Origin of the sequence: Streptomyces sp. NPDC091287 (assembly GCF_044768525.1) — a bacterium.
Lineage (GTDB): Bacteria > Actinomycetota > Actinomycetes > Streptomycetales > Streptomycetaceae > Streptomyces.
Genome location: NZ_JBIVUV010000021.1, coordinates 111,484 through 165,630 on the forward strand (window position 1 = coordinate 111,484; position 54,147 = coordinate 165,630).

60 protein-coding genes and 1 riboswitch (2 of these 61 cut by a window edge) are annotated in these 54,147 nt (G+C 71.8%); of the genes, 34 read left to right on the forward strand and 26 right to left on the reverse strand.

Features of this window, described 5'->3' with window-relative positions; translation table 11 throughout:
• The 3 genes from ACIQRW_RS31130 to ACIQRW_RS31140 all read left to right on the forward strand — a co-directional run.
• A protein-coding gene (locus ACIQRW_RS31130; RefSeq protein WP_403766555.1) for a phosphatidylinositol-specific phospholipase C/glycerophosphodiester phosphodiesterase family protein crosses the window boundary here: on the forward strand, positions 1–262 show its 3' end. Its footprint begins 617 nt before the window's first position; the window shows 262 of its 879 coding nt (coding positions 618–879); its start codon lies beyond the left edge, outside the window; the stop codon is at positions 260–262.
• Between the two features lie 117 nt (positions 263–379).
• On the forward strand, positions 380–574 hold the full coding sequence (locus ACIQRW_RS31135) for a hypothetical protein (RefSeq protein ID WP_018955839.1): 195 nt from the start codon (positions 380–382) through the stop codon (positions 572–574).
• Between the two features lie 100 nt (positions 575–674).
• A complete protein-coding gene (locus ACIQRW_RS31140; protein WP_403766558.1) occupies positions 675–1,415 on the forward strand; it encodes a hypothetical protein in 741 nt (246 codons plus the stop codon).
• Positions 1,416–1,449: 34 nt separating this feature from the next.
• On the opposite strand, the gene ACIQRW_RS31145 is transcribed toward ACIQRW_RS31140, so the two are convergent.
• Entirely contained in the window at positions 1,450–1,815 is a 366-nt protein-coding gene (locus tag ACIQRW_RS31145; RefSeq protein WP_403766560.1) for a DUF779 domain-containing protein, read from the reverse strand.
• Between the two features lie 87 nt (positions 1,816–1,902).
• Between ACIQRW_RS31145 and ACIQRW_RS31150 the strand changes: the two genes are divergently transcribed.
• Together ACIQRW_RS31150 and ACIQRW_RS31155 are read left to right on the forward strand one after the other, a co-directional pair.
• Complete coding sequence (locus ACIQRW_RS31150) at positions 1,903–2,292, forward strand: hypothetical protein (RefSeq protein WP_265597667.1); 390 nt, start codon at positions 1,903–1,905, stop codon at positions 2,290–2,292.
• A gap of 75 nt (positions 2,293–2,367) precedes the next feature.
• Positions 2,368–2,547, forward strand: coding sequence for a hypothetical protein (locus tag ACIQRW_RS31155; protein WP_397917889.1), 180 nt, complete (start codon positions 2,368–2,370; stop codon positions 2,545–2,547).
• Positions 2,548–2,676: 129 nt separating this feature from the next.
• Here the strand turns inward: ACIQRW_RS31155 and ACIQRW_RS31160 are convergent, their stop codons facing one another.
• Together ACIQRW_RS31160 and ACIQRW_RS31165 are read right to left on the reverse strand one after the other, a co-directional pair.
• Positions 2,677–3,348 (reverse strand): endonuclease, encoded by a 672-nt coding sequence (locus tag ACIQRW_RS31160; RefSeq protein WP_403766564.1) that lies wholly within the window; start codon positions 3,346–3,348, stop codon positions 2,677–2,679.
• On the reverse strand, positions 3,348–3,530 hold the full coding sequence (locus ACIQRW_RS31165) for a DUF6480 family protein (RefSeq protein WP_403766567.1): 183 nt from the start codon (positions 3,528–3,530) through the stop codon (positions 3,348–3,350). The genes ACIQRW_RS31160 and ACIQRW_RS31165 overlap by 1 nt, the downstream gene beginning before the upstream one ends.
• 128 nt (positions 3,531–3,658) lie before the next feature.
• Between ACIQRW_RS31165 and ACIQRW_RS31170 the strand changes: the two genes are divergently transcribed.
• Together ACIQRW_RS31170 and ACIQRW_RS31175 are read left to right on the forward strand one after the other, a co-directional pair.
• Positions 3,659–4,864 (forward strand): aromatic acid exporter family protein, encoded by a 1,206-nt coding sequence (locus ACIQRW_RS31170; protein WP_403766570.1) that lies wholly within the window; start codon positions 3,659–3,661, stop codon positions 4,862–4,864.
• A gap of 119 nt (positions 4,865–4,983) precedes the next feature.
• Positions 4,984–5,175, forward strand: coding sequence for a DUF6381 family protein (locus ACIQRW_RS31175; protein ID WP_069757189.1), 192 nt, complete (start codon positions 4,984–4,986; stop codon positions 5,173–5,175).
• Between the two features lie 101 nt (positions 5,176–5,276).
• Here the strand turns inward: ACIQRW_RS31175 and ACIQRW_RS31180 are convergent, their stop codons facing one another.
• Both ACIQRW_RS31180 and ACIQRW_RS31185 read right to left on the reverse strand, forming a co-directional pair.
• Complete coding sequence (locus ACIQRW_RS31180) at positions 5,277–6,284, reverse strand: PHP domain-containing protein (protein ID WP_403766573.1); 1,008 nt, start codon at positions 6,282–6,284, stop codon at positions 5,277–5,279.
• 114 nt (positions 6,285–6,398) lie between these two features.
• Positions 6,399–7,952 carry a helix-turn-helix domain-containing protein gene (locus ACIQRW_RS31185; RefSeq protein ID WP_403766576.1) on the reverse strand — a complete coding sequence of 518 codons (1,554 nt, stop codon included), beginning with the start codon at positions 7,950–7,952 and terminating at the stop codon, positions 6,399–6,401.
• Between the two features lie 244 nt (positions 7,953–8,196).
• On the opposite strand from ACIQRW_RS31185, the gene ACIQRW_RS31190 reads away from it, so the two are divergent.
• The gene (locus ACIQRW_RS31190) at positions 8,197–8,814 is read left to right on the forward strand and encodes a hypothetical protein (protein ID WP_403766579.1); all 618 of its coding nucleotides are present in this window, start codon (positions 8,197–8,199) and stop codon (positions 8,812–8,814) included.
• Between the two features lie 159 nt (positions 8,815–8,973).
• Positions 8,974–11,508: a SpoIIE family protein phosphatase gene (locus ACIQRW_RS31195; protein WP_403766582.1), complete on the forward strand. Its 2,535-nt coding sequence runs from the start codon at positions 8,974–8,976 to the stop codon at positions 11,506–11,508.
• Positions 11,509–11,579: 71 nt separating this feature from the next.
• Here ACIQRW_RS31195 and ACIQRW_RS31200 read toward each other — a convergent pair whose 3' ends face one another.
• On the reverse strand, positions 11,580–12,971 hold the full coding sequence (locus ACIQRW_RS31200; protein WP_403766585.1) for an FAD-dependent oxidoreductase: 1,392 nt from the start codon (positions 12,969–12,971) through the stop codon (positions 11,580–11,582).
• A 452-nt stretch (positions 12,972–13,423) separates the two neighbouring features.
• Positions 13,424–13,611, forward strand: a riboswitch (cyclic di-AMP (ydaO/yuaA leader).
• 5 nt (positions 13,612–13,616) lie between these two features.
• On the opposite strand from ACIQRW_RS31200, the gene ACIQRW_RS31205 reads away from it, so the two are divergent.
• The gene (locus ACIQRW_RS31205; protein ID WP_403766588.1) at positions 13,617–14,459 is read left to right on the forward strand and encodes a transglycosylase SLT domain-containing protein; all 843 of its coding nucleotides are present in this window, start codon (positions 13,617–13,619) and stop codon (positions 14,457–14,459) included.
• Positions 14,460–14,605: 146 nt separating this feature from the next.
• Entirely contained in the window at positions 14,606–16,249 is a 1,644-nt protein-coding gene (locus ACIQRW_RS31210) for a GMC oxidoreductase (protein WP_403766591.1), read from the forward strand.
• 89 nt (positions 16,250–16,338) lie between these two features.
• Here the strand turns inward: ACIQRW_RS31210 and ACIQRW_RS31215 are convergent, their stop codons facing one another.
• The 4 genes from ACIQRW_RS31215 to ACIQRW_RS31230 all read right to left on the reverse strand — a co-directional run bounded on the left by ACIQRW_RS31215 (position 16,339) and on the right by ACIQRW_RS31230 (position 22,072).
• On the reverse strand, positions 16,339–16,821 hold the full coding sequence (locus ACIQRW_RS31215; RefSeq protein WP_050362829.1) for a carboxymuconolactone decarboxylase family protein: 483 nt from the start codon (positions 16,819–16,821) through the stop codon (positions 16,339–16,341).
• Entirely contained in the window at positions 16,818–17,897 is a 1,080-nt protein-coding gene (locus ACIQRW_RS31220) for a dihydrodipicolinate reductase (protein ID WP_403766595.1), read from the reverse strand. Before ACIQRW_RS31220 ends, ACIQRW_RS31215 begins: the two co-directional genes overlap by 4 nt.
• A gap of 135 nt (positions 17,898–18,032) precedes the next feature.
• Complete coding sequence (locus ACIQRW_RS31225) at positions 18,033–20,984, reverse strand: CARDB domain-containing protein (protein WP_403766597.1); 2,952 nt, start codon at positions 20,982–20,984, stop codon at positions 18,033–18,035.
• A 164-nt stretch (positions 20,985–21,148) separates the two neighbouring features.
• Entirely contained in the window at positions 21,149–22,072 is a 924-nt protein-coding gene (locus ACIQRW_RS31230; RefSeq protein ID WP_403766600.1) for a UbiA family prenyltransferase, read from the reverse strand.
• Positions 22,073–22,190: 118 nt separating this feature from the next.
• On the opposite strand from ACIQRW_RS31230, the gene ACIQRW_RS31235 reads away from it, so the two are divergent.
• The 12 genes from ACIQRW_RS31235 to ACIQRW_RS31290 all read left to right on the forward strand — a co-directional run bounded on the left by ACIQRW_RS31235 (position 22,191) and on the right by ACIQRW_RS31290 (position 30,511).
• A complete protein-coding gene (locus ACIQRW_RS31235) occupies positions 22,191–23,243 on the forward strand; it encodes a type III polyketide synthase (protein WP_403766603.1) in 1,053 nt (350 codons plus the stop codon).
• A gap of 15 nt (positions 23,244–23,258) precedes the next feature.
• Complete coding sequence (locus ACIQRW_RS31240; RefSeq protein WP_403766606.1) at positions 23,259–23,792, forward strand: isoprenylcysteine carboxyl methyltransferase family protein; 534 nt, start codon at positions 23,259–23,261, stop codon at positions 23,790–23,792.
• A complete protein-coding gene (locus tag ACIQRW_RS31245) occupies positions 23,789–24,805 on the forward strand; it encodes an NAD(P)/FAD-dependent oxidoreductase (RefSeq protein WP_403766609.1) in 1,017 nt (338 codons plus the stop codon). Before ACIQRW_RS31240 ends, ACIQRW_RS31245 begins: the two co-directional genes overlap by 4 nt.
• A gap of 157 nt (positions 24,806–24,962) precedes the next feature.
• A complete protein-coding gene (locus tag ACIQRW_RS31250) occupies positions 24,963–26,645 on the forward strand; it encodes an MFS transporter (RefSeq protein ID WP_403766612.1) in 1,683 nt (560 codons plus the stop codon).
• A gap of 3 nt (positions 26,646–26,648) precedes the next feature.
• Positions 26,649–27,104, forward strand: a complete 456-nt coding sequence (locus ACIQRW_RS31255) for a VOC family protein (protein ID WP_403766615.1) — start codon at positions 26,649–26,651, stop codon at positions 27,102–27,104.
• A 94-nt stretch (positions 27,105–27,198) separates the two neighbouring features.
• Positions 27,199–27,597 carry a DUF6221 family protein gene (locus tag ACIQRW_RS31260; protein ID WP_402093886.1) on the forward strand — a complete coding sequence of 133 codons (399 nt, stop codon included), beginning with the start codon at positions 27,199–27,201 and terminating at the stop codon, positions 27,595–27,597.
• A gap of 102 nt (positions 27,598–27,699) precedes the next feature.
• Entirely contained in the window at positions 27,700–28,566 is an 867-nt protein-coding gene (locus ACIQRW_RS31265) for a hypothetical protein (protein ID WP_403766618.1), read from the forward strand.
• Position 28,567: 1 nt separating this feature from the next.
• Positions 28,568–29,008, forward strand: coding sequence for a hypothetical protein (locus ACIQRW_RS31270; RefSeq protein ID WP_403766621.1), 441 nt, complete (start codon positions 28,568–28,570; stop codon positions 29,006–29,008).
• Positions 29,005–29,322, forward strand: coding sequence for a hypothetical protein (locus ACIQRW_RS31275; protein WP_403766624.1), 318 nt, complete (start codon positions 29,005–29,007; stop codon positions 29,320–29,322). The genes ACIQRW_RS31270 and ACIQRW_RS31275 overlap by 4 nt, the downstream gene beginning before the upstream one ends.
• A gap of 66 nt (positions 29,323–29,388) precedes the next feature.
• Positions 29,389–29,766: a DoxX family protein gene (locus ACIQRW_RS31280; RefSeq protein WP_403766627.1), complete on the forward strand. Its 378-nt coding sequence runs from the start codon at positions 29,389–29,391 to the stop codon at positions 29,764–29,766.
• 233 nt (positions 29,767–29,999) lie between these two features.
• Complete coding sequence (locus ACIQRW_RS31285; protein WP_003964323.1) at positions 30,000–30,203, forward strand: cold-shock protein; 204 nt, start codon at positions 30,000–30,002, stop codon at positions 30,201–30,203.
• A gap of 179 nt (positions 30,204–30,382) precedes the next feature.
• Positions 30,383–30,511: an LPFR motif small protein gene (locus ACIQRW_RS31290; RefSeq protein ID WP_003964321.1), complete on the forward strand. Its 129-nt coding sequence runs from the start codon at positions 30,383–30,385 to the stop codon at positions 30,509–30,511.
• A 123-nt stretch (positions 30,512–30,634) separates the two neighbouring features.
• Here the strand turns inward: ACIQRW_RS31290 and ACIQRW_RS31295 are convergent, their stop codons facing one another.
• Complete coding sequence (locus tag ACIQRW_RS31295; RefSeq protein WP_403766629.1) at positions 30,635–30,883, reverse strand: hypothetical protein; 249 nt, start codon at positions 30,881–30,883, stop codon at positions 30,635–30,637.
• A 335-nt stretch (positions 30,884–31,218) separates the two neighbouring features.
• Here ACIQRW_RS31295 and ACIQRW_RS31300 point away from each other — a divergent pair, with 335 nt between their 5' ends.
• From ACIQRW_RS31300 to ACIQRW_RS31310, 3 genes are all read left to right on the forward strand, one after another.
• Complete coding sequence (locus ACIQRW_RS31300) at positions 31,219–31,446, forward strand: DUF5133 domain-containing protein (protein ID WP_403766632.1); 228 nt, start codon at positions 31,219–31,221, stop codon at positions 31,444–31,446.
• A gap of 30 nt (positions 31,447–31,476) precedes the next feature.
• Entirely contained in the window at positions 31,477–32,568 is a 1,092-nt protein-coding gene (locus ACIQRW_RS31305; protein WP_403766635.1) for a glutamate--cysteine ligase, read from the forward strand.
• 109 nt (positions 32,569–32,677) lie between these two features.
• Positions 32,678–33,241: a type 1 glutamine amidotransferase domain-containing protein gene (locus ACIQRW_RS31310; protein ID WP_403766637.1), complete on the forward strand. Its 564-nt coding sequence runs from the start codon at positions 32,678–32,680 to the stop codon at positions 33,239–33,241.
• 37 nt (positions 33,242–33,278) lie between these two features.
• On the opposite strand, the gene bla is transcribed toward ACIQRW_RS31310, so the two are convergent.
• On the reverse strand, positions 33,279–34,223 hold the full coding sequence (bla, locus tag ACIQRW_RS31315; protein ID WP_403766640.1) for a class A beta-lactamase: 945 nt from the start codon (positions 34,221–34,223) through the stop codon (positions 33,279–33,281).
• Between the two features lie 212 nt (positions 34,224–34,435).
• On the reverse strand, positions 34,436–35,464 hold the full coding sequence (locus ACIQRW_RS31320) for a S66 peptidase family protein (RefSeq protein ID WP_403766643.1): 1,029 nt from the start codon (positions 35,462–35,464) through the stop codon (positions 34,436–34,438).
• A gap of 151 nt (positions 35,465–35,615) precedes the next feature.
• On the opposite strand from ACIQRW_RS31320, the gene ACIQRW_RS31325 reads away from it, so the two are divergent.
• The 5 genes from ACIQRW_RS31325 to ACIQRW_RS31345 all read left to right on the forward strand — a co-directional run bounded on the left by ACIQRW_RS31325 (position 35,616) and on the right by ACIQRW_RS31345 (position 38,687).
• On the forward strand, positions 35,616–36,509 hold the full coding sequence (locus ACIQRW_RS31325; RefSeq protein WP_403766645.1) for a siderophore-interacting protein: 894 nt from the start codon (positions 35,616–35,618) through the stop codon (positions 36,507–36,509).
• A gap of 172 nt (positions 36,510–36,681) precedes the next feature.
• Positions 36,682–36,900, forward strand: a complete 219-nt coding sequence (locus ACIQRW_RS31330) for an MbtH family protein (protein WP_403766648.1) — start codon at positions 36,682–36,684, stop codon at positions 36,898–36,900.
• 434 nt (positions 36,901–37,334) lie between these two features.
• On the forward strand, positions 37,335–37,892 hold the full coding sequence (locus tag ACIQRW_RS31335) for an FABP family protein (protein ID WP_403766650.1): 558 nt from the start codon (positions 37,335–37,337) through the stop codon (positions 37,890–37,892).
• Between the two features lie 124 nt (positions 37,893–38,016).
• Complete coding sequence (locus ACIQRW_RS31340; RefSeq protein WP_403766653.1) at positions 38,017–38,445, forward strand: DUF4190 domain-containing protein; 429 nt, start codon at positions 38,017–38,019, stop codon at positions 38,443–38,445.
• A 164-nt stretch (positions 38,446–38,609) separates the two neighbouring features.
• A complete protein-coding gene (locus ACIQRW_RS31345; protein WP_370454205.1) occupies positions 38,610–38,687 on the forward strand; it encodes a 50S ribosomal protein bL37 in 78 nt (25 codons plus the stop codon).
• 118 nt (positions 38,688–38,805) lie between these two features.
• Here the strand turns inward: ACIQRW_RS31345 and ACIQRW_RS31350 are convergent, their stop codons facing one another.
• From ACIQRW_RS31350 to ACIQRW_RS31390, 9 genes are all read right to left on the reverse strand, one after another.
• Complete coding sequence (locus tag ACIQRW_RS31350; protein ID WP_403766655.1) at positions 38,806–39,741, reverse strand: PfkB family carbohydrate kinase; 936 nt, start codon at positions 39,739–39,741, stop codon at positions 38,806–38,808.
• Complete coding sequence (locus ACIQRW_RS31355) at positions 39,738–40,727, reverse strand: zinc-dependent alcohol dehydrogenase family protein (protein ID WP_403766658.1); 990 nt, start codon at positions 40,725–40,727, stop codon at positions 39,738–39,740. Before ACIQRW_RS31355 ends, ACIQRW_RS31350 begins: the two co-directional genes overlap by 4 nt.
• Positions 40,724–41,614: a carbohydrate ABC transporter permease gene (locus ACIQRW_RS31360; protein WP_403766660.1), complete on the reverse strand. Its 891-nt coding sequence runs from the start codon at positions 41,612–41,614 to the stop codon at positions 40,724–40,726. The genes ACIQRW_RS31355 and ACIQRW_RS31360 overlap by 4 nt, the downstream gene beginning before the upstream one ends.
• On the reverse strand, positions 41,611–42,573 hold the full coding sequence (locus ACIQRW_RS31365) for a carbohydrate ABC transporter permease (RefSeq protein WP_403766663.1): 963 nt from the start codon (positions 42,571–42,573) through the stop codon (positions 41,611–41,613). Before ACIQRW_RS31365 ends, ACIQRW_RS31360 begins: the two co-directional genes overlap by 4 nt.
• On the reverse strand, positions 42,570–43,937 hold the full coding sequence (locus ACIQRW_RS31370; protein WP_403766666.1) for an ABC transporter substrate-binding protein: 1,368 nt from the start codon (positions 43,935–43,937) through the stop codon (positions 42,570–42,572). The genes ACIQRW_RS31365 and ACIQRW_RS31370 overlap by 4 nt, the downstream gene beginning before the upstream one ends.
• Positions 43,938–44,144: 207 nt before the next feature.
• The gene (locus tag ACIQRW_RS31375; protein WP_403766669.1) at positions 44,145–44,906 is read right to left on the reverse strand and encodes a DeoR/GlpR family DNA-binding transcription regulator; all 762 of its coding nucleotides are present in this window, start codon (positions 44,904–44,906) and stop codon (positions 44,145–44,147) included.
• Between the two features lie 432 nt (positions 44,907–45,338).
• The gene (locus tag ACIQRW_RS31380; RefSeq protein WP_403766672.1) at positions 45,339–46,433 is read right to left on the reverse strand and encodes a Rieske 2Fe-2S domain-containing protein; all 1,095 of its coding nucleotides are present in this window, start codon (positions 46,431–46,433) and stop codon (positions 45,339–45,341) included.
• A gap of 125 nt (positions 46,434–46,558) precedes the next feature.
• Positions 46,559–47,458 (reverse strand): TIGR03620 family F420-dependent LLM class oxidoreductase, encoded by a 900-nt coding sequence (locus tag ACIQRW_RS31385; RefSeq protein ID WP_403766674.1) that lies wholly within the window; start codon positions 47,456–47,458, stop codon positions 46,559–46,561.
• Positions 47,459–47,570: 112 nt separating this feature from the next.
• The gene (locus ACIQRW_RS31390; protein ID WP_403766677.1) at positions 47,571–48,773 is read right to left on the reverse strand and encodes an erythromycin esterase family protein; all 1,203 of its coding nucleotides are present in this window, start codon (positions 48,771–48,773) and stop codon (positions 47,571–47,573) included.
• A 58-nt stretch (positions 48,774–48,831) separates the two neighbouring features.
• On the opposite strand from ACIQRW_RS31390, the gene ACIQRW_RS31395 reads away from it, so the two are divergent.
• Positions 48,832–49,572: a TioE family transcriptional regulator gene (locus tag ACIQRW_RS31395; protein ID WP_403766680.1), complete on the forward strand. Its 741-nt coding sequence runs from the start codon at positions 48,832–48,834 to the stop codon at positions 49,570–49,572.
• Between the two features lie 76 nt (positions 49,573–49,648).
• Here ACIQRW_RS31395 and ACIQRW_RS31400 read toward each other — a convergent pair whose 3' ends face one another.
• Positions 49,649–51,307: an acyl-CoA dehydrogenase family protein gene (locus ACIQRW_RS31400; RefSeq protein ID WP_403766683.1), complete on the reverse strand. Its 1,659-nt coding sequence runs from the start codon at positions 51,305–51,307 to the stop codon at positions 49,649–49,651.
• A gap of 72 nt (positions 51,308–51,379) precedes the next feature.
• A complete protein-coding gene (locus ACIQRW_RS31405) occupies positions 51,380–52,003 on the reverse strand; it encodes a TetR/AcrR family transcriptional regulator (protein ID WP_403766686.1) in 624 nt (207 codons plus the stop codon).
• 68 nt (positions 52,004–52,071) lie between these two features.
• On the opposite strand from ACIQRW_RS31405, the gene ACIQRW_RS31410 reads away from it, so the two are divergent.
• Entirely contained in the window at positions 52,072–52,275 is a 204-nt protein-coding gene (locus ACIQRW_RS31410) for a hypothetical protein (protein WP_403766689.1), read from the forward strand.
• A gap of 65 nt (positions 52,276–52,340) precedes the next feature.
• Here ACIQRW_RS31410 and ACIQRW_RS31415 read toward each other — a convergent pair whose 3' ends face one another.
• Positions 52,341–52,922 (reverse strand): dihydrofolate reductase family protein, encoded by a 582-nt coding sequence (locus ACIQRW_RS31415; protein WP_403766692.1) that lies wholly within the window; start codon positions 52,920–52,922, stop codon positions 52,341–52,343.
• A gap of 176 nt (positions 52,923–53,098) precedes the next feature.
• On the opposite strand from ACIQRW_RS31415, the gene ACIQRW_RS31420 reads away from it, so the two are divergent.
• Positions 53,099–54,049, forward strand: coding sequence for an arsenic resistance protein (locus ACIQRW_RS31420; protein WP_403766747.1), 951 nt, complete (start codon positions 53,099–53,101; stop codon positions 54,047–54,049).
• A gap of 43 nt (positions 54,050–54,092) precedes the next feature.
• On the opposite strand, the gene ACIQRW_RS31425 is transcribed toward ACIQRW_RS31420, so the two are convergent.
• Positions 54,093–54,147, reverse strand: the final stretch of a protein-coding gene (locus ACIQRW_RS31425; RefSeq protein WP_403766694.1) for a TolB family protein. 977 nt of this gene lie beyond the right edge of the window; 55 of the gene's 1,032 nt are visible here — the last part of the coding sequence; the start codon falls outside the window, past its right edge; the stop codon is at positions 54,093–54,095.

Sequence of the window (54,147 nt, forward strand, 5' to 3'; positions counted from 1 at the left end):
CAACTGGACCCAGAGCTTCGGCTGGCTGGGCGCCGGCCCCTTCCCCCGGGCCGAGCGCGACCGGCTCCGCACCCTCGTCGCCACCGCCCACCGGGAAGGCCGCCACATCCGCTTCTGGGCCACGCCCGACCTGCCCGGACCCGAACGCGAGGCCGTCTGGTCCGAACTGCTCGCCGCCGGGGTCGACCACCTCAACACCGACGACCTGGCCGGACTCGAACGATTCCTCCGCGCTCGGGGGAACGGCGCCCCGACCCCGTAACGCCTCCCGGCCCGGAAGTACCCGTTCGGCCGACACGCCAGTGCGCCGAACAGCCCCTCCGCTGCGCCACACTGGCGGCCGAATGCCGCAAATCCGGCGCGGCGGAGGAGGTTGGCCATGGCCGTTTCGATCTCGGTGGTCCTGCTCATGCTGATCCTGGCAGTGATCTTCCTGCGCAACGGCGGACTAAAGGTCTCCCATGCTCTGGTCTGTGTCCTGCTGGGGTTCTTCCTGGCCGGTACGAGCATGGCGCCGACCATCCACGACGGCGTCGGAGCCACCGCGGACCTGGTCAGCGGCCTCCACCCCTGACCCGGCCCCACTGCCGCACCCGGCCTCGACGCGGACCCCCGCACGGGCCCGGGTCGGCGGCCGGTCCACGCCCCGCCCGGACATCCCGCACAATGGGCAGATGTCTTTTCCGCCCTCCGGTCGGCACTCGGGCGCCGCCCACCACGAGTACTGCAACACCGGCCTGTGCTGCCGGTGCCAGATGCGGACCTGGACGACGAAGGCGGGCAACGAGCGGCTCTGCGGGCCGTGCGCGGCCTGCTGCCACGAGTGCGGCCGGGCACCCGCGCCCTATCTGGACGGGCTCGACGGCGGGCTGTGCGCCGAGTGCCGCGGACTGTGCGGCCGCTGCCACGCCCCCAAGCGCCCCGACGGGTCCTGCGCCTGCGACCGCTGGCGGGAGAACGCCCGGAGCAACCCGCCCGGCTACGTCCTCCAGGCCCTGCCGCCCCAGCTCCTCCAGGCGCTCGGCGGCCGGCTGCCCAGCACCGTGCACGACCTCATCCACCAGGAACTCGCCGTCCGCAGCTCCGGCCTCCTGCGCGAGCGCATCGAACGGCGCTGGAACCTGCGCTGGGCCCACGCGCTGGGTGAGAAGGACGAGGACGGCCGCCGCCGGTGGAGCGCCCAGGACATCGCCGAACAGCTCCTGCGGCCCGGACCGTGCACCGACCCGCAGTGCGAGGACGGCTACCTCCTCACCACCGACACCCCGTGCACCCGCTGCAGGCAGCCGCTGCACCGCTTCGTCACCTCGGTCGCCGACCACACGGCGACCCCGGAGCACGCACGTTCCACGGCGGCCGGAATCCGCCGGGCGATGCTGGAGAACCGCTCGCGCCCGAAGCGCCCGCCGCGCTGAGCGACACCGCCCGACAGGATGGCGGTGCGGTTCCTCAGCCGTCCACCAGACGGGAACGGATGAGGAACCGCACCCCCTCCGGAGCCTCCAGCGAGAACCCGCTGCCGCGGCCCTCCACCACGTCCACGATCAGCCGGGTGTGGGACCACACCTCGTACTGGCTCCGCGACATCCAGAAGGGCACGCTCCCGGGCATCCCCTCGACGGCGAGGTCCGCCAGCAGCACATCGGCGTTCCCGGTACGGAACTCACCGGCCGGATAGCACATCGGCGCGCTGCCGTCGCAGCAGCCGCCCGACTGATGGAACATCAACGGGCCGTGGTCCGCCCGCAGCCGTCGCAGCAGACCGGCCGCGGCCGGTGTCAGCTCGACGGCGGGAGATTTCGGGTCACACTCCATGGACCTGCCCCTTCTCGGCTACGGTGACGCCGCGACAACCGGACGCGAGTCAACTCGACCGGACGTTGCGACCGGGTTGCACGCCCTATGCTCGCGGCCATGGAGCAACGGGAAGTCGTGAAGCGCGTGATCGGCATCCTCACAGAGGCGCGCGAAATGCAGCGTCTGCTGGAGGCGGACCTCGAACGGGAAGATCTGGACACGGGAGCGGGCGCCGTCACCGCCCTGCTGAACGAGACGATGCCCCACATCGCCATCCCCGACGACTTCTCCGTGGAGGAGGTGGTCACCGTCGTCGGGCGCGAGGTCGGCGGTGCGGTCGAACAGCTCGTGAGCGCCTTCACCCTCGCGTTCACGATGCTGGCCCAGGTCCACGACTCCGGGCAGACCGACGTGTCGTCGGCGGACGTCCTCCAGGACCTCGCGCTGCGGGTCGAGGGCGGCGGACCGGACGACGACGAGAATCCACTGCTGTAGCGGCCTGCGTTCCGCCGCGCGGGTATGCATAGTGGAGGGAGAAGCGCGTATCTCCCTCGCGGCATGGAGGCAGCTGTGGGAAAGAGCACCGACATAGCCCGCGCCAAGGCGCGGAGGCTCAAAGGCATGATCAAGGAATCGGACGGCATCGCCCTCGAGGACGAGCGGCTGAAGGCCGAGGGCAGGAAGGAACAGGCCGAGGCCCGCCGCGAGGAGGCCCTGGCACGCGCAGCGCGGGCGGCCTCCGACCGCTGAGAGAGGCGCTGGTGCCCGTGCCGTCACGCACGGCACGGGCACCCGCGCGAGTCCGCTGACGTCCCTCGCGTCGCCCGAGGAAGCCCCGTCTCCCGAGGACGCTGACGTGCGGGGGCCGCACGGCAGGGCTTACTTGCGGGCCTGTGCGTTCTCCCGGACCGTCTCGACGACCTCCCGGTCGAGAGCCGCCCTGACCAGCGCCGCGGCGAACGCGGCCCGGTCCCGGCCTTGCACCAGCTCCGCCAGCGGGCCGGGAGAGGTGGGCAGACCGAGCCTCTCGGCTCCTTGCAGGCCCTTCGCACCGGCCCGGAACCCGGTCTCCGGCCAGAGGTCCTGCACCTCGCGTACGAAGATGTCGGCCCCGGCCGGTCCGATCCCCTGGACCCGCTGGAGCCCCGCACGCACCACCTCCGCGTCGCCGTCCGCCTCCGCGCGGAGGCGCCGCAGGTCGCCCTTCCAAACATCGAGGACGAGGTGTGCGCCCTCCCCGAGCTGGGTGGAGGTCCGCTCGTCGTAGCGGCGGTAGCCGCCCTCGCCCAACGCGTCCACACGCTGCTGCCAGGTCGCGTCGGCCATCCGGCGCGGGGTGCGCATGCCGTCCGCGAACAACGCCCGCGCGGCGGCCACGGCGACCGACGCCCGGATCCGGGCGCTCAGCAGATGACTCAGCACCAGGAGCTGGTAGAGCGGCTGCGGAGTGTCACGCAGCCGGATCCCCGCCTCCGCCGCATACGTCCGCCCGTACCCCTCCAGCAGCGCGTCGGTGATCCGGCGCGCCGATGCGGACACCTCGCGGCTCATCACCCGTAACCGAAGATCCGGGCGAGGAAGAATCCGGCGACCACCAGCGCGCCGACCACGATCAGGGCGGCCCAGACGCCGGGGTGCTCCCACAGCCCTCCGTCCGCGCGTTCCTCGTGGGCCTCCCCGATGGAACCCTCGGCCGGCGGTGTCTCTCCTGGGGGATTCAGTAGAACAGCCATGTCTCCAGGGTCTCTCCGTCCGAGCTCCCGCGCACGCCGTCCGGGTTCCGTGCCAGGGTGCGGGGCCGTACGGCGGAGCCCGGACGGGGGAAGCGCTGCGGCGAGGGAATTCGGGGCACCGTCAAGGAATGCCCCGAGTCTCCGCCCCCGTCGTCAAGCTCGTTCAGCGCACCACCGAACCCGCCGGGGTGCAGACGCTGCGCTCGACGGCGGCTGCCGTCATCGCCTACTCCGTGGCGGTCTGGGCGCTGCCCGAACCCGCGCCGCTGACCGCACCCCTCACCGCACTCCTGGTCGTCCAGGTGACCCTCTACGCGACCCTCACCACCGGCGTCCGCAGGGTGAACTCGGTGGTCGTCGGTGTCCTCATCGCCATCGCCTTCAGCTCTCTGGTGGGGCTGAGCTGGTGGAGCCTCGGCCTCACGATCTTCACCTCGCTGCTGATCGGGCGGCTGGTCCGGGTCAACGAGTTCGTGCCCGAGGTGGCGATCAGCGCGATGCTGGTCCTCGGCGTCTCCCAGGTCGCCGACACCGCCTGGGACCGGGTGTGGGAGACCCTGATCGGCGCCGTCGTGGGACTCCTGTTCAATCTGCTCCTCGCCCCGCCCGTCTGGGTCGACTCGGCCGGCTCCTCCATCGAGTCGCTGGCCACCCGGATGGGCACCATGCTGCGCAGCATGGGCGAGGAGCTCGTGGGGAACAACCCCGTGCCCCGGGCCGCCGCCCGGCTCCACGAGGCCCGCAGGCTCGACCATGACATCGTGGAGGTCGACGCCTCCCTGCGCCAGGCGGAGGAAAGTCTCACCCTCAACCCCAGGGTGAGACAAGGGCTGCTCCACCGGGTCGTCCTGCGCACCGGACTCGACACGCTGGAGATCTGCGCCGTCGTCCTGCGCGTCCTGTCCCGCACCCTCACCGACCTGGCGAAGGCCCGCACCGAGGAGTCGCTGTTCCCGGCCGATGTGACGGAACTGCTCCAGGAACTCTTCGGCCACCTGGCCGAAGCGATCGAGAGCTTCGCCGTACTGGTCACGACCCAGCTCGCCGCCGACGCGGAGGCGGCGGAGGACAGGCTGGCCGACGCGCTCGTCCGCAGCCGCGCCACCCGCGACCGGGTGGCCGACCTCCTGCTGGAGGACGTCCAGGAGCACCCGCGCCAGTGGCAGTTGCACGGCGCCCTGCTCTCCGAGATCGACCGGGTGCTGGCCGAACTCGACATCGAGGAGCGCACCGAACGCCTCGGCGAGGAACTGGACCGCCGTTCGGCGGAGGCGCACGCGCGTCACCCGAGGCTGCGCGCACTCCTGCGGCGGCTGGGCCGACAGCCCTCCTGAACCGCCCGCGCCGGAGCGACACCCCGAGTACGGCGCGAGAGCCCGGGCCGCGCGGGATGCGGCGGGGGCCGGTCGCTGGTTCGCTGGGGTCAGAGGTCCCCAGCGTCCAAGGAGTGGTGATGAGCGGTTCGGACGAACCCGCCGACCTGGCTCGGCAGATGCGTGAGAAGGCCCAGCAGCTCGCGGAGGCCGCGGAGCGTGCGAGCGACCCGCACGAGCGCGAGCGCCTGGAGAAGAAGTCCCGGACGATCCGGGACCGGAGCGAGCAGCAGAGCGCCATGGAGGCCGGGGACGTCTACCCCGAGAAGTAGCCCGGCCGACGCCCGCCCGCCCGCTTCCGGAGGGACCTGCCGAACCTCCGGGGCGGGCGGCCGCGTGCCCCCGCGCGGCGACCGTGTGCCCCCGGACGCGGTCAGCGGGCCCACTCCAGGAGCCGGTCGGCGCTCCAGGTCGTCACCACCCGGTCGGCCCGCACCCCGCACTCCTCGGCGCGGGCGCACCCCGACCGCTGCCAGGCGAGCTGCCCCGGGGCGTGCGCGTCGGTGTCGATCGCGAACAGCGCCCCCGCCGCGACGGCCGCGCGCAGCAGCCGCAGGGGCGGATCCCGCCGCTCCGGACGGCAGTTGATCTCCACCGCTGTCCCCGCCTCGGCGCAGGCCGCGAAGACCCGGTCCGCGTCGAACCGCGACTCCGGTCGGCCGCGCCCGGTCAGCAGGCGTCCCGTGCAGTGGCCGAGCACATTCGCCCGCGGGTGGCGTACCGCCGCCTCCAGGCGACGGGTCATCGGTTCCGGGTCCATCCGCAGCTTGGAGTGGACCGAGACCACGACCACGTCGAGCCGCTCCAGCAGCGCGGGCTCCTGGTCGAGCGAGCCGTCCGGGAGGATGTCGCACTCGATGCCCGTCAGCAGCCGGAACGGGGCCCACTCCTCATTGAGCCGCGCCACCACCGCGAGCTGCTCCCGCAGCCGCTCCGGCGACAGGCCGCGGGCCACCGTCAGCCGGGGCGAGTGGTCGGTGAGAACGGCCCACGCGTGCCCCAGCTCCGCGGCGGTCCGGCCCATCTCCTCGATCGGGCTGCCCCCGTCCGACCAGTCCGAGTGCAGATGGCAGTCGCCCGTCAACCGGGCGAAGAGATCCTCGCCCCCCTCGACGGGCGGCTCAGCGGCGGCTTCCGCCTCCAGCCGGTCCAGATACCGCGGCGTCTGCCCGGCCAGGGCCTCGCGGATCACCTCGGCGGTGCGTGGCCCGACCCCGGCGACCCGCTCCAGGGAGTTCGCGGCCACCCGCTCCGCCGCCTCCCCGGCGGCCATCGCATCCACGGCGGCGGCGGCCGTACGAAAGGCCTTCACCCGATAGGTGGCGGCCTGGGAGCGTTCCAGCAGGAAGGCGATCCGCCGTAGGGCGGTGACCGGGTCCATCGGCACCTCCACCAGGAGCGTCCGCGGCCGGCACAGGTCCGCGTCGGGCAGTCCGCCCGCCCCACCAGGATGGGCGCATCCGCCCCCGGGCGCCTCCGCGCGGAGGCCGCCGCTTCAGGACGCGGCCTCCTCGGAGTCCGGCACGGACGCCCAGCGGCCGGCGCCCGTGTCGTAGTCGAGCACGGGCCGCCCCCGCACCCCGCTCGTACGGAACGGCCGCCCGCCGTCGTCGACGCGCACCGTGCCGGACCGGCCGCCGGCGCTCCAGGTCAGCTCCGCGAACCAGTCGCAGTCGCAGCCGACCGTGCGACCCGTGATCAGGAGGACCTCGGGATCGGTGACGGAGACGCTGTACGGGAAGGCGACCGCCTCGATGGGCTCGCCCGAGTCGTTGCCCGCGACCGAGCGGGCGACGGGGCGGGGCGCGTCGAGGTCCACGTCGAACATCCTCGGGGTGAGGGCCCCGCCGCAGCCGGAGCTCATCCGGTAGACGCGGCCCTCCGCCGGCGAACGACGCTCGACCACTCGGATTCGCAGGGCTTCCAGCACCACGGCCCGCTCGTCCCTGCCCTGCAACGTGATCCGGACACCGGCCTCGCCCGCGTGCACCCCGCCGAGCGCTCCGGCCCAGGACTCCGCGTCCGCCTCCACCGGGGGCGGCGGGACGGCGGCGGGCGCCCGGTCGACGAGGTAGGAGTGGTCGCAGCCGTTCTTCCAGACGTGGTCGTCCACGGTCCAGGTGAACGGCACACGTCCGGCCTTCGGTCCTGGCGCTTCCCCGGATGCCCGGGGGAGAGCCTCCCCGCGCTGTTCGACGCCGGGCGGCACGGTTGTCGGCCGGGTGCCGCCGGACGGCGTTCCGCGTGGGGTCCCGCGCGGCGTGCCCTGCGGCTTACCGGGCGTGAGGGAGCCGGAAGGCGAGGGCTCCGGGCTGTCCGCCGGGGGACCGCCCGGCCGCTGGGCCGCCGACGGGCGCCGGTCCGGGCCCGGGAGCGAGGTCCCTCCCAAGGACGCGACCAGGACGAGAGTGAGCACCGCGGCGCCGAGGACACCGAGCCCCTGCCCGTACCGGCGTGCTCGACGCGACCGGGACACCGGCCCCCGGGGAGTCCCGCTCCCGATCGTGGCCACCTCTCCTGCGACGGAAGCCGGCCCCGGGCGAGGACCGGTGTGGCCGGACGGCTCGTGGGCCCCGGTCGGCGGCGGCCCGGACACGGCCCCGCCGGACGGCCCGGCTCCGGCGGTGTGCGGCACCGACGCCCACCGCCCGGGCGACACCGTCTCCCCGGCCGATCCGTCCACCGGCACGACTTCCGTCGGCTCAGTCTCCGCCCCGGTCTCCGCCGCGGTCTCCGTCTCCGCCTCGGTCTCCGCCTCGGCCTTCCCCTCCGCCGCCGCCTGCCGGCCGAGGCGTTCGCGGTCCGCCACGATCCACAGACGGTGCAGTGCCTCCCGCTCCCCGGCCGGTGCGCCGCACAGGCGGGCCAGCCGCTCCACGGGGGCGAACTCCGCGGGCACCGTCCGCCCCGTGCAGTACCGGTGCAGCGTCGAGCCGCTGACCCCGATCCGGCGGGCCAGCGACGCGTACGTCCGGCCCGACCGCTCCCGCAGCGCGCTCAGTCGCTCCGCCAGCACCGCCCGTGCGGCCCCCTCGGCGTCACTCGACACGCTCGACCTCCCCCGCAAGCCGTTCCAGGGCGTTCCAGCCCCCCGAGAACACCCACGTCACCAGGGGTGGGACGGTTCCAGCCCGGCGGGAACCCGTGTCGCGCTTGTCCGCTTCCGGTGCGTCGGCCCAGGCTGGTGCTCGTTCCCGTATCGCCGCCGCAGGGCCCCTCGCCGGGCTCCGCACACCTCGGCGCGACGCCGTACGACCACCTGACCGCACCATCCGAAACGGGGAAACCTCACCATGCGCACCCTTCGCACCGCAGTCCTGACCGCCGCGGCCGCGGGCCTGGCCGTCACCGCCCTGGCCCAAGTGCCCGCCGCCGCGGCGCCGGCCCCCGCTCCCGTCCAGCCGAAGTTCCTGAGCGCGGGCCGGCTGCCCGCCTCCACCACACCCTGGACGGCCGGTCCCGTACGCCAGGGAGTGCCCGCGGAAGGGTCGGTGTGCACCGCCGGCATCGCCCCGGCGTCCGGCACCCGCCACCGGGACTTCCGCACCGAACTGGACACCGGCGCCCGCCAGACCATCACGGTCGCCACCACCACCGCTCGGGCCAAGGCGCTCGCCGCCGAACTGCGCGGCGCCCTGGAGACCTGCCTCGACCGGCTGAAGCAGCAGGACCCCGGCCTGGAGGGGGAGGCGTTCTACCAGGGCCGTGTCGACATCGAGGAGGGCGCGCACGTCTACAGCATCGACACGTCGTACCCGGAGGTCGGCTCCACCGACATCGGGCTCTACTCCGTGGGCCGCGACGGCAGGGCCGTGACCGTCGTCGAGTGGGGACAGCTGGGCGAACTCGACGGCGCACCGCTGGAGGGCTTCAAGAAGACGACGCGCACCGCCGTCGCCAAGCTGTACTGAGCCACGTCCGGCGACCGACCGTCGGGGGGCGGCCGGTCGCCGGAGGTGCGGGGTACCCCGCACCGGGAGCATGCTGGCTGTGTGACCCGGCACGAAACGCCCCGGCATCCCCCGCCCGCCGGAAACGGGGCCGCGGCCGGGGGACACGAGGGTGGCCGAGTGCCCGACGAACTGTCCCTCGTACTCGCGCAGACCCTCGTCAGCGCCGTCGAATCGAGCGACGGCTACGCGGGCGGTGTCTACCTCCGCAGCCGGACGCCCGGACTCCTGCGGCTCGCGGTGCTCGCCGGACTGCCGGGGCCGCTGTTCCGGCCCTGGTGGCGGATGCAGGTGAACCGGCCCTTCCCGGTGTCCGAGGCCTACCGCTCGGGGCGGCCCGTGCTGCTCTCCGACGCGGAGGAGGCGATGCGCCGGTTCCCGCAGCTGATGGCCGGACTGCCGTTCCCGTTCGGTTCGCTGTGGGTGCCGATCACCGGACCCCGGGGGAGCCTGGGCGTCCTGGCGATCCTGCGGGCCTCCACGCCGGGGCAGCCCGTCGCCCCCGCCGACGGCGACCGGCTGCACCGCCTGGGCCACCGACTCGGTGACGCGCTCACCGATCTGGACCAACGGGGCGTCGACTGCGTATGGGAGTCCGAGCCGGTCCCCGTGCAACTGCCCGCCGCCACCACGCCCCCGGTCCGGGTCGGCCGCTTCGACTGGGACCTGCACTCGGGGCAGGTCACCGCCGACGACGAACTCTGCGCGATCCTCGGCTTCGAGCCCGCCGCCTTCCCGGGCACCGTCGACGCGCTCGCCGAACGGCTGGTCCCGGAGGACGTGTACGGGCTGTGGGCGCTGGCCCGCCGGACGGTGGAATCGACCGAACCGGTCGTCCGCCGGATGCGGCTGCGCGGCCCCGACGGCCGGTCCCACCTGCTGGAACTGTCCGGACGCTGGACGCACCCGGGCGGTGACGCGTCGGCCAGCCGTCTGAGCGGCTTCCTGGTCGACCTCGGCGCGGGGCCCGTCGTGCCGGAGGCCGCCGACCGGCTGCCGCGCGGCATCCTCTCCCTCGACCGGCTGGGCCGGATCACCTACGCGAACGGCCTCGCCGAGGAGCTGCTCGGCCACTCCAGGGAGCAGCTCGTGGGCCACGTCGTGTGGCAGGCCCTGCCGTGGTTCGGGCACGAGGCCTACGAGGACCACTACCGGGCCGCCCTGATGGCCGACGAGCCCGTCCACTTCCGCGCCCGCCGCCCGCCCTCGCGCTGGCTGTCGGTGTCCCTGTACCCGGACCACGACGGGGTGAGCGTCGTCCTCCAGGGGACCGACCGGCCGGACTACGCCCCGGGCTCGGTCACCGCGCCCGGCCTGGGTATCGGCTCGACCGCCGACCGCTCCTCGGCGCTGTACCGACCGGTGGCCCTCGCCATCGCGCTGACCGAGGCGGTCACGGCACGCCAGGTCTCCGAGGTGGTCACGGAGGAGCTACTGCCCGCGTTCGGAGGCCGTCAGCTCGCCATCTATCTGCTGGACGAGGGCCATCTCCATCTGGCCTGGGAGACAGGGTTCCCGAAGGGCTTCCTCGACCGCTTCGAAGGGGTCGAGCTCGACGTCAGCATTCCCGGGGTGGAGACCCTGACCTCAGGCCGCCCGATGTTCTTCGAGTCCATGCAGCTCCTGGCCGATGCCTATCCGGGCATCCCGATCGACGCGGATGTCGGGGCCCGCGCGTTCCTGCCGCTGATCGCCTCGGGGCGGCCCGTCGGCTCCTGCATCCTCGGGTTCGACCGCCCTCGCGGCTTCAGCCCGGAGGAACGTACGGTCCTGACGGCACTGGCCGGACTCATCGCCCAGGCCCTGAAGCGGGCTCAGCGCTACGACAGCGAGGCGGCTCTCGCCCGCGGACTCCAGAACGCCCTGCTGCCGCACCGGCTGCCCGAGGTGGACGGGGTGGACACCCTGGGGCGCTACCTCTCCGGCACCCAGGGCATGGACGTGGGCGGCGACTGGTACGACGTCATCGAGACCGGCCACGAACTCGCCCTGATCATCGGCGACGTCCAGGGTCACGGGGTCTCCGCCGCCGCGACCATGGGGCAACTGCGCAGCGCGGTAAGGGCGTTCGCGCTGAACAAGTACGATCCGCAGGAGGTGATGAGCGGGACGAACCGGCTGCTCATCGATCTTGACCCGGGACAGTTCGCGAGCTGCTGCTACATCGCGCTGGACCCGGTGACCGGAGTGGCCCGCGCTGTACGGGCGGGGCATCCGCAGCCCGTGCTGCGGCGGCCGGACGGCCGGACGGAAGTGCTGGACCTGGCCGGCGGCATCGTGCTCGGGATCGACGGGCAGGCGTCCTACCCGGTCACGGAGATGCGCCTCGAACCGGGCGCGATGCTCGCCCTGTTCACGGACGGGCTGATCGAGCGCCCCGGAACGGACATCGACGAGGGGATCGAGCGGCTGCGCGCCACCGTCGAACGCATCGGCGCGGTCCCCCTGGCCGAGACGGCCGACCAGGTCATCGGAGAGGCCAGGGCGGCCACCGACCGCCCCGACGACATCGCGATCCTGCTCGCCGCCCGGTGGGCCGGGACCCCGACGGTCCGGCGACCACGGGAGGACCGGTCGCCCGGGCCCGACCTGTGGCGCACGTTCAGGAGGCCGGACCCGGGGCGCACGGCGGGCGCACCGGATCCGGCCTCCTGAGAGACGTCCTGCCGATCAGGCGCCGCTGAGGCGTCCGATCAGGCGTTGATCAGGCGTTGATCAGGCGTTGATCAGACGTCGGCCGGCGGCTCTGCCGGTGCGAAGGCGCCGGAGGCCTCCAGCATGCCCTCGCGCTCCACGACCTTGATCCGTTCACGGCCCTGCGCCGCGCCCAGTGCCTGCTCGTGGGCGTCCAGCTTGTGCCAGCCCTCCCAGGTCGTGTAGCGGACGCCGCGGTCCTCCAGGAAGGCCTCGACGGCCTCCGGAGCGGGCGTGGCCGGCTCCGGCAGCCGGCCGGCCGCCCGGTCCTCCAGGACGCAGGCGACCGTCTCGTTCGCGTCGCCCTTGGTGTGTCCGATCAGACCGATCGGACCGCGCTTGATCCAGCCCGTGACGTAGACCGAGGCCATGTGCTCGTCGCCGGCGATGACGCGTCCCGCCTCGTGCGGCACGGTGCCGGAGGCCACGTCGAAGGGGAGCTTGGGCAGCTCCTCCGAGTAGTAGCCGACGGCACGGTAGACGCTCTGCATGTCCCAGTCCGTGAACCGACCGGTGCCCCGGACGTTGCCGGTGCCGTCCAGCTCGGTGCGCTCGGTGCGCAGCGCCACGACCTTGCCGTCCTCGCCGAGGATCTCGACCGGGGACTCGAAGAAGTGCAGGAACAGCTTGTGCGGGCGGTCGCCGGCATCGCGGATCGCCCAGTTCTCCAGGGTCTGCGCGACCATGTTGGCCTGCTTGTTCTCCCGGCGGGTCGCGATGGAGCCCTCGTCGTACTCGATGTCCTCGGGGTTGACGATGACCTCGATGTTCGGGGAGTGGTCCAGCTCCCGCAGCTCCATCGGGCTGAACTTGGCCTGCGCGGGTCCACGCCGCCCGAACACGTGCACCTCCAGCGCCTTGTTCTCCTTGAGGCCCTGGTACACGTTGTCCGGGATCTCGGTGGGCAGCAGCTCGTCCGCCGTCTTGGCCAGGACCCGGGCCACGTCCAGGGCCACGTTCCCGACGCCGAGCACGGCGACCTTCTCCGCGGTGAGCGGCCAGGTGCGCGGGACCTCGGGGTGCCCGTCGTACCAGGAGACGAACTCGGCCGCGCCGTAGGAGCCGTTCAGCTGGATGCCGGGGACGTCGAGCGCCCGGTCGGCCTCGGCACCGGTGGAGAAGATCACCGCGTCGTAGAACGACCGCAGGTCGTCCAGGCCGATGTCGTGCGGGTAGCTGACGTTTCCGAAGAGCCGGATCTGGGGCTTGTCCAGCACCTGGTGCAGGGCCTTGACGATGCCCTTGATCCGCGGGTGGTCGGGGGCCACGCCGTAACGGATGAGGCCGAAGGGCGCGGGCATGCGCTCGAAGAGGTCGATGGAGACCCCCGGGTCCTGGCAGACCTCGGATTTGAGCAGCGCGTCCGCAGCGTAGATACCGGCGGGGCCGGCTCCGACAATGGCGACGCGGACGGGGCGTGTCATGGCGTGGTGATCCTTCGGGGCGGGCGAACGCGGGCAGGTACAGCGTACGTCGGAGGTAAGGGTCGGCTTACTAGTCTCCACCGCACACCGTAAGCGATCGCCCCGCGGGCCCTTCGGCCGGCCCTGCCTAGAGTGTCCGATTAGCCCGTTTTCCCGTGCCGGTATGGGCGATTTGTTTCTTTTAGGCATCCTGCTCGATAAGGGGCTTATTGAGGCTGTTGGGGCATTTGCTTGACCTCATTCTCGCCATCGTCGTGAAGGAGTGGTGAGCGTCACGTCCGAGAGGGCGGACGTAGAAGTGGAAGCATCGGTTCCCTTCTGTGCGAAGAAAGTTGACGACGTGACGGGGTGACCCGATCCGGCAATTCCGCTTTTCGATCTTGCGTGGAAAAGGGAATCCGGAATGCGGGGCTTGTTCTGTTCGACGTTTCTCGCCTACGGTCACCGTCAATCCGGATGGAACGCCGAATCCTGCCGCCGTCCGGGAATCCGAAACCCACTCACGCACGGCAGGAGCGGGGGACCCAGGTAAGTCGCCGATCCGTAACCGGAACGGCTTGGGGTGAAGTCGCACGAGCGTGCGGCCAGACATCTCCTGTCTGAACCCGACAGCTCACCTCGCAGGCGCCGGAGAGGAAATCCCCCATGCCCGCACAGGGTAAGCACCGTCGTTCCCAGTCCACCTCGCTGCGCCGCGGCCTTGCAGCCGTGACCACGGGTGGAGCCGTCCTCGCCCTCCCGGTGATCGGCGCCACCACTGCCTTCGCGGCCCCCGCGCCCGCCGCCGCGCCGCAGCAGGCCGTGGCGCCCGCCTCGGTGGCCCAGGCGAATTCCGCCGTGCAGGCCGCGCCCGCCCAGCATTCCGTGGCGGCCGGTGAAACGCTTTCCAAGATCGCCCGCGAATATTCCGTCAGCGGCGGCTGGGAGAAGCTGTACGAAGGCAACCGGAAGATCGTCGGAGACAATCCCGATCTTATTCACCCCGGTATCAAGCTGACCCTCGGAACCAAGACCGAGGCCCCTTCGGGCGGCAAGGCGGACAAGGCCGCCGAGGCTTCCCCGTCCGCCGCGCGCGGTGCCGAGGCGGACCGTGCCGACCGCTCGGAGCGGGTCAACGCCGCTCCCGTGGCAAAGACCGCTCCGGCCGCCGAGAAGGCCGTCACGTACACGAACGACCTCGACGGCTGGATCAAGGAGTCGCTGGCGGTCATGGCCGAGCAGGGCATCCCCGGTACCTACGAGGGCATCCACCGCAACATCATCCGCGAGTCCTCGGGCAACCCGGCCGCGATCAACAACTGGGACTCCAACGCGGTCAAGGGCACCCCGTCCAAGGGGCTGCTCCAGGTCATCGACCCGACCTTCCAGGCCTACCACGTGCCCGGCACCTCGACCGACAGCTATGACCCGGTCGCCAACATCACGGCCGCGTGCAACTACGCCGCGGACCGGTACGGCTCGATCGACAACGTCTTCGGCGCCTACTGATCCTCCGCGCCCGAGCCCGAGGGGCCCCGGACCTCATGGTCCGGGGCCCCTCGGGCGTGCCGGGAAGTTACCCCCAAGTTTCTAGTGACTTACCACGCGATCGACAGTAGAACCTGTTGCACTCTGTCGAGAGTGAGGGATGTCACATGAGCGACACTACCATGCAGGATGGCGGGACCAAGGGTGTCTCGCGTCGAAGATTCATCGCTGGAACAGGTTCTCTTCTGGGCGCTGCGGCGATCGCCGGGCACACCGCACCGGCGTGGGCGGGCGTCCGGGCGGCAGCAGCGCCGATCGGCTCCGGGGCCCGTGTGCCGGTGCTGGTCGTCGGCACCGGATACGGCGGCTCCGTGGCCGCCCTCCGGCTCGCCCAGGCCGGCGTCGACGTCCATATGGTCGAGATGGGCATGGCCTGGGACACGCCGGGCGCGGACGGCAAGATCTTCGCCAACACCACCAGGCCCGACGACCGCTCCTTCTGGCTGCGGACCCGGACCAAGCAGCCGCTGAGCAACTTCCTCGGCTTCCCCATCGACAGACACGTCAACCGCTACACCGGCATCCTGGACGCCGAGGAGTTCGCCGGCATCACGGTCTACCAGGGCCGCGGTGTAGGCGGCGGGTCCCTGGTCAACGGCGGTATGGCCGTCACCCCGCGCCGGGAGAACTTCGGCGCGATCCTCCCCACGGTGAGCGCCGAGGAGATGTACAGCACCTACTACCCGCGCGCCAACAGCGGACTGGGCGTCACCACCATCGACCCCGCCTGGTTCGACAGCGTCGACTGCTATCAGTACGCCCGTGTCGGCCGGAAACACGCCCAGCGCTCCGGCTTCCCGTTCCTCTTCGTTCCCGCCGTCTACGACTGGGACTACATGAAGCAGGAGGCGGCCGGGACCGTCCCCAGGTCGGCCCTGGACGCCGAGATCCTCTACGGCAACAACTACGGCAAGAAGTCGCTCCAGAAGACCTACATCGACCGGATCAGGGCCACCGGCCGGGTCACCATCTCCCCGCTCCACAAGGTCACCACGGTCACCCCGGCCCCGGGCGGCGGCTACACGGTGCTCATCGACCAGCTGGACACCGTCGGCCGGACGACCGCCACCAAGACCATCACGGCGGACAAGGTCTTCTTCGCCGCGGGCAGCGTGGGCACCAGCAAGCTGCTCGTCGGCCTCAAGGCCACCGGCGCGCTGCCCCTCCTCAACAACGAGGTCGGCAAGGGCTGGGGCGACAACGGCAACGTCATGTGCGGCCGGGCCAACCACCTCTGGGACCCGACGGGGAAGGTGCAGTCGTCCATCCCCACCGGCGGCATCGACAACTGGGACGCCGGCGGAGCGTTCGCCGAAGTGGCGCCGCTGCCCACCGGGATCGAGACGTGGGCCTCGTTCTACCTCTCCATCACCAAGAACCCGAACCGGGCGCAGTTCACCTGGAACGCGGCGGCGGGGAAGGCCGAACTGAACTGGCAGACGGCGTGGAAGCAGCCGTCCATCGACGCCGCGAAGACCATCTTCGACAAGATCAACCAGAAGGAGGGGACGATCTACCGCACGGACCTCTTCGGCGTTCACAAGATCTGGGGCGACCACCTCACCTACCACCCGCTGGGCGGCGCGGTCCTGGACAAGGCCACCGACAACTACGGCCGGCTGCACGGCTACACGGGCCTGTACGTCATCGACGGCGCGCTGATCCCCGGCAACACCAGCGTGAACCCGTTCGTCACCATCACCGCGCTCGCCGAGCGCAACATCGAACGGATCATCGCGACCGACCTGTAGGCGCCCCGGAGGACGCGGGAACCGACGAAGAGCCCGGGGCCGGGAGTGCCAACCCGGCGGCCCCGGACTCCGTCAGGAGGCGCCCGCCCTCACCCGTGACCGGGCAGAACGCACACCGCGTCGATCCCCAGCACATGGTTGAGCCGCCCGAACGCCAGCCACGAGCCGATGCTCATCGTCAGTTCCACGATCTCCGCCTGGCTGTAGTGCGCGGTCATCCGCTTCCAGAAGGCGTCGTCCAGGCCGTGGTGGTCGAGCGTGTACCGCTCGGCGTACTCCGCCGCCAACCGGGTGCGCTCGTCGAAGGCGTCGGTCGTACGCCACTCGGTCACCGCCCCGGCGAACTCCTCCTCGACCTTCGCCCCGTCCCGCTCGGTCCGCCAGTCCAGGCAGAACAGGCACCCGTTGATCTGCGCCACCCGCAGCCTGGCCGCCTCGAACTCCCGCAGCCCCAGTGTCGTGTGCTCGTACACGGACATCGAGAAGGTGGCGGCGGCCATGCCGATGCCGGGGACCATCTCCCCCCACACATAACCGATGGGCTCCTGGCCCTCCGGAACATCGATGATCATGCCGGTCTCCTTCCCAGCCTGCCGACCGCAGGCCGCAGCGGAACGTCCAGTGCGTCGTACAGGCCCGGCTCCGCGTCCACCAGCCAGTCGATGGCGGAGACGAGCCGCCCGACCGCGGTGGCGTTCCCGCCCGCCGACCGGTTCTCGTCCTCGTCGGAGGCCTCGACCGTCACCTCGATACGGGGGCGGCCCTCGATCACCACCCGGTGCGCGCCCACCCCGTCGGGCGGGGACGGCCAGTCCGGGGCGCACGAGGGATGGATCCGGGTGATGTGCTCGATGACGATGCGCGGCACGCCGTCCACGACGCCCTGCACCTCGAAGCGCACCGCCCCCTGCGTGCCCGCCGCGAACTCGCCCATCGTGCGGGTGCGTACCGCTCTCTCCAGCGCCCGACGGTCCAGGGTCTCGCGGATCTCGTCCAGCTCGACGTCCAGCGCCCGCGCCATGAGCCGTATCTGACCGCCCCACACCATCGTCGGAACGCTCTCCGCCAGCATCAGCGGCTGGTAGTCCATCGGGTGCCCCATGCCGATCAGATGGCGCACCGACTCCTCCTGCTCGTACGTGGAGTAGTCGAAGATCTCCTGGCAGCGGATGACGTCCACCTCGGTACCGAGGCCGCTGACCAGCAGGGGCAGGACGTCATTGCCCCAGCCGGGGTCGACTCCGGAGACGAAGAGCGAACCGCCCCCCTCGGCGATGGCGGCCAGGACCGGGTCCCGCAGCTCCGGCGGGGCGTTGCGCTGATCGTAGAGCGGATAGAGGGAGGGCGTGACGACCACCGCGCCGGCCCGGATCGCCCGGCCGATGTCGGCGAGGGCGTCGTCGGGACGGATGTCGCCGGACGCCGCGTAGACCACCGCCCGGGGGCGGGCGGCAAGGACGGCGGCGATGTCGTCGGTGGCCGCGACCCCGAGCGTGCGCCCGACCCCGCCGAGCTCGCCCGCGTCGCGGCCGACCTTGGCGGGATCGTGCACGAGGACGGCGGTGAGTGTCAGTGCCGGATGGGCCTCGACGGCGCGGACCGCCGCGCGGCCGACGTTGCCGGTACCCCAGACAACCGTGGGAATCATGCGCGGAGGGTAGCCCCGGGGCCCTGCACTTCCCAGAGCCGTGCGGGACCCAATCCGTCGGGTGGAAAGGCGGTTTCCCGAGAACGGGTGTTCCCGGGCCGGAGACGATCCACCGGCCCGGGAACGCGACAGCGGTTACCGCTTGGCCCGTGCGCCGTTCGGGGCGCCGGAGACCGTGAACTGCGAACCGGGCTCGATGAGTACGTGGCCGTCACGCGAGTCGGTGATCGTCACGTTTGTGAGCGTCGCGTTGCCGCGCGCGCCGCCCATCGCGAGGATGCCGGATCCGTTGTTGGACTTGTCGATCCGGACGTTCTCGATCTTGACGTCCTGCATCAGGCCGCCGCCCGTCTTGAACTGGATGCCGTCATAGGTGGAGTCGATGATGTCCGTGTCGCGGATCGTGACTCCGGGGATCGGCAGATTCTGCGGGAAGAGGGTGATCGCGCCGAACTCCTGGTCCTCGTTCCAGAAGGCTCCGCCGGTGCGGTACAGGCCGTTGTTGGCGATCAGCGTCTGCCCGGAGAAGGGCAGCGGGTCGTGGTCGGTCGCCAGCATGATGGCCGGGTAGTTCATCGTGTCGGAGATCAGGTTGTTCTCGATCTTGTTGCCGTAACCCCCGTAGATCGCGATGCCGTTGGCACGCCACGGGAGCTGGATGGTGTTGTTGCGGAAGCTGTTGTCGTGGCCGATGTCGACGGACTGGTCCTTGACGTACTTGCTGGACCAGACCGCCAGCGCGTCGTCGCCGGTGTTGCGGAACGACGAGTTGTAGACCGTGGAGTTGCGGGTGCCGTTGGCGAAGTTGATGCCGTCCGCGTACGTGTTGCGGATCCGCATCCCGGTGAACTCGACGCCGTCACCCGGGTTCCACAGCTCCGGGATGTTGGTGAAGTCGCGACCGGCCCAGACGCCCACGTTGGCGTGCTCGATCCAGACGTTGCTGATCTTCGTGTCCTTGCCGAACCGGCCGTTCAGCGCGACGCCGCCCTCGTGGTTGCCGTCGCCGCCGCGGATGGTGCCGGAGCCGAAGATGGCGATGTCGGAGATTTGCGTGTTCTCGTCGATGTCGAAACCGAAGTTGCCCTCGTGCGGGTGGTTGATGCCGCCCGCCTCGTGCGGCGGGGTGAGGGTGTAGAGCTGGGAGTGCCACATGCCCGCGCCCCGGATCGTCACATCACGGATACCGACCTGGTTGAACTGACCCCGGTCGAGCGGGTCGTCGGTGAGGATCTTCTGCTCCTGACGCCACTGGCCGGCCGGGATCCACACGCAGTCGATCTGACCGGTCTGGTTCGCCGTCACCGCGCGCTGGATCGCGGCCGTGTCGTCGATCCCGTCGTTCGCCACCGCGCCGTACGTCGTGATGGACACACAGCCCGAGGGCTGGGAGGAGGGCGCCGCCACCTGCTCCAGGTCGATCAGGTCGATGATGTAGAAGGAGGCGTTGTCGCTCGCGTCGCGCTGGAGCCGGAACTTCGTGCCCGCCGGATAGGTCTGCGTGAGCAGGGCGTGCGACTCGTCGAACAGCCGCCGTGCGTCGCCGCCGGGGGTGTTGGTGAGTCCTTCGGGGCTGTCGGTGTTCCCGTACAGCCAGCTGTGCTTCGAGGAGAGGTCGATCTTGCGGACGAACTGACCGTTGGCGTACAGGCTGATGGTCGCCTCGCGGCCGCCACCGCCCGGCGCGTCCGGGATGGAGTTGCGTACGACGACCGAGTTCGACGGGGCGGTCGAGGTGAACTCCACGAACTGACCGGTGGAGTTGAGCCGCACCGACTCGCGTCCGGAGGACTCGGTGGCGAAGTTGGTGTGCCCGAAGGTGCGCTCGGCGTCCGACTTCAGCAGCGTGCCCTGGTAGGTGGCGTTCTCGGCCTCAAGCTCGGTGTACGGAACGGCCGCGCCGCGACCGACCACGATGGAGCGGGCGAAGGTGTTGTTGGTCTCGCTGGTCTCCGTGACCTGGTTCGTGGCGTCCGCGGTGGCGGTCAGCGTCGCGCCGCCGCTCGCCGCCGTCCAACTCCCGCCGACCGTGACGTTCGCGGTCGCGCCCGCCGCGATGGCCGGTGTGGTGCCGTTGAGCGTCGTGGAACCGACGGTCAGACGGGTGACCGTGCCCGCGCTCACCGCGCTGGTGCCGCGGTTGTGCACCGCCACGGTGAAGGTGACCGCCGCGCCGACGGCCGGGTTGGCCGGGCTGGAGGAGATGGAGCGGACCTCCAGGTCGGGGCCGGGGCTCTGCCCGACGACCAGCGGGGAGGCGGTGGTACGGCTGTTGTTGGCGTTGTCCGACTCGACGACCGTGTCGGTCGGGTCCACCAGCGCCGAGACGGTGTACGAGCCCTGCGGCCGCTTGCCGACCTCGACCGAGACCGGGGCCGAGGCTCCCGCGGCGAGCGGGCCGACCGGCGCGCTGCCCACGACCACGCCGCCCAGGCTCACATTGACGGTCGTCGCGGGGGAGGCGGCCGAACCGGCGTTGCGGACGGTCCCCTTGACGGTGATGTCGTCCGTCTCGGACGGGGACGAGGGGCTCCAGGACAGAGCGCTCACGGTCAGGTCCGGGTTGGGCGCGGCCGTTCCCAGGACCTGGATCTCGGCGATCTGCGCGCCGGGCGCCCCGGTGTTGGCGAAGAACTTGAGCTGGAGGTCGGCGGCCCGGCCGTCCACCGGGATCGTCACCGTGTTCTGGTTGCCCGACGGGTTGAACGCGTAGCCGGCGCGGGCCCGGAGCGAGGTGAACGCGGTGCCGTCCTGGGTCCGGCCGAGCACCTGGATGTCCTGGGTCCGACTGCCCCAGATCGGGTCGGGGTTGAGCTTGACCACCACGGACTCCAGGTCCGCGTCGGCGCCGAGCTTCACCGTGAGGTCGGCCGGCAGTCCGTTCGACTCCCAGTAGCTGTTGACCTTGCCGTCGTTGGCGTTGGCGGCCGGGAACCCGCCGTGCGATCCGCTGGCGACGACGGGCTTGCCCCGGGCCAGATCGGTGGCCTCAGCCGCGCTCGCGGCGACGGGCAGGAGCCCGACCGAGACCATTCCGGCTATCAGCAGCCCGGTGATCGACTGTCCGGTGAGTCGCTTCCATCTCATGATGTCCTCTGCTTCCACAATATTTGAGCCCACAAGTCAATCTTTTGCGGTGAGAGGTTCATAGATTTCTGCCCTGTTTCTGATTTGTCAACGGTCTTCGCATGGCCATGTCATTCGGGTGTCATGGCTGACGCCTCGTCAGGTCGATGATCGGGCGGGCTCGTTCAGGCCCCGGCGGCACCCCGGGCCAGCAACAGAGCCAGATCCACCGCGGCCACGGCCACCGCTCCGGCCAGGGCGGCCTTGCGCCACCGACGGCCGAGAGCCGGGCCCGCGAGCGACGCCGCACCGGCCAGGACGAGTGCCGCCGCACCCCCGGCGTCCACCGGTCCCGGCGGGCCGAACGCCAGCACCGCCGTGGCGCCGAGGAGCGGCACCGGCAGCAGCAGCCGGGTGCCCCGGTCGCCCAGCCGGTGCGGGAGGCCCCGGATCCCGGCCGCCCGGTCCGCCGCGATGTCCGGGAGGGTGTCGGCCAGATGCGCCGCGAACCCGAGCAGAGCCCCGGCAGCCACCGTCCACCACCGGGGCCACGGCCCGCCGGGCAGGGAGAGGGTGACGGCGGCGGGCAGGGCGCCGAATCCGGCCACGTACGGCAGCCAGGACAGGGCGGTCGCCTTGAGCCGCAGGTTGTAGAGCCAGGCGGCGGTGACGGCGGTGAGGTGCACCGTACCGGCGAGCGCGCCGCAGGCCAGCGAGAGCGGTACGCACAGGGCGAGCGCGACCGCCGCCGCCGCCCACACCGCACGCGCCCCGACCGTGCCGTCGGCCGCGGGCTTCCCCCGGCGGCCGGCATCGGCGTCACGCCGCGCGTCGTACGCGTCGTTGCACCAGCCCACCGAGAGCTGGCCGGTCAGCACCGCGGCCGTGACCAGCGCGGAACGGGGGCCGCCGAGGCCGGAGCCGAGGGCGAGGGCGCAGGCGAGCGCGGTCACCGCGAGCGCCGGTCCCGGGTGGCATGCGAGCGCGAGCCCCACGACCCGGCCGCGTCGCCCCGCGCCGGCCGGCCCCGTCTCGGCGGGTCCCGCTCCCCCCGGCTCGACGTCGGCCGGATCCACTCCGGCCGGGCTCACCCTGTCCGTGGCGTCCATCGGGCGATCGTAGGGGCCTGGCGCCCCGTCAATGCGGCGACCTGGCGGGTCCTTTACGCCGTTACCTCGCTCCTTGTGGGCAGGATGGGGCCATGACGCCACCGAAACAGGAGGCAGAATGACCCGCATCGCCGCGGTTCACGGGGCTCTGCCGCCCCACCGCCACACCCAGCGCGAGGTCACCGACATGGTGGCCAGCACCTGCCTGCCGCCCGGAGCCGACCGCCGGGTCCTGGACCGGCTCCACGAGAACGCCCGGGTCCGCACCCGGCACACCGTGCTGCCCCTGGACGGCTACCGCGAGCTCGACGGCTTCGGCGCGTCCAACGACGTGTTCATCCGGTCCGCCGTGGACCTCGGCGCCCAGGCCGTACGCGGTGCGCTGCGGGCGGCGGGGCTGCGGCCCACCGATGTGGACCTGCTGATGTTCACCTCGGTCACCGGCATCGCCGCCCCCTCCGTCGACGCCCGGCTCGTGACCCGCCTGGGCATGCGGTCGGACGTCAAACGGCTGCCCGTCTTCGGCCTGGGCTGCGTCGCCGGAGCAGCCGGGACGGCACGGCTGCACGACTACCTCCTCGGCCGCCCCGACGACGTGGCCGTGCTCCTGTCGGTCGAGCTCTGCTCCCTCACCTTCCAGCGCCACGACGCGTCGCCCGCCAACCTGGTGGCGACCGCGCTGTTCGGCGACGGCGCGGCCGCCGTGGTCGCCCTCGGCGGCCGCCGGGCCGTCTCGGGCCCCGAGATCGTGGCCACCCGCAGCCGGATGTACCCGGACACCGAGCACGTCATGGGCTGGGACATCGGCAGCACCGGCTTCACGGTGGTCCTCGACCCGGCGGTGCCCGACGTCGTCCGCCGCTATCTCGCGGACGACGTACGGGAGTTCCTCGACGAGCACGGTCTCAAGCCGAAGGACGTCGCCCACTGGGTGTGCCACCCGGGCGGCCCCAAGGTCCTGGAGACCGTCAGCGAGGTCCTCGATCTGCCCGACGGCGCGCTCGACGTCACCTGGCGCTCGCTGGCCGACGTCGGCAACCTGTCCTCGTCCTCGGTTCTGCACGTCCTGCGGGACACCATCGAACAGCGCCGCCCCGAGCCGGGCACCCCCGGCCTGCTGCTGGCCATGGGCCCGGGATTCTGCTGCGAACTGGTGCTGCTGCGCTGGTAGGAAGGAGAGACCCCCATGACCTCGACCTGGTACACCCTCCTGGTGCTGGCCGTCGCGGCCGAGCGCCTCGCCGAACTCGTCGTGGCCCGCCGCAACACCCGCTGGAGCCTCGCCCGGGGCGGCGTCGAATCGGGCCGCGGGCACTATCCGGTGATGGTCGCGCTGCACACCGCGCTCCTGGCCGGCTGCCTGGCGGAGGTTTGGTTCGCCGAACGTCCCTTCCCGGCCGTGCTCGGCTGGACGATGGCCGCCGTCGTCGTGGCCTCGCAGGTGCTGCGCTGGTGGTGCATCCGCACCCTCGGCCCCCGCTGGAACACCCGGGTCATCGTGGTCCCCGGTCTGCCCCGGGTCACCGGCGGCCCCTACCGGTGGCTGAGCCACCCCAACTACGTCGCCGTCGTGGCCGAAGGCCTCGCGCTGCCCCTGGTCCACGGGGCCTGGGTGACCGCCCTCGTCTTCACCGCCCTCAACGCCGTGCTCATGGTGGTGCGGATCCGGTGCGAGGACGGGGCGCTCGCCCGCCTCCCGGCCGCGGACGCACCCGCGTGATCGACGTCCTGGTGGTGGGCGGCGGCCCGGCCGGACTGGCCGCCGCGATCCGGGCCGCTTCGGCGGGCCTGGAGGCGGTGGTGGTCGAGCCGCGCACCACCCCCGTCGACAAGGCGTGCGGCGAGGGCATCATGCCCGGCGGCGTCGCGGCCCTGCGCGACCTCGGCGTACGGGTGACCGGCCACGAACTGCGCGGCATCCGCTACACCGACGGCCGGCGCAGCGCGGAGGCGGCCTTCCGGGGCGGTCCCGGCGCGGGCGTCCGCCGCACCGAACTCCACGCCGCCCTGCACGAGCGGGCCGCCGCCCTCGGCGTACACGTCGTCGCCGCGAAGGCGGGGGAGATCCGGCAGGACGAGGACAGCGTCACCGCCGCCGGACTCACCGCGCGCTGGCTCGTCGCCGCCGACGGGCTCCACTCGCCGCTGCGCCGCACCCTGGGCCTCGACCGGCCCGTCACCGGCCCCGGACGCTACGGCCTGCGCCGCCACTACCCGCTCGCCCCGTGGACGGACCACGTCGAGGTGCACTGGTCCCGGCACGGCGAGGCCTACGTGACCCCGGTCGGCGATCGCCTGGTGGGGGTGGCCGTCCTGAGCCGCGACCGCCGCCCCTACGACCAGCATCTGGCCGCCTTCCCCGCTCTCGCGGCCCGGCTCGCGGGCAGCGCGGGGGCCACCCCCGTACGCGGGGCCGGGCCGCTGCGCCAGCGGGCACAGGGCCCCCGGGCCGGGCGCGTCCTGCTGGTCGGCGACGCCGCGGGGTACGTGGACGCCCTGACCGGGGAGGGCATCGCCCTCGCGGTGGCCACCGCGACGGCCGCGGTCGACTGCCTGGCCGCCGGGCGGCCCGAGGACTACCCGCGGCGGTGGGCGCGGGTCACACGACGCTACCGGCTGCTCACCGCGGCCCTGCTGGGCGCCGCCGGCCTGCCGTCCTCGGGGCGGCTGATCGTCGCCGCCGCCCACCGGGCGCCCGTCCTCTTCCGTACCGCGGTCCACGCACTCCAGTGAATCCGGTCGCCCGCGCGGGCGACCGGACGTCCGAATGGCGGGGCTCCGGGTTCCGGCATAACGTCGGTCGGGTGAACGCCCGCGTTCACCCGACCGACGCAGAGACCGGCCGCCCGCACCGGGCGCACTGCCCTCGGCACGAGAGACGAACCCCACCATGACGGGCTCCCACGCGACACCCGCTGATACGGCCACCACCGATCGGCACCGCGGCGGACTGGCACTGCTGGTCATCGCCTCGTGCCAGCTGATGGTGGTGCTCGACGTCACCATCGTCAACATCGCCCTTCCGCACATGCAGAAGGACCTGGGGTTCTCCACCGAGAACCTCTCCTGGGTCGTCAACGCGTACACGCTGACGTTCGGCGGTCTGCTGCTGCTCGGCGGACGCCTCGGCGACATCCTCGGCCGCCGCCGGATCTTCATCTTCGGCGTGCTCCTCTTCGTCTTCGCCTCGCTGCTCGGCGGGCTGTCCCAGGAGGGCTGGCAGTTGCTGGCCGCCCGCTCGCTCCAGGGCGTCGGCGGCGCGATCGCCTCACCCACCGCTCTGTCGCTGATCACCACCACCTTTCGTGAGGGCCCCGAACGCAACCGCGCGTTCGGGGTGTTCGCGGCCGTCTCGGCGGGCGGCAGCGCGATCGGACTGCTCGCCGGCGGGCTGCTGGTGGAGTGGCTGGACTGGCGCTGGGTCCTGTTCGTCAACGTTCCGATCGGCCTGCTGATCGCCTTCGCGACCCCTCGCTACATCCCCGAGTCCGAACGCCGTCCCGGCCACTTCGACATCGCCGGCGCGCTCACCTCGACGGTCGGCATGGTGCTGCTCGTCTACGGCTTCATCCGCGCCTCCGAGGACGGCTGGACCGACGCGCTGACCCTCGGCTCGTTCGCGGTGGCCGTGGTGCTCCTCGCGGTGTTCATCACGGTCGAACGTGGCTCGAAACAGCCCATCACCCCGCTGTGGATGTTCCGCGACCGCAACCGCTCCGGCTCCTACGTGATGATGCTCAGCCTCGCCGCCGCGATGTTCGGGATGTTCTTCTTCCTGACCCTCTTCGTGCAGAACGTCCTCGACTTCAGCCCGCTGCGGGCCGGCCTCGCCTTCCTGCCGGTGAGCGCCGTCATCGCGGTCAGCGCCGGCCTGGCCTCCCAACTGCTGCCCAGGTGGGGACCGAAACCCTTCATGGTGACGGGCGCGCTCCTGGCCGCCGCCGGTCTCGGCTGGCTGACGCTGACCGACGTTCACAGCTCCTACCTCGGCTCGATCCTCGGCCCGATGCTCGTGTTCGGCTTCGGCATGGGCATGCAGTTCGTGTCGCTGACCCTGATGGCGGTCTCGGGCGTCGCCCCGAAGGAGGCGGGCGCCGCCTCCGGCATCCTCAACGCCACCCAGCAGGTCGGCGGGTCCCTGGGGCTGTCGATCCTGGTCACGACGTTCGGCACGGCCAGCCGCAACGAGGCCACCGACCAGGTGCCGAGATTCCTCCAGGAGGGCACGCCCGCCCAGCTGCTGGAGTTCCGCAGGACCAGCGAACTGCCACCGCCCTGGGGCGACCAGGTGCTGACCTCTGGCGTCTCCAGCGCCTTCGTCGTCGCGGCCTGCTTCGCCGTGGTCGCAGCCCTGGTCGCCCTGTTCGTCATCCAGGTCAGGCCCGCCGACCTGGCCCGGCTCCAGGGCGGCGCGGCACCCCTCGCCGGCGAGGGGACGGACGACGCAACGACGGACGCGACACGGCCCGGCAGCACGGACGCGACACGGCCCGGCAGCACGGACGCGACACGGCCCGGCACCGACGAACCACGGCCCGGCCCGGAGGCCGAGCGACCCGCGAAGGAGAGCTGACCCATGGACTGGACCCTCGAAGTGATCGTGCTGCCCGTGACCGACGTCGACCGGGCCCGGGACTTCTACCGCGACAAAATCGGCTTCCACGTCGACATCGACGACGAGGTGATGCCCGGCGCCCGCGTCGTCCAGCTGACGCCCCCCGGTTCCGGCTGTTCGATCGCCCTCACCGACGGACTGCCCAACCCGACCGGAACCCCGCGGCCGGGCACGTACCACGGGCTCCAGCTCTGCGTCACCGACATCGACGCCGCGCACGCCGAGCTCGTCGGCCGGGGCGTCGAGGTCTCCGAGCCGCAGCGTTACACCCCCGACGACGGGGCTACCTTCATGTACTTCACCGACCCCGACGGCAACGGCTGGGCGGTGCAGGAGTACCGCCGCCGGAAGACCGAACCTCTGCACAAGGTCCTCGCCGACCTGGCCGCGAGCAACGCGGGGGACACGGTGGGGTGAACCGGATGCGGAGGTGGATCGAGCCGCGTCCGGTCCACCAGAATGCTCCCCGTATCGAGTGCAGAGATCCATCAGCGCAAGGGAGCGGCATCCAATGGGCGCCAACGCAGACATGGTGGCCTTCGTCCGGGCGCGGCTCGCCGACGAGGAACACGTCGCACTGGCCGCCGGCGGGGACCGATGGCGGTGCCCGGCCGATGTGCCGGGCGAGGTCCACGACCGCACCGGCGGGGTGGCGTTCACGGTGCGGGGCCGGGGCTTCGACGAGCACATCGCGCTCCAGGACCCGGCGCGGACCCTGGAGCGCATCGAGACCAGCCGGGTCATGCTCGGCGAGTACGTCGAGGTGGCCGACCTGGACACCGACCGTCCGGCCGAGGACTTCCGCTCCGGTCGTGCCGTGGGCCTGGGCTTCGCCGTACGGCAACTGGCCGCCGAGTACGCGGGCCACCCCGACTACCAGGCCCGCTGGCTGCCCCGGTTCATCCAGTAGCACCCGGGGCTCCGAGCCGCCCGCGAATCCCGTAAGTGCCGGTGCGTCTGCTCCAGTTGATCGATAGCATCTCCCCATCGGCCTACCGGGGGAGCTGCGCGCGTGCCCGACGTATGGGAGAACACCCGATCACGGTGGGAGAGCGTCCGGCACGCGGTGGACGGCGGCGGCCCGGGGGCCGGGGCCGCCGCGGCCACACTGCACGGACGGCTCGGCCTCTCGGTCAACCCCATCGCCGTCACCGGCGAGGCGGGGGCGGGCAAGAGCGTCCTGTACGACGCGCTGACGCAGTCCATCCGCACGGGCGACAGCGACAGCTCCCGCAGCCCCGGCATCGAGAAGCACGCCACGGTCCTGCGCTCAGGCAACCGCCGTACCCGGGCCGCCGTCACCGTCATCCCCGGGCAGCTGTCCACCCAGCGCGATCGAGCCCTCCAGGACACGATGCGGGGCGACGCCTCCCCGCACGGCATCGTCCACGTCGTCTGCTGGGGGCACAACAGGATCTGGCAGCGCGCCTCCCAGCGCGACGTCCACGCGGCGCTCGCCGCCGACGGCGACGTCGACCAGGAAGCCGTACGGAACTGGCACCGCCGCAAGGAGGCGGCCGACTTCCGCCTCCTGGTCGACGAGATCATCGACGGGCAGCTGACCAAACGGCTGCGGTGGCTGATCGTCGCGGTCTCCAAGTGCGATCTGTACTGGGACCGGCTCGACGAGGCGCGCGACCACTACATCCCGGGGCGGGCCCGCCGGGAGTCCCCGTTCGCCGCGCTCATGCGGGACCTGGAGAACGAGACGTCGCTGCGCCTGTCCGTCCTCCCGATGGCGTCCCGGCTCATCCGCCACCAGTACCTCCCGGGGCTGCCCGTGGGCACCTCGCAACTGGACGACGCGCAGATCGGCGCGTTGCGCACCCATTTCGGCCAGGAACTCCAGTCGTTCATCACGCAGCGGAACGGGGACTGACATGGCCGTGATCGACGGCGGAGCGGCGTTCCTGCGGACGCTGACGGCCGCGGAAAGGCGGCTGGCCGGGGTCCAGGCCCTGAGCGCGCGGAGGCGACGGGTCCGCCGGCCGCGGATCGCGTCGGCCTCCCTCGCGGTGCTGATCCCGGGGTTCCTGGCCATCGCCGCCGCCACGGGCGGCGGTCCCGGGGGCCTGCTCGTCGCGGTCGGCCTGGCCGTGGCCGCGCTCTCGCTCGCGGCGTGCGTCACCCTCCTGCTGAGGATCGAACGGCCGCTGAACCGCCGGTTCGTGGAGGAGGAACGCGCCATGATCGAGGAGGTGAACCGGATGCGGGAGCTGTTCACCCATGTCGCGGAGCGGGACCGGTGGGAGGAACGGCTGAAGCGGTCGGTCCGCGAACGTCTCTCCCGCTTTCCCGTGGAAGGGGGGTCGTACCGGTGATCCGACGGCTGACCGTCTTCTTCGGCCTGGTGGCCTTCCCCGCCGCCCTGTTCACTTCGGCCGGATACGTACTGGCCACCCGGAAGCCGGGGCCGTATCAGCGGGCGTTCGAGGACCAGTGGGACGCCATCGCGGCCGGGTTCGCCGTCACCGTGTGCGGGGCGCTGGCCGTGGCCTACGGCGTGCGGCTGTGTTTCAGCGTGCTCGGCGGCTTCCAGCCCGACAACGTGCGGCGGGGCGCGCTGGCTCTGCTCGCCGGAGTGCTCGTCTGCGGTGTGGGTCTGCTGCTGCTCTGGCGGCTGCTGGCGCCCTGAAGGGTGCGCGGCGCGCCGGGAACCCGTAACTTACTTCCAAGTAAGTCTCGTTGCCGAAGGAGACGCATGACCCGCCAGAGGCGTTCCGCCATCCTGCTCGCCGCACTCATGGGCGGAGCGGGGGTACTTCACTTCGCCGTCCCGAAGGCCTTCGACAGCACCGTTCCGCGGATGCTGCCCGGAAAGCCCCGCACCTGGACGTACGCCAGCGGGGTGGTCGAAATCGCCCTGGCCGCGGGCCTCGCCCACCCCCAAACCCGGATGGCCGCCGCTCGGGCGACGACGGGCTTCTTCATCGGTGTGTTTCCGGCCAATGTGCAGATGGCCGTCGACTGGCGTCACCGGCCCCGTCCGCAGCGGGTCGCGGCCTGTGCCCGGCTGCCCCTCCAGGTGCCGCTGGTCCTGTGGGCGCGCGGTGTCGCCCGGGGCGCCGACGGCCCCTGAACGGACCGTAGTCGGTGTGGTACGAGCCGGTGACCGTGAACGTGATCCACAGCAAAATGGCGTTGCTCTCTGGTGAGGAGTGATCCCGGCGTGTAGCGTCGCCGGAAGATGTCGTGGTTCGCAGTACCTGCCCGCGCCTGGCGCGGGCGTTTTGCTGTGCAGTGCCTGAGAACCAGGGCGATCACCTCCGGGTCCGCGCGGTGCGGATCCGTTTACTGCTGAGAGGTACGGGCATGGCCAGCGGAACCGTCAAGTGGTTCAACTCGGAAAAGGGCTTCGGCTTCATCGCGCAGGACGGCGGGGGTCCCGACGTCTTCGCGCACTACTCCAACATCAACTCCACCGGCTTCCGTGAGCTCCAGGAAGGCCAGGCGGTGACCTTCGACATCACCCAGGGCCAGAAGGGCCCGCAGGCGGAGAACATCACCACCGCCTGATCCGGGTTGACCGACCCTGGAGCCCCGGAGCGCACTGCGCTCCGGGGCTCCAGGGCGTTCCGGGCGAATTCCTGCCGGGCGACCCCCCGGTTGGGACGGCGCGTGCCGGGTACGAGGTGGATCTCGCACCGATCGTTCCGGAACTTCCGGAAGGTCTGTGGGGGAATGGAGGGCGACCCATGCTCAAGGCCATCGCAGATGTACTCCGCTCCATCGGAGGAGCCATCGCCACCGTGGTCACGCTGCCCTTCCGGGCCCTGGCCAGGCTGTTCGGCGGCGCGTCGAGCAGTGCGCGCGGCCACCACTGAGCGCACATGCCCGTGCCCCGGTCCGGAAAGGGGCCGGGGCACGGGCATGCCGTGCGCGATGAGCCGTCCGGTTTCCCGGGGCGCCGCGCAACGCCGGCGTGCGCCCCGAGGCCGACCGGCCGGCTAGCCCGTCGACTCGTCCGGGGTCGGATGCCTGTCGGGGTGCGCGCCCGCGTTGCGCGGCGCGTTCCGGCCGGCGCCGGCCTCGTCCGGGTCGGGTTGTCCGCCCTCGCGGGCCACCCGGTCCGGCACCGGTATGTCGAGAGCGTCCTCGCCCTCCTGTGTCTGCTGGTCCTGCATGTCCGCCGGAACGGGGGGCGGGCTGCCGGAAGCCCCGGTGTAGGCGGTGCCTTCCGGCCTGCGGTCGGTCATGAGAGCTTCCTTCCGTACTGCCCCGGTGGGACCGGGGGACGAGTGATGCGCCCTGTGGGTACCCGCTGCCGGGCGAAGCAGTCCTGGGGTCCGGTGAGGGCCGGGACACATGACCCCGGCCGGGAGGTGGGCCGGGAGAGGGGCGGAGAAGATGCGGAGGCCCTGCCGCCCGGCCATATTGGAGCTCCGGCCACCGGCCGGGGGCGCGTCGCGCGGCACCGGAGCGGCGGACGCGGTGCCCTGGTGTGTGGTTTGCCCGTGGGCGGGTACTCGGGGCTGTGCCCACCCGGGCGAGCAGGACACCACTCGACGATTCCGGCGGAAGGATGCCCCGCATGCTGATGGCCCACCCCATGGTACTGCGCAACCTGATCGAGCAGTACGAGGCACTGCGCATGCTGCACGCGGAGAGCGGCGGCGAGGAGGCCCGGCAGCGCATGGACGACGTGGCGTACACGCTGTGCGTGTCGACCGGCACGGGTGACGTCGACAGCGCGCTGGTTGCCGCCCGCCACCAGCTGCCCGGCGCCCGGCCCGAGGACGACTCCGTCCTCTCCGCCTGACCGCCGTCGACCGTGGAAGGGGAGGGTGCCGTGGCCCGCACGGTGGGTGTCGAGGAAGAGCTCCTGCTGGTCGACCCGGCGAGCGGAGAGGCACGCGCCCTGTCCTCGGCGGTGCTGGCGATCGCCGAGAAGGAAGCGGTCGGGGAGTCGGCTTTCGAGCCGGAACTGCACCGCCAGCAGGTGGAGTTCTCCACGCACCCCTGCGCTGACATGGGTGAACTCGCCGCCTCGGTCCACCGGTGGCGTACCGAGGCGGTACGCCACGCCACCGAGGCCGGGGCGGCGGTCGTGGCCCTGGCGACCTCGCCGCTCCCGGTCAGCCCGAAGATCGGCACCGGGGAGCGGTACCGGTGGATGGCCGAGCACTTCGGCCTGACCGCCCAGGAACAGCTGACCTGCGGCTGCCACGTCCATGTCTCGGTGGCCTCGGACGAGGAAGGCGTCGCCGTGCTCGACCGGATGCGCTGCTGGCTGCCGGTCCTGCTCGCCCTGAGCGCCAATTCCCCGTTCTGGCAGGGGCGCAACAGCGAGTACAGCAGCTACCGGAGCCAGGTGTGGGGGCGCTGGCCGTCGGCCGGTCCGGTGGAGGTCCACGGCTCCGCCGAGGAGTACCACGCCCGGGTGCGGTCGCTGATCGGCACCGGGGTGCTCCGGGACGAGGGGATGGTCTACTTCGACGCGCGCCTCTCGCGCCGCTACCCCACCGTGGAGGTCAGGATCGCGGACGTCTGCCTGGACCCGGCCGACACCGTGCTGCTGGCCACGCTGGTACGAGGGCTGGTGGACACGGCCGCACGCCAGTGGCGGGCCGGCGAGCCGCCCCCGGGCGTCAGCACGTCCCTGCTGCGTGTGGCCTCCTGGCAGGCGGGCCGTTCGGGTCTGGAGGACCGGCTGCTCCACCCCCGCACTCTACGCCCGGAGCCCGCCCCCGACGTCCTGCGAGCCCTGCTGGACCATGTGCGGGACGCCCTGGAGGACGCCGGGGACCTGGAGGCCGCGGAGCGGGCCCTGGCCGCCGTGGTCCGGCGCGGAAACGGGGCACGGATCCAGCGCGAGATCCTGGCGCGGACCGGGAGCCTGCGCGACACCGTCGCCGAATGCGTCCGGATCACGGCCGGATGAGCCGCCCCCGCCGGCCCCGCGCCGGCCGATACGACGAACGGGACCCGCCGTGAGCACACGACCGTACGAACGGCGACGGACGAACGACACCACAGGAACGGAGCAGCCCATGTCCACCACCGCTCTCGACGACCGCCGGATCCTGGCCATCGTCACCAACTACGGAGTCGAGCAGGACGAACTCGTCGTCCCCGTGAAACACCTGCGCGGACACGGGGCACAGGTCAGCGTGGCGGCGGTCTCCGCCGACGGGATCCGCACCCTCGTCGGTGACCGCGATCCCGGCGAGACCGTGCGTCCCGACCTCACGCTCGACGACGTCGACCCCGCCGCGTACGACCTGCTGCTGGTCCCGGGCGGCACGCTGAACGCCGACTCGTTGCGACTGGAGGACGCCACCACCCGGATCGTCAGCTCGTTCGCCGCTTCCGGCCGGCCGGTGGCCGCCATCTGCCACGGGCCGTGGGCCCTGGTCGAGGGCGGCTACGTCCGGGGCAAGACGCTGACCTCGTACGCGTCGCTGAAGACCGACATCACCAACGCGGGCGGCACCTGGGTCGACAAGCCGGTGGTCCGCGACGACGCCTCCGGCTGGCCGCTGATCACCTCCAGGAACCCCGGCGACCTGGACGACTTCCTCGGCGAGATCGACGCCGTGCTCGACGAGTCCTGAGCCGCTCTCCTCGCCGGGTCCCGCTACCCGTGGCCCGCTACCCGGTCAGGGCGGCGACGGCGGCGGACGCCGCCTTCGCGATCAGCGTGTTGTCGTAGTCGGCGTCCGCGTCCGCCCGGTTGGAGAGCACCGCCAGCACCAGCGGCGCCGCGTCGGGCGGCCACACCACGGCGATGTCGTTGCGCGTCCCGTACGTACTGCCCGCCCCGGTCTTGTCGCCGACGGTCCACCCCTTCGGGACCCCTGCCCGGATCAGTTCGCCGCCGGTGGTGTTGGTGGTGAGCCACTGGGTGAGCCGGGCCCGCTCGGGCCTGCCGAGGGCGTCGCCCAGGACGAACGCCCGCAGATCCTCGGCCAGGGCCCGGGGCGTGCTGGTGTCGCGGGTGGCGCCGGGGGACCACTCGTTCAGCTCGGTCTCCCGCCGCTCCATCCGGGTCACACCGTCCCCCAGCTCGGCGAGCACCGCCTGGAGCTTCCGGGGCCCGCCCACCGCGTCGAACAGCAGATTGCCCGCGGTGTTGTCACTGAAGCGCACGGCCGCGGCGCACAGATCGCCCAGGCTCATTCCGGTGGCCACGTGCTTCTCGGTGACGGGGGAGTGGTCGACCAGATCCTCACGGCGGTACGTCACGACCCGCTCCAGCCCGCCCAGCCCGTGCTCGCGGAGCACGGCCCCCGCCGCGAGCGCCTTGAACGTGGAGGCGTAGGCGAACCGTTCCCCGTCACGGTGGGCGACCGTGCGCCCGGTCCCGGTGTCGACGGCGTACACGCCGAGCCGCGCCGCGTACTCCTTCTCCAGCGCCGCGAAGGCGCGCCCGGCGTCCCGCGCCGCGGCCGAGGGCGTGCCGGCCGCCGTTCCGGCGGGCGAGGGCGAGGGCGGGTCGGATTCCGTGCCACAGGCCGCTAGCGGCAGGGACACGAGGGCGCCGCCCAGCAGGCGGAGTACGGAACGCCGGGCGTGGGGGGTCGGCAGTCGGCTCATCCCGTCATGCTAGGGCGTGTTTCGAAAGTCCCGCCTGCTCGGCGACGCCTGGCACGCACGCTCGCCGCGTTGTCGGGATCACCCCGATACATCCAGTATCGGGGCGACCCTCCGCCTTGCGATCGCACGCACCAGACGCCGCCGAGCCCGCCCTCCGGGCGGACGGCGCTACTTTCGAAACACGCCCTAGGGCGCACATGCCGTCCGGCGGGTCAGTCCAGTGTCTGCGTCAGTTCACTGCGCGTCGCCGTGTGGACGACCCGGCCCCGCGCCCCGTTGACCAGGGGGAGGTACGGCTGTACGTGGCCGCACTCGACGTCGGCGACGATCGGCACGTCCAGCGGTCCGAGCGCGTCCAGCACCGCCTGTCGCTGGGTGAGCGAGCTGCTGTCCGGGGCCGAAGTCCGGGCGACGAGAACGGCGTTGGCCGCGTCGAAGAATCCGGCCAGCCGCATCCCGTGCAGATTGCGGCAGATGGTGAACGCGTCGTGGCCGCCGGCCTCCACATACACGAGGAGGCCCTCCGGGGCATGGGCCCGGGCGAAGGAGGAGGTGTCGAGGTACGGCGTTCCGGTGAGGTTGCTCAGCATCTCGATGCAGCCCCCGATCAGGCGTCCCCGGACGTCCACGTCGCCGCCGCCGTCCAGCCTCGTCCACCGGCCCGGGGTGTCGAGCGTGAACGTGCGGACGTCCGGGTGCTTCGCGTAGTCGTCGTAGCCCGTGGCCCGGTGCCGCTCCGGCGGAATCTGGCTGAACCGGTGACCCGGCGGCGCGGCGACGACGTCGAGCCAGGACACCAGCCCCTCCGGCACCCGGTAGGGGGTGTCCATGAGGTTGTTCCCGTGCACGGTCGCCGCCCCCGTGAGGAGGGTCAGCGGCGTCATGACGGTCGACATGTCCGAGTAGCCCACCACCCAGGTGGGTTCGGCCGTGCGCAGCCGGTCCCAGTCGAGCAGGGGCAGCAGGTCGATGGAGGTCTCCCCGCCCCACGGGGGCACGACGGCCCTGATGCCGGGGTCTGTCAGCATCGCCGTCAACTCGGCCGCCCGGTCGGCCGCGGGCGCGCTGACGTGCCCGCCGCCGTCCATGCACCGGCCGGTCACGACCTCGTACCCCCGTGCCTCCACATCGCGCACCGCGACGGCGAGCCGCTCGCGCAGTTCCTCGGGCACTCCGCTGGACGGGGAGGTGATCCCGACCCGGTCGCCGGGTCGCAGGGGGCGTGGATAGAGAACCGACATGCGTCGGATTCTGGCACGGCTCCCGACCGTGTGACCGATGCCGTATCGAATCGGCACCCATGGAAGGTTAGGCTGACCTAAGTCAATTCGGTTCTCTCGTCCCGGCGGGCGAGGCGCTCAGGCCGACCACGCGTACGAAGGGGCAGAGTCCATGACGATCCACCGAGCCGTCGTCGCCCGGGTGCGGCAGCTCACCGAGACCATGACCCGCGTCACGCTCCACGGGGACGGACTGGCGGGCTTCAGTACCACCGGAGTCGGTGACGAGTACGTGCGGATCTTCCTTCCGCACGGCCCGGACCGCACCGACGTCTCCCTGCCCCGGACGACCGAGCAGGGCGGGTGGGAGACCCCCGAGGGGCAGCCAGTCGCGCCGATGCGCACGTACACGATCCGCGCCGTGCGCCCCGAGGCGGGTGAGGTCGACATCGACTTCGTGCTGCACGAGGGCGGCGTGGCGTCCGGCTGGGCCGCCGGGGCGCGGCCCGGGGACGTCGTGGGCGTCAACGACCCCACCGGCCTCTACAGCCCCCCGGCCGATCTCTCCTGGCAGGTGCTGGTCGCCGACCAGACCGGTCTGCCCGCCGCCGCCCGCCTGCTGGAGAACACGCCGGACCATGTCAGGACCCGGGTGGTGCTGGAGGCGCCCGCGCCCTCGGCCGTACTGCCCCTGCGGGAGCCCTCCGACTCCAAGGTGACCTGGACGTACGGCGGGAACGGCCACGGCCCGAGCCGCCTGGCCGACCTGGTGGCCGCCGCCGTTCCGCCCGGCACGGACCTCGCGGGCGGGTACGTCTGGGTCGCGGGGGAGACCAACGCCCTGCGCTCGGTGCGCCGTTACCTCCGTCGTGACCTCGGGCTCCCGGCGGACCGCTTCAAGGTCGTCGGCTACTGGATACCGAACTCCGACACCTGGTCCGAGCGGTACGAGGCGCTGCCCGACGCCGTGCGCTCCGAGTTGGAGGCCCTCTGGGACAACCCGGCCGGCGACTCCGAGGACCTCACCATCCGCTACGAGGCCCGCCTGAGCGACCTCGGGCTCTGATCGGGTCCCGGGTCCGGCGGTGGGGGCCGAGGCCTCCGGGGCGCTGGTTTCAAGCGATCAAAACCGGTGTTGAGCAAGAGAGTTGTGAGATTCGTTGGGTCAACCGCGGAACGGATGGGTAGGGTCGCTAGCGATCAAGTAAAGATAGCCTTGCCTAAAGATGGAGGTTGCGGTGACCAATCCGTTCGAGGACGAGGACGGCGCCTACCTGGTGCTCGTCAACGACGAAGGACAGCACTCCTTGTGGCCCGCGTTCGCCGAGGTGCCCGCCGGATGGACCGTGGCCCATCCGGAGGACAGCCGCCAGGCCTGCCTGGACTATGTCGAGAGGAACTGGACCGATCTGCGGCCGAAGAGCCTGATGGAGAGCATGGCGGCCGAGCCCACGTGAGAAACTACCCCCCAAGCTGACGAACCTGGTCGCCCGCCGGGGGTTCCTCAGCGGAGCCGGCGTGGCCGGCGCGGGGGTGGCACTCGGCACCGGACTCGCCCTCCCCGGTGGATCCGGCCGTGCCGTGGCCGCCACGGTCGTCGTCCTTGCGATCGCACGCACCAGACGCCGCCCGGCCGCCCTTCGGGCGACGACGGCAGTTTGACGACAGGCCCTAGGTCGTGTCCGCAAAGTCTCGTCTGGCCCACGACGCCTGGCACGCACTCTCGCGGCGTTGCCGAAATGCCCGAGTAGCTCCGCTACTAGGACACTCCGGCGCCTTGCGAGAGCACGCACCAGACGCCGCGGGCCCCGCCCAGAGGGCGGACGACGATACTTTGCGGACACGCCCTAGGCTGCGACCCTGTATCGGCACCGACCCAGGAGCGCACCGCATGCCCGACCCCGTCTCCGAACTCCCCTTCCCCGACGCACTTCGCCCAGGAGCCTCTCCCGCGCCGCATCCGCTGCTCGCCCCGGTGACCGGCTACATCGGCACCTGGCGGGGCACGGGCAGCGGCGGATACCCAACCCTGGACGCGGAGTTCACCTACGCGCAGGAGGTCACGTTCAGCCACGACGGGCGGCCCTTCCTCGCGTACGAGGCCCGGGCCTGGCTGCTCGACGCGGACGGGCAGCCCCTGCGGCCGTCCGCCCGCGAGACCGGATGGTGGCGCCTGCAGCCGGACGGGCGGGTGGAGGCGCTGATCACCCAGCCCACCGGCATCGCGGAGATCTCGGTCGGCCATGCCCGCGACGGCGCCGTCGACCTCGCCACCGAGCGGGTGTCCCTCGCCCCGACGGCCAAGAAGGTCGACGCCACCCGCCGCCGCTACACCCTGACGGATCAGGACACGCTCGCCTTCGTCCACGACCTCGCGGCGGTCGGGCGGCCGCTCCAGCACCACCTGTCGGCGCGGCTCCGCCGGGAAGCCCCTGGCCAGGGCATTTAGGGCCTCTCGTTTGGATCAGGTCCAAACGACGACCCTGGTTGCCGGAGCGTGACCAAGGACGCGCATGGAGGATGGCCCACAGGGCAGGTGGACGGGAAGCCAGGAGAACAGGAGCACTTCCCCGATGTCCCTTCCCTCGTACCCGGATTCCTCGTACCCGGGGCAGCCCGCCGCCGACCACGACCCCTACGGCGGCCAGGCGCCCGCCAGGACGAACGGCTTCGCGGTCGCCGCACTCGTGCTCGGCCTGATCGCCTGCCTGTTCTTCTGGACCGTGGTGGGCGGGCTGCTGCTCGGCCTGCTCGCCGTCGTCTTCGGGATCATCGCCGCGCTCCGTACCCGCCAGGGCCGCGCGCCGCGCCGGGTGATGGCGATAGTCGGCGCCGCGTTCGGGGCACTCGGGCTCATCGGTTCCGTGATCGTCCTCGTGGTGGCCGTCTCCGTGTTCGACTCCCAGGAGTTCAAGAACCTCGAGGACTGCATGAACCGGGCCAACGGCCAGGCGGCCGAGGACCGGTGCGCGGAGGACTTCGTCGACGAGCTGACCAACTGACGGTTCCGCACACCTGTCCGTACCCTCCCGGCGGCGCGCCGCCGGTTGCACCCGCACCAGGTGTTTGCCACGGTGTCCCTGGGTAGGCGGCCCGGTGATCACCGGGCCTCACCGCCCGGTGGACCGCCCGCAACGGAGTACAGAGCAGAGAGAAGGAGGGTTCGATGTCCTCGAAGCGACGTCGTAAGAAGAAGGCCCGCCGCAAGAACGGCGCGAACCACGGCAAGCGTCCCCAGAGCTGAGACCACGCCGTGGCCCCACCGGGCGGAGGAGCCCGGTGGGGCCACGGCGGTTTCCGTGGGCCGGGGGAGGGCCGTGCGGAACTCGGGTCCCGAGGGTGATGCCCGATGCGTGCCGGGTTCACACCCCGAGCGGGGCCGTGGGCTCCGTTCCCGCCCTGGCGCAGACCGACGCGGCCGTCCCGGCCGCGTACTCCAGCATCGCCTTCGTCTGCCCGGCGGACAGCGCCGGATCCCAGCCCGCCTCCGCCCCCAGCCAGGTCAGCATCCCCGCCATGAACGCGTCACCCGCGCCGATGGTGTTCACCACCCGCACCGGCAGGGCCGGGACCGAGACCGCGGGGGCGTCATGGACGTACGCGGTGGCGCCCTCCGGCCCCCGGGTCATCACCACCAGCCGCCCCTCCCCGGCGAGCGCCCGGCAACTGGCCTCCGGGGCCGCGTCCGGCCACAGGCGCGCCAGATCCTCGTCGCTCGCCTTCACCACCCGAGCCAGAGAGCACAACTCGCGCAGCCGGCCGAGGCTCCGCACGGGGTCCAGGGTGCGGTCCTCGCGCACATTGGGGTCCACCACGAGGAGCCCCGCACCGGCGGCCGCCCGCGCGGTGGCGGCCACGACACCGGCCGCCGGCGCCACGACCGCCGCGAGCCCGCCCACGTACACCGCGCCAAAACGTCCCGCCTCCGCCGTCCGGTCGGGCAGCTCGAAGGTCGCCGTGTCAGCGAGGTGGAAGCGGTACGTGTTCCCGTGATCACCTGGGTCCGCCACCGCGAGCGCCGTCGGCAGCGGCGACCGGCCACTCAGCGAGAGATCGACGCCCGCACCGACCAGCCATGCCTCGACGCTCTCCGCGAAGGCGTCGTCGCCGAGCCCGCCGACGAAGGACGGCCGCCCGCCGAGGCGGGCCAGGCCCACCGCGACGTTCGCGGGCCCGCCGCCCGGCTGGGCCGCCCGGACCCCGGCGTCACCGTCGGCCGGCACCAAATCCACCAGCGCCTCACCGAGCACGAGGACGGAACCGGGACCCGCGGCAGGCGAAGGCACAAAACCCGTCACGGCTCCACCACGATCTTGCGGCCGATCCCCGCTCGGAAGCGCTCGATGGCCTGCGGATACTGCTCCAGCGGTAGCCGGTCACTGATGAACACCGACGCGTCCAGCACCCCGCTCGCGAAGAGCGCCGCGGCCCGCTCGTAACTGTGCAGGACCGCCATCGAACCGGTGATGGTGATCTCCTGGTTGTAGATCCGGTACGGCTCGATCACCGCGGTGGTGGCGTAGTCGGAGACCCCGAACTGGAGGAACGTCCCGCCCTTGGCGACCCTCCCCAGACCGTCCTGGATGGCGTCGGCGTTGCCGGTGGCGTCGATGACGACGTCCCAGCCGCCCGGACGGTCCAGCTCATCCGCACGGGCCGCCGCGCCCGTACAGCCCAGGGTCGTCGCGGTCGCCAGCCGCTGGGCGTTGACGTCCAGCATGTCCACCGACGCGGCACCGGTGCGCTTGGCCAGCTCCAGCATCATCAGCCCCATGGTCCCGGAGCCGTAGATCAGCACCTGCGCCCCGAGATTGCCGTTGAGGACGTCGTAGCCCCGCACCGCGCAGGACAGCGGCTCGATCAGCGCCGCGTCCCGGACGTCGATGTGCTCCGGCAGACGTACGCAGTTGGCCACGGGCGCCACCGCGAACTCGGCCGCCCCTCCGGGCACGGTGACGCCGATCGCCGCCCAGTTGTCGCAGAGGTTGCCCCGGCCCGAACGGCAGTAGCGGCACTCGTGGCAGTGCAGCGAGGGGTCCACGGCCACCTTGTCGCCGACGGACAGCTCCGTGACGTCCGCACCGAGGCCGACGACCTCCCCGGCGAACTCGTGCCCGGGCACGATCGGCAGCGTCGGAGCGAACTCGCCCTGGAGAATGTGGAGATCGGTGCCGCACAGCCCGCACGACGCCACCTTGACGACTACGTCGCGGGGGCCGGGTGTGGGGTCCGGGACGGTGGTCACGGAGACCTTGCCGGGGGCTTCGACGATGGCTGCCCTCATTTGACTGCTCCCAGAGAGAGGCCCTGGACGAGTTTGTCCTGGGCGGCGTAGCCGGCGACGAGCACCGGCAGGGACACGACCACGGACGCCGCGCACAGCTGGGCGAGGAAGAGGCCCTGGCTGGTGACGAAGGTGGTCAGATGGACGGGTGCGGTCCCGGCGACGACGCCGGTCAGCACCCGTGCGAACAACAGCTCGTTCCAGCTGAAGATGAAGCAGATCAGGGCGGTCGCGGCGATGCCGGGACCGGCGACCGGGGCGACGACGCGGCGCAGCACCGTCGGCAGCCGGGCCCCGTCGACCTGAGCCGCCTCGATGATGGAGACGGGGACGTCCGCGAGGAAGGACTGCATCATCCACACCGCGATCGGCAGGTTCATCGAGGTGTAGAGGAGGACCAGCAGCCAGATGTTGTCCAGCAGCCCGGTGTTCTTCGCGAACAGATACACCGGCAGCAGCCCGGCGACCACCGGCAGCATCTTGGTGGACAGGAAGAAGAACATCACGTCCGTCCACTTGCGGACCCGCCGGATGGACAGCGCGTACGCGGCCGGAAGCGCGAGGAGCAGCACCAGCACGGTCGAGAAGAACGAAGCCGCGAGCGAGTTGACCAGCGGGGGCCACGGTGTCGGGCCGCCCCCGCCGCCGAAGAAGGTGCGGTAGCCGTCCAGCGTCAGCGCGGCGGCGATCGACGGCGGGTTGGTCGCGGCGTCGGCCTCCGCGTGGAAGGACGTCAGCACCATCCACAGGGCGGGCAGACAGAAGCCGATCCCCACGACCCATGCGGCCGCGCCCAGGGCGGCGGAGCGCCGACGGGCCTTGCGCGTAGCGGCGTTGACGGATGCGGATGCGGACGCGGATGCGGATGTCAAGGTCGAGGCGCTCATGCGCGGCTCGCCTCCTCACGGAAGAGGGAGGAGACCGTCCGGAGCGCGAAGGTGGCGATGACGATCGTGCCGATCACCACGACCACGCCAGCCGCCGACGCCAGACCGTACTCATGGGCCCGGTAGAAGGTCTCGTAGACGGTGTACGGGAGGTTGGCGGTGCCCAGACCGCCGGAGGTGATGGTGAACACCGCGTCGAAGTTCTGCACGATGTACACCGACCCGAGCAGGATGCCGAGTTCGAGGTAGCGGCGCAGATGCGGCAGGGTCAGATAGCGGAACATCTGCCAGGGGCCGGCCCCGTCCAGCCGCGCGGCCTCCATGATCTCGGCCGGCCGGCTCTGCAGCCCGGCCAGCAGGATCAGCATCATGAACGGTGTCCACTGCCACACGAGCGACGCCTCGATGGCGATCAGCGGCATCTCCGACGTCCACTCGGGCTGCGCGATCGACTCGATGCCGAACAGCTCGCCGAACCAGGTGAGCGCCCCGTTGAACAGCCCGTACTCGGGGTTGTAGAGCGCGTGCTTCCACAGCAGCGCGGCCGAGACCGGCACCAGCAGGAACGGGGTGATCAGCAGGGTGCGCACGAACCCCCGGCCGAAGAAGGCGCGGTCCAGCAGCAGGGCGAAGAGGAGCCCCAGCACGACGCTGACGATCACGACGGACGCGGTGAGGACGACGGTCGTCACGACCGATTCGCGCAACGCCTCGTCGGTGAAGACGGAGGCATAGTTGGAGAGCCCGGTGAAGTGGCGCTTCTCCGGCTTGAGGGAGTTCCAGTCGAAGAGCGAGATCACCAGCGTTGCCACGAAGGGCAGTTGGGTGACGGCGATCAGGAAGACCAGCGCCGGCAGCAGGGGAGCGCGGGTCGCCCAGGCCCGCCGCCTGCTGCCGCCCGGCTTCTTGGCTGGAGCCTGCGGGGACGGCGTGGTCTCTCTGGTTGCGGTGACGGTCATCGGTACTCCTCCGCGACCTTCTCGGCCAGCTTCTGGGAGGCGGCGAGTGCGGCGTCCACCGACTGGCGGCCCGCGATGGCGGCACTGATCTCCTGTGCCACCCGGGTGCCCAGGTCGGTGAACTCCGGTACGCCGACGAACTGGATGCCCGCCGTCGGGCGGGGCTGGGTGCCCGGATTCTTCGGATCGGCCTCGGAGATGGCCCGCTCGGTGACGTCCGCGAACGCGCCCGCCTCCGCACGGTAGTCGGGGTTGGCGTAGGTGGAGGCCCGTTTGCCTGCGGGCACGTTGGACCAGCCGCTGGTGGCCCCGACGAGCTCCTCGTACTCCTTGCTGGAGGCCCAGGACACGAACTTCCAGGCGTCGTCCGCCTTCTTGGACGCCTTCTGCAGACCCCAGGCCCAGGTGTAGAGCCAGCCCGAGCTCTTGGTCTGCTCCACCGGGGCGGGAACGTACCCGATCTTCCCCTTCACCGGGGAGCCCTTCGCCTCCAGGGACCCGGCGCCCGCCGTGGCGTCGTACCACATGGCGGTCTTGCCCTGGGTCATGTTGTTCAGGCACTCGGCGTACCCGGACTGCGGGGCGCCGAGCTCCCCGTGCTCGCGCACCAGATCGACGTAGAACTTGGTCGCCTTCTTGAACTCCGGTGCGGTCAGACGTGGTTCCCAGTCCTCGGTGAACCAGGTGCCGCCCATCGTGTTGACGACCGTGGTGAGCGGGGCGATGACCTCGCCCCAGCCCGGGAGCCCGCGCAGACAGATGCCCTTCATCCCGCGCTCGGCCCCGTCCGTCCGCTCGGCGAGCTTCGCCACCTGTTCCCAGGTCGGCTTCTCGGGCATGGTGAGGCCCTGCTCCTCGAAGACGTCCTTGCGGTACATCAGGAAGGACGACTCACCGTAGAAGGGCTGGGCGTAGAGCTTGCCGTCCTCGGCGGTCAGCGACTCCCGCAGAGGCTGGAGGATGTCCTCCTGATCGAAGGCGGTGTCGGCTTTCGCGTAGTCGTCGAGGGGGTGCAGCCAGCCGTTCTTCGCGAAGAACGGCAGCTCGAAGTTGCTGATGGTGGCGACGTCGTACTGACCGGCCTGGTTGGAGAAGTCCTGGCTGATCTTGTCGCGTACGTCGTTCTCGGGCAGCACCGTGAAGTGGACCTTGATGCCGGTCTCCTTCGTGAAGTGCTTCGCGGTCAGCTTCTGCAGTTCGACCATCTGCGGGTTGTTCACCATCAGTACGTTCAGCGCGTCGCCGCCCCCGAAGGAGGTCCCGCCCGCTCCGGCGCAGCCGGTGGCGAGCAGGGCCAGTGCGGCGGTCATGGCGCAGGCCCGACCGCGTACAGATGGTCGGCTGCGGCGTCCTGGATGGGGCATGGGGGCTCCTGATCAGTCGTAGCGGCTCGGTGATCGGGTCGTTGAGGGCATGGCGAACCAGGCCCCGGCGGTGCGAGGGAGCGGTGATGCGGGGTGCGGGTGCGCTTGCGGGTACGGGAGCCATGCGGTCGGCGGTACGGCGGGCGGGTGGGCCGGTGGGGGTGGGCCGGGTCGGACAGGGGCGGTCGGCCGGGCTGACGGGGCCGGTCAGACGCGGATGACCTGGGGTCCCAGGAGGGAGTAGCGCTGAGCCTCGGCCGAGGAGAGCCCCGCGTCGGTGACGATCGCTTCAAAGTCGCCGACCCCGGCGAACCGGCAGAAGCTCACCGCCCCGAACTTGCTGTGGATCCCGGCGAAGACCCTGCGCCGCGAGCTGCGCAGCGCCTGCGCCTTCACCTCGGCGACGGCGGGATCCGGGGTGGTGAGGCCGTACTCGCGGGAGATGCCGTTGGCTCCGAGATACGCGAGGTCGATGACGAAGTCCGCGAGCATCCGGGAGGCCCAGTGGTCGACGGTCGCCATCGTCGAGCCGCGTACCCGGCCACCCAGCAGCAGCACAGAGGTCTTCTCGGCCCCGGCGAGGGAGGTGGCGACGGCCAGGGAAGCGGTGACCACGGTCAGCGGCCGGTCCTGGGGGAGTGCCTCGGCGATGAGCTGCGGGGTGAAGCCCTCGTCGACGAAGACCGTCTCGGCGTCGCCGAGCAGATCGGCGGCGGCGGTCGCGATCCGCGACTTCTGCGGAACGTTGCGCGTGGTGCGGACGGCGAGCGTGGTCTCGAAGCCGGCCGACTCCACCGGGTAGGCGCCGCCGTGGGTCCGGCGGACGAGTCCGTGCTCCTCCAGCACATGCAGATCGCGGCGGACGGTCTCCTTGGCCACCTTGAACAGGTCCGAGAGGGCGTTCACCCCGACCGCCCCCTCCCGCCGTGCCGTGTCCAGAATTCCCCGACGGCGTTCCTCGGTGTCCACGGCGCACTTCCCTGGTCGCTACTGGGCCCGTTACGGGCGGAGCCCGTCTGTCCGTTCGGGCTCATGTGTCGTTTGTACAAGCAGCCCTGGGGCGACTACCAGCCGCTTCACCAGATCCCCTCAGCCCGATCGTGCCCGTTTCCCGAGTGTGACGGTGCTGGTCAGGCCCAGGGCGGTCGCCGGTCCGGTCGTCGGGGCTGCCCGCTTTACCGTGACTCCCGTCCGAATGGCGCCCGAAGTGCGGAGCCCCGGCGTCCGCGGTGCCCGGGAAGGGGCACGCGCAGGCCGGGGCAAGGGGCGCGGAAACGCCGGGTCAAAGGGGCGCGGAAACGCCGGAGCGAGGGATCGGGAAGGACGGAGCGAGGGATCGGGAAGGACGGGGCGAGGCGCGTGGGCGGAGCCGGACGGGCTCAGGTCGGCACTCAGGTCACGTCAGGAGAGAACGGCGCTGTCCTCGCCCTCGCTGCGGTGGGGGAGGGACAACGCACCCCTGCCCGGCGTCTCCGGATAGAACCGCTTGGCCCAGCGCCGGAACGGGCCGATCGGTCCGTCGCCGGAAGCCAGCCGGGGTGGCTGCTGATACTGCTTGTGGTGCCAGATCGGGAAATCGGCGGCGGTGAACTCGCAACTGGACCGGAAGACGGGGCGATCCAGGAGCCGCGCCGCGGTACGGCTGACGATCCGGGCGAGCCCGGGCGGCAGCCGGCCCGGCTCGTCGAAGGCGATGCGGTTCAGCTGGCGGAACTGCATCCGGTTGGGCCCGATGGCCGTCGGCATCACCATCGTGCACATCCGCAGCCCGAAGCGGGGCGTGTGGACGTCGGCGTGCAGGCAGCCGAGCCCATAGCCGTCCACCTTCACGTCGACGGTGAAGTCGCCCATGAGCGGCGCCGACTCGTGGGCCCGCATGGCGACATGGAACGTCGCGTCGTCGTACGCCACGGGGCCGTCGATCTCGGCCTTCGCCCAGCCGTGCAGGGTGGCGAAGTGCCCGAGGTCGACCGAGTTCTCGATGACCTCCTGGACGTTGCCGGCCAACTCCCAGGCAGCCGTACGCGCGGGCCTGTGCCCGATCTCGTGCCACTGCGGGATGGACCAGTCCGGATCCCGGCCGTCGTGGTGCCGCCAGACGAAGACACCCCCGTTCACCTCCTGGACGGGCAGCTGCGTCAGCGGGGACCGCGGCGGCGGCGTGCCGTACCCCGTGCGCACACAGGTGCCGTCGGGGCCGAACGAGAAGAAGTGGAAGGGGCACGTGAGGTCCTCCCCCTCGACCTTCGCCAGACCGAGATGGGCCCCCAGGTGCGGGCAGTACGGACGGACGGCGCGGAGCGCCCCCGTGCCGGTGCGGTACAGGACGACGTCGCGCCCCGCGAGCGGTCGGGTGAGCACGGTGCCGGGCCGCAGCTCGTGCGAGAAGGCCAGGGCGGACCAGCCGCTCGGATAGGGCAGGGCGGGCGCTCCCGCCGCATCGGCCGGTGTCGGACCCTCACTGATGGTGCGCCCGTACTCACGTGCCACTCCCACGACTCCCCCTCCATGATCGGTCGCACGAAGGCTGCCCAGAGCCGCCCCGGGATCCTCCCGACACGCCGCACATCACCCGAACGGGACGATGAGTGCGACGTGTTGACGGACCGGGTCCGCGCCCGTCAGAGCTCGTCGCCGAAAGCCTCGGCCAGCTGACGCCATGCGGCACGCGGCAGGCCGGCGCCGCCCTCCTCGGCGGTGAGCACCTGCAACGCGACATGGTCGGCGCCGGCGTCGAGGTACTCCCGGGTCCGGCGCCTCACCTGCCCGGCGTCGCCCAGCGCGAAGAGGGCGTCGAGCAGACGGACGCTGCCGCCGCCGTCGAAGTCGCCTTCCGTGAACCCCAGACGCAGCAGATTGTCGGTGTAGTTGGGCAACCGCAGATACATTTCCAGCATCGTCCGCGCGGTGGTGCGGGCCCGGTCGAGGTCGGTGTCCAGCACCACGGTCAACTCCGGGGCGAGCAGCGCGTCGGGGCCGAGCGCCTCACGGGCCTCCGCGGTGTGCTCGGTGGTGACGAGGTAGGGGTGCGCCCCCAGCGACCGGCCGGCCGCGAGCTTCAGCATCTTCGGACCGAGCGCCGCCAGGACCCGATGACCGGAGCCCACGGACGGTTCGGCGGCGTCCAGCGCGTCGAGGTAGGAAACCATCGCGCTGTACGGCTTCGCGTACTGCGGCACCATCGGACCGTGGCTGACGCCCAGACCGAGGACGAAGCGACCGCGCGCCCCCGGATCGATCGCCGCGATCGCGGCCGCCGCCTCCTCGGCCGTGTGGTTCCAGATGGACAGGATGCCCGTGGCCACCGTGATCGACCGGGTGGCGGCCACGACGGCCGCCGCGTCCTCGGGCGTCGGGCTGCCCCCGATCCAGACGGTGCCGTACCCCAGTGCTTCGAGCTCGGCCAGCGCCTCCGCGATCGCCTTCCCGCCCGCGTCGTCCACCCGTGAAGCGTGCAGGGCGCCGCTCCAGATCCCCACACGCCCGAATGCCCTGCCCGTTCCGGAAATCTCAGAAGTCATGGTGTGATCAACCATGGCCGGGCCCAACTATTCCTGACCTGACGTCGAATTCACTCGTCCGGACGTGCGGAGTAGGGGATGAGGGCATCTCCGGTGCGTGTCACGAGCGTCTTCAGTCCTCCGGAATGTCCTTCATGAACACGACTCCGTCGATACGGGCCAGGTGCGCCGGGTCGAGCGGGGCGTACCCGAAGTACGGGGACGTCCGCCGGGCGCAGCCCGTGGCGCCGAGGACGGCGGCCAGTTCGGAGGCGCCCACCAGGCAGGACTCCTCCGGGAGCGCGTACAGGGTTCCTTCGAGGGTGTCCGGCGGCGGAACGTCGACCCCCTGGTGCCTCATCGTGCCGAAGGCGGTGGCCAGGAAGCCGTACTCCTCGCCCAGGCGGGCACCGACGACGGCGCCCGCGCTCCACCACTCCAGCCGTCGGCCCCCCATCCGCATCGAGCTCATGTCCCGCTGGAGATGGCTGTTGTGGGCGTGCACCAGAACCGGCCCCCGCTCGGCGAGCGCGAGGAGATTGCCGGCCATCATCTGATCCCGCAGGCCCGTCAGCCGTGACAGCCGGCTCGGTGACGTGTCCGCCATCCAGAAGTGGTACCGCAGCAGCCCCGAGGCGGCCCGTGCGTACAGCAGCGCCCGGTCGAACGCGTCCCGCGAGGTCACCGCGATCAGGTGCGGCGTCCACGCGTCGAGCAGCGCGCCCAGGTCATCGGCGAGCAGGCGCAGCTTCCCGGCCTCGGCCGACCGTCCGAAGGACGCGGACGGATCCAGCATCGCCGCCGGGTCGGTCCACCGGTCGTCCGAACCGAGGAGGCGGTCGAGCGTTCCGGCCGTGCAGGGGAGCAGGCCCGGGCCCACGTGGGCGGCCAGAACGCGGTGGAGCGACGTGAGGGCCTCGCGCGGGCTCGCCGCGTACGCCATCTCCAGCGGACCGTCGAAGCCGGCGAAGCGGACCCGGTCGGACGCGGGCCGGCCGTCGTTGAACGCCCGCATCCAGCCCACCAGTTCACGATTGGCCGTCGACTCGCCCAGTCCGTGGCCGAACCCCCGCTCCATCGCCTCGTCGAGCGTGCCCGCGCCCGTCGTCACGTAGTCGTCCACCAGCAGTCCCGCCAAGCAGTCGCTCTCGATGGTGATGGTGCGGTAGCCCTCCCGTTCGACGAGCTGCCGGAAGAGCGCGTTGCGCAGAAGGAGAGGGGCGTCCACCCCGTGGGTGGGCTCGCCCAGAGTCAGCACGCGGGGCGGGGAGGCGAACAGCCTCATGACGGAAGCCGCGTCGACGGCGTGGGCGATGTCCTTGATGTCGTTGGCCATGGCTTCAACCGTATCGTTGAACCCTCGGTTGAAGCTTTTACGCGATACCTTGGGGCGTATGAGGCAGAACCCTCAAACACGAGGACGACTCCGGCCCGTCGATCTGGCCCGTCGGCACGGATTGTCGACGCAGGCCGTCAGGAACTACGAGGCGGCGGGGATCCTCCCGGCCGCCGGGCGCACCCCCCACGGCTACCGCACCTACGCGCCGCTGCACGCGCACGCCCTCGCGGCGTTCCTCGCGCTGGTTCCCGGACACGGGCACGGGACCGCTGCGTCGATCATGCGGGCGGTGAACCGCGACGATCAGGAGGAGGCGTTCCGCATCGTCGACGAGAGCCATGCCCAGCTCCTGGAGGACCGGCGCACTCTGCAAGCGGTCGAGCGGGCCCTCGGCGATCTGGGGCCCGGCGTCACCCCCGCACCCGACGACGCGGCGAGCCCCGGCGGGATGTTCGTGGGACCGCTGGCCAGGCAGCTGGGAATCAGGCCCGCCACGCTGCGGAAGTGGGAGCGCGCCGGACTCGTGACCCCGCGCCGCGACCCGAGGACCGGCTACCGGGTGTACGCCGAGGCCGACGTACGGGACGCCGGACTGGCCCACCAGCTCAGGCGGGGCGGCTACCGTCTTGAGCAGATCGCACCGTTGATCGCCCAGGTCCGGGCGGCCGGCGGTCTGGAGCCGCTGGCGGCCGCCCTGCGCGACTGGCACGCCCGGCTGGCCGCGCGGGGGAGGGCGATGCTGGCCGGGGCCGCCGAGCTGGACGCCTACCTCCGCCACGCACACGATGCCCCCTGACGGAACGACAGCGGGTCGTCGGCACGGCCCGTACGGCGGGCGGAGGCGAGGTCTCCGCCGCCCCGCCCGATCCCCGTCAGGCGGGCAGCCGCCCCAGCAGCGCCGCGAAGTCCGTGCCCGCGGGAAGCGTGCCGAAGGCGAGCCCCTGGTCCCCGGCGAGGCGGGACGCGCAGAACGCGTCGGCCACCGCCGCCGGTGCGTGGCGCACCAGCAGTGAGCCCTGGAGCACGAGAGCGGCCCGTTCGACGACCCGGCGGGCCCGGAGCTGCGCGTCCTGCGTGCGCGCCAGCTCGGCCCGCAGCTCCCGCCAGGCCGCGTCGAGGCGCGCGTCCGCGCCGGCCGCCGCCTCGATCTCGGCGTGCAAGGCCTCCAGCGACGCGGGCTCCCGCGTCAACGCCCGCAGCATGTCGAGGGCGTTGACATTGCCGGAGCCCTCCCAGATGCCGTTGAGCGGGGCCTCGCGGTACAGCCGCGGCATGCCGGACGCCTCGTCGTACCCGTTGCCGCCGAGGCACTCCAGCGCCTCGGCCACCGCCACGGGCTGCCGCTTGCACACCCAGTACTTGCCGATGGCCGTGGCCAGGCGCAGGAAGGCACGTTCCCCGTCGTCGCCCCGGTGGGCGCGGTCGGCGGCCCCCGCCAGGCGCAGGGCCAGGGTCGTGGCGGCCTCGGACTCCAGGGACAGGTCCGCCAGGACATTGCGCATCAGGGGCTGGTCGATCAGCCGGGCGCCGAACACCGAGCGGTGGCGCGCGTGGTGGGCCGCCTGCGCGAGCGCGGCACGGGTGCCGGCGGCGGAACCGAGCACACAGTCGAGCCGGGTCATCGTCACCATGTCGATGATGGTGCGCACGCCCTTGCCCTCGTCACCCACGAGCCAGGCCACGGTGTCGTCGAACTCGGGCTCGCTGGAAGCGTTGGAGCGGTTGCCGAGCTTGTCCTTGAGCCGCTGGATGCGGAACGTGTTCCGGCTTCCGTCCGGCAGCACGCGCGGCACCAGGAAGCACGACAGTCCGCCGGGCGACTGGGCGAGCACCAGGAAGAGATCGTTCATCGGCGCGCTGGTGAACCACTTGTGCCCGCGCAGCCGCCAGGTGCCGTCGGCCTGCTCGGCCGCGGCCGTGGTGTTGGCGCGCACATCGGTGCCGCCCTGCTTCTCCGTCATCCCCATGCCGGCGAGCAGGCCGCGCTTGGCGGCGGGGGCGCTCAGCCGGGGCTCGTACACACGGCTGGTCAGGAGCGGTTCGTACGTCTTGGCGAGGTCGGGGGAGCGGCGCAGCGCCGGGACGACGGCGTACGTCATCGAGACCGGGCACAGGTGGCCCTGCTCCAGCATCGTGGCCAGCATGAAGCCGCCGGCGCGGGCGACATGGGCCCCGGGGCGTACGTCGGCCCAGGCGGCGCCCGCCAGCCCCGCCCGCACCGAGGCGTCCATCAGACAGTGGTAGGCGGGGTGGAACTCGACCTCGTCGATCCGGTGGCCGAAGCGGTCGTGGGTACGCAGCTCCGGCTCGTGGCGGTTGGCCTGGTCGGCCCAGTGCTGCGCCTCCTCGCTGCCGACGTAGCGGCCGAAGCGGTGCAGCTCGTCCAGGTGCCATGCGGCGCCCTCGCGGCGTATCCCTTCGAGCAGCACCGCGTCGTCGGCGGCGTCGTGACCGGTGAGCGGAGGCGGCTGGTTCGTCACCTCGTGCGTCACGGCGGTCGGGTTGCTGCGCGGTGCGGTGGGCGTGGGCATCGGTTCTCCTCCGGGAGACGGGACGGCGGGTTGCGGCACACGGAGCACGGGGACGAAGGGGCGCGGCCCGGGTCAGGGGGGCGCGGAATGGTCACGGGCCGCACCCGCACAGCGCAGGGCCACGGCGGTGAGGCGAGTGACGAGCCGGTCCGTGTCGTACGCGGTCGAGGTGCTCAGCGGGTACACGAGGACCTCGCCGATGGCGCCGGTGAGCGCCGCGGCGGTGATCTCCGCGTCCTGGTCCGGCAGCAGGCCCGCGGTGACCCCCTCGCCGATCACCGCGGCGAACAGCGCCCGGTAGCGGCGCCTGAAGTCGAGACGCTCCGCGCCGACCGCGGGCTCGGCCGGCGCCGCGAGCAGCGCGTACGCCAGACCGTGGTTCTCCAGGGCGCGGCGGGCGAACACCTCCACCCCCCGGCGCAACCGCTCCGCGGGGTCGCCGTCGCCCTCCAGCACCTCACCCAGTACGTCCACCTCGCGCTGTGCGGCGCGCCGGAAGACCTCCACGGCCAGCGCGGACTTGGACGAGAAGTGCTGGTAGACCGAGCCGGCGGCGATCCCGGCCGCGTCGGCGACAGCGGTCACGGACGCCTGCGCCCAGCCGATCTCCGCCACGACCTCGGTGGCGCGGGCGACGAGATGATCCCGGGCGGCTTCGAGCCGACGGAGCTCGGCCGGTGTCTTGCGGTAGGCCATGAATGAAGTGAACCATCATTCAGAATTTCCCGCCACGCTCGGCCGCCGACCTCGCCGAGCACATCGAGGTGACGCGTACCGAGCGTCCCGACGCCAAGATCGGCGAGATACTCGCGGAGTCGGGGGACCCGCACGATCGCAGCGACGGCGACGGCGACGGCGACGGCGACGGCGACGGCCGAGGCGGGGAACGGGACCACCGGCACGGGCCGGGAGCGACGCGGACGCACCCGCCCGGCGCGGCAGGGGGCACCCGCTGGTCCCGCTCCTGATGCTGTGATCAGCGGCTGGACGGCGGGCGAGCGACCCTGCACGAACCGGTGCGGGTTCGCGCGGGTCAGTGCGGGGTGGGCCGGTAGGTGAGCTCCTGGGTACGGCCGTCGAGTGTCCGGCTCCCGATCAGTTCGAGGTCGAAGTCGGCCGCACCCCGCAGGACCGGTTCCGTACCGGTCCGACCGGTGATGACAGGGAAGAGCGTCACTTGGACGCGGTCGACCAGGCCGGCGGCCATCAGCGCCCGGTTCATCGACAGGCTGCCGTGCGAGCGCAACGGCACATCGGACTCTTCCTTGAGACGGGCGACGACGTCGACGGCATCGCCGTTCGCGACGGTCGCGTCCGGCCAGTCGAGGGGCTCCTCGAGCGTGGTCGACACCACCGTCGTCGGCAGGCTCCTCATCCGCGTGACCCACGCGTCACCCACGCCGGACTCCTTCGTGCTCGGGCCCAGCAGCCGCACGAATTCCCGATAGGTGTGGGCCCCGAAGACCATTCGCTGCTCCTCGCCGTACAGCGACAGCCGGTGTTCGAGCAGCTCGGGTCCCTGCTTGCCCCAGTAGCCGCCCCAGTCGCCGTCACCGTTGTAGGAGCCGAAACCGTCGAGGCTGGAAAACACGTCGAAGGTGTAGGTAGCGGTCATGATGCTCTCCTGGGCGAGTCCGGTCGATGGACATAGGTACAGACTGCGTCCGGTGGGAGAACTCATCGGGTGGAAGGCCCGCCGGGCCACCGCCCCTCTTTCCCTGTCTTCTTCCCCCTGTTCTCTTCCCTCTGTTCTCTTCCCCCTGTGCAAGGAGTTCGTACGTGGTCGCCGCCATGGAACGCCACCAGGTCGCCGTCTATGTGGGCGCCCTGGCCGTCGGGGGCCTGGTGGGCCGGGCCGCGCCCGGTGCGGGGCCGGGCCTGGAGCACGCGATCAATCCGGTGCTGGCCGCCCTGCTGTACGTGACGTTCCTGCAAGTGCCCGCCGCCGAGCTGGTCCGCTCGGTGCGGGCGGGCCGCTTCCTGGCCGCGACGCTGGTGGTGAACTTCGTCGTGGTGCCGCTGGTGGTCGCCGCGATGTTCACCTTCCTTCCGGACGACCGGGCGGTCCGCCTCGGCGTGCTGCTGGTCCTCCTGGCCCCGTGCATCGACTACGTGATCGTCTTCAGCGGGCTCGCCGGCGGCAGCAGCGAACGTCTGCTCGCCGCCACTCCGTTGCTGCTGCTGGCCCAGATGGTGCTGCTGCCGGTCTATCTGTTCCTGTTCATGGGCCCGGACCTGGCCGACGTGGTGGAGGCGGGACCGTTCATCGAGGCGTTCGCCGTGCTGATCGTCATCCCGCTCACGCTGGCCTGGCTCACCCAGGAGTGGGCCGCACGCCGCCCGGCCGGGCAGCGGACCGCCGACGCGATGGGCGCGACCATGGTGCCGCTGATGGCCGCCGTCCTGCTCACCGTGGTCGCCTCCCAGGTACCGAAGCTCGGCGACGCCGGCAGCCTCGGGGACGTGGGCCGTGTCGTGCCGTTCTACGTGCTCTTCCTCGTCGTGATGGCGTTCGCCGGGCTCGGTGTCGCCCGCCTGTTCGGCCTGGAAGCCCCGGCCGGTCGGGCGATCGTGTTCACGGGCGCGACCCGTAACTCCCTGGTCGTCCTGCCCCTCGCCCTGGCGCTGCCGGACACGCTGGCCGTCGCCGCCGTGGTCGTGGTCACCCAGACCCTGGTCGAGGTGATCGGCATGGTCGTCTATGTCAGAGCCGTGCCCCGGCTGCTGCCGCTGCGGGACTGACCCGCACCGGCGCGCGACGCCCCCGGCCCGGGGCTGTCCCCGATCAGCCGCCCGCCACGACCATGGAAGGTGACGAGGCGTCGCGCAGGAGGAGGCTC

Bases quoted from the DNA above. Each gene is read 5' to 3' on its own strand.
- ACIQRW_RS31135 (WP_018955839.1), top strand. From the start codon at position 380: ATGGCCGTTTCGATCTCGGTGGTCCTGCTCATGCTGATCCTGGCAGTG.
- ACIQRW_RS31390 (WP_403766677.1), bottom strand. From the start codon at position 48,773: ATGGCCAACGACATCAAGGACATCGCCCACGCCGTCGACGCGGCTTCC.
- ACIQRW_RS31370 (WP_403766666.1), bottom strand. From the start codon at position 43,937: ATGCCCCATCCAGGACGCCGCAGCCGACCATCTGTACGCGGTCGGGCC.
- ACIQRW_RS31320 (WP_403766643.1), bottom strand. From the start codon at position 35,464: ATGTCGGTTCTCTATCCACGCCCCCTGCGACCCGGCGACCGGGTCGGG.
- ACIQRW_RS31285 (WP_003964323.1), top strand. From the start codon at position 30,000: ATGGCCAGCGGAACCGTCAAGTGGTTCAACTCGGAAAAGGGCTTCGGC.
- ACIQRW_RS31215 (WP_050362829.1), bottom strand. From the start codon at position 16,821: ATGATCATCGATGTTCCGGAGGGCCAGGAGCCCATCGGTTATGTGTGG.
- ACIQRW_RS31170 (WP_403766570.1), top strand. From the start codon at position 3,659: ATGCCCCGAGTCTCCGCCCCCGTCGTCAAGCTCGTTCAGCGCACCACC.
- ACIQRW_RS31405 (WP_403766686.1), bottom strand. From the start codon at position 52,003: ATGGCCTACCGCAAGACACCGGCCGAGCTCCGTCGGCTCGAAGCCGCC.
- ACIQRW_RS31220 (WP_403766595.1), bottom strand. From the start codon at position 17,897: ATGATTCCCACGGTTGTCTGGGGTACCGGCAACGTCGGCCGCGCGGCG.
- ACIQRW_RS31240 (WP_403766606.1), top strand. From the start codon at position 23,259: ATGACCTCGACCTGGTACACCCTCCTGGTGCTGGCCGTCGCGGCCGAG.
- ACIQRW_RS31175 (WP_069757189.1), top strand. From the start codon at position 4,984: ATGAGCGGTTCGGACGAACCCGCCGACCTGGCTCGGCAGATGCGTGAG.
- ACIQRW_RS31300 (WP_403766632.1), top strand. From the start codon at position 31,219: ATGCTGATGGCCCACCCCATGGTACTGCGCAACCTGATCGAGCAGTAC.
- ACIQRW_RS31335 (WP_403766650.1), top strand. From the start codon at position 37,335: ATGCCCGACCCCGTCTCCGAACTCCCCTTCCCCGACGCACTTCGCCCA.
- ACIQRW_RS31340 (WP_403766653.1), top strand. From the start codon at position 38,017: ATGTCCCTTCCCTCGTACCCGGATTCCTCGTACCCGGGGCAGCCCGCC.
- bla (WP_403766640.1), bottom strand. From the start codon at position 34,223: ATGAGCCGACTGCCGACCCCCCACGCCCGGCGTTCCGTACTCCGCCTG.
- ACIQRW_RS31180 (WP_403766573.1), bottom strand. From the start codon at position 6,284: ATGGACCCGGTCACCGCCCTACGGCGGATCGCCTTCCTGCTGGAACGC.
- ACIQRW_RS31150 (WP_265597667.1), top strand. From the start codon at position 1,903: ATGCTCGCGGCCATGGAGCAACGGGAAGTCGTGAAGCGCGTGATCGGC.
- ACIQRW_RS31205 (WP_403766588.1), top strand. From the start codon at position 13,617: ATGCCCGCACAGGGTAAGCACCGTCGTTCCCAGTCCACCTCGCTGCGC.
- ACIQRW_RS31385 (WP_403766674.1), bottom strand. From the start codon at position 47,458: ATGACTTCTGAGATTTCCGGAACGGGCAGGGCATTCGGGCGTGTGGGG.
- ACIQRW_RS31400 (WP_403766683.1), bottom strand. From the start codon at position 51,307: ATGCCCACGCCCACCGCACCGCGCAGCAACCCGACCGCCGTGACGCAC.
- ACIQRW_RS31415 (WP_403766692.1), bottom strand. From the start codon at position 52,922: ATGACCGCTACCTACACCTTCGACGTGTTTTCCAGCCTCGACGGTTTC.
- ACIQRW_RS31310 (WP_403766637.1), top strand. From the start codon at position 32,678: ATGTCCACCACCGCTCTCGACGACCGCCGGATCCTGGCCATCGTCACC.
- ACIQRW_RS31145 (WP_403766560.1), bottom strand. From the start codon at position 1,815: ATGGAGTGTGACCCGAAATCTCCCGCCGTCGAGCTGACACCGGCCGCG.
- ACIQRW_RS31280 (WP_403766627.1), top strand. From the start codon at position 29,389: ATGACCCGCCAGAGGCGTTCCGCCATCCTGCTCGCCGCACTCATGGGC.
- ACIQRW_RS31225 (WP_403766597.1), bottom strand. From the start codon at position 20,984: ATGAGATGGAAGCGACTCACCGGACAGTCGATCACCGGGCTGCTGATA.
- ACIQRW_RS31420 (WP_403766747.1), top strand. From the start codon at position 53,099: ATGGAACGCCACCAGGTCGCCGTCTATGTGGGCGCCCTGGCCGTCGGG.
- ACIQRW_RS31230 (WP_403766600.1), bottom strand. From the start codon at position 22,072: ATGGACGCCACGGACAGGGTGAGCCCGGCCGGAGTGGATCCGGCCGAC.
- ACIQRW_RS31160 (WP_403766564.1), bottom strand. From the start codon at position 3,348: ATGAGCCGCGAGGTGTCCGCATCGGCGCGCCGGATCACCGACGCGCTG.
- ACIQRW_RS31395 (WP_403766680.1), top strand. From the start codon at position 48,832: ATGAGGCAGAACCCTCAAACACGAGGACGACTCCGGCCCGTCGATCTG.
- ACIQRW_RS31165 (WP_403766567.1), bottom strand. From the start codon at position 3,530: ATGGCTGTTCTACTGAATCCCCCAGGAGAGACACCGCCGGCCGAGGGT.
- ACIQRW_RS31200 (WP_403766585.1), bottom strand. From the start codon at position 12,971: ATGACACGCCCCGTCCGCGTCGCCATTGTCGGAGCCGGCCCCGCCGGT.
- ACIQRW_RS31270 (WP_403766621.1), top strand. From the start codon at position 28,568: ATGGCCGTGATCGACGGCGGAGCGGCGTTCCTGCGGACGCTGACGGCC.
- ACIQRW_RS31255 (WP_403766615.1), top strand. From the start codon at position 26,649: ATGGACTGGACCCTCGAAGTGATCGTGCTGCCCGTGACCGACGTCGAC.
- ACIQRW_RS31365 (WP_403766663.1), bottom strand. From the start codon at position 42,573: ATGACCGTCACCGCAACCAGAGAGACCACGCCGTCCCCGCAGGCTCCA.
- ACIQRW_RS31360 (WP_403766660.1), bottom strand. From the start codon at position 41,614: ATGAGCGCCTCGACCTTGACATCCGCATCCGCGTCCGCATCCGCATCC.
- ACIQRW_RS31210 (WP_403766591.1), top strand. From the start codon at position 14,606: ATGAGCGACACTACCATGCAGGATGGCGGGACCAAGGGTGTCTCGCGT.
- ACIQRW_RS31190 (WP_403766579.1), top strand. From the start codon at position 8,197: ATGCGCACCCTTCGCACCGCAGTCCTGACCGCCGCGGCCGCGGGCCTG.
- ACIQRW_RS31235 (WP_403766603.1), top strand. From the start codon at position 22,191: ATGACCCGCATCGCCGCGGTTCACGGGGCTCTGCCGCCCCACCGCCAC.
- ACIQRW_RS31345 (WP_370454205.1), top strand. From the start codon at position 38,610: ATGTCCTCGAAGCGACGTCGTAAGAAGAAGGCCCGCCGCAAGAACGGC.
- ACIQRW_RS31325 (WP_403766645.1), top strand. From the start codon at position 35,616: ATGACGATCCACCGAGCCGTCGTCGCCCGGGTGCGGCAGCTCACCGAG.
- ACIQRW_RS31260 (WP_402093886.1), top strand. From the start codon at position 27,199: ATGGGCGCCAACGCAGACATGGTGGCCTTCGTCCGGGCGCGGCTCGCC.
- ACIQRW_RS31355 (WP_403766658.1), bottom strand. From the start codon at position 40,727: ATGAGGGCAGCCATCGTCGAAGCCCCCGGCAAGGTCTCCGTGACCACC.
- ACIQRW_RS31295 (WP_403766629.1), bottom strand. From the start codon at position 30,883: ATGACCGACCGCAGGCCGGAAGGCACCGCCTACACCGGGGCTTCCGGC.
- ACIQRW_RS31140 (WP_403766558.1), top strand. From the start codon at position 675: ATGTCTTTTCCGCCCTCCGGTCGGCACTCGGGCGCCGCCCACCACGAG.
- ACIQRW_RS31290 (WP_003964321.1), top strand. From the start codon at position 30,383: ATGCTCAAGGCCATCGCAGATGTACTCCGCTCCATCGGAGGAGCCATC.
- ACIQRW_RS31250 (WP_403766612.1), top strand. From the start codon at position 24,963: ATGACGGGCTCCCACGCGACACCCGCTGATACGGCCACCACCGATCGG.